The 57,671-nt window shown below is 46.9% G+C and carries 60 protein-coding genes, 6 tRNA genes and 1 rRNA gene (1 of these 67 running past the window's edge); 14 read left to right on the forward strand and 53 right to left on the reverse strand.

Features of this window, described 5'->3' with window-relative positions:
* Positions 1 to 70: 70 nt before the first annotated feature.
* From L7D49_RS02145 to acpS, 22 genes are all read right to left on the reverse strand, one after another.
* Positions 71 to 1,622: ribosomal RNA gene (locus L7D49_RS02145) — 16S ribosomal RNA — on the reverse strand.
* A gap of 349 nt (positions 1,623 to 1,971) precedes the next feature.
* A tRNA-Gly gene (locus L7D49_RS02150) sits at positions 1,972 to 2,045 on the reverse strand.
* Positions 2,046 to 2,060: 15 nt separating this feature from the next.
* A tRNA-Arg gene (locus L7D49_RS02155) sits at positions 2,061 to 2,137 on the reverse strand.
* Positions 2,138 to 2,157: 20 nt separating this feature from the next.
* Positions 2,158 to 2,244: transfer RNA gene (locus tag L7D49_RS02160), tRNA-Leu, on the reverse strand.
* A 70-nt stretch (positions 2,245 to 2,314) separates the two neighbouring features.
* Positions 2,315 to 2,390 (reverse strand) — tRNA-Lys (locus L7D49_RS02165).
* 181 nt (positions 2,391 to 2,571) lie between these two features.
* Positions 2,572 to 2,646: transfer RNA gene (locus L7D49_RS02170), tRNA-Gln, on the reverse strand.
* A 105-nt stretch (positions 2,647 to 2,751) separates the two neighbouring features.
* A tRNA-Glu gene (locus L7D49_RS02175) sits at positions 2,752 to 2,823 on the reverse strand.
* Positions 2,824 to 3,082: 259 nt separating this feature from the next.
* Positions 3,083 to 3,544 carry a SprT family protein gene (locus L7D49_RS02180; protein WP_238079182.1) on the reverse strand — a complete coding sequence of 154 codons (462 nt, stop codon included), beginning with the start codon at positions 3,542 to 3,544 and terminating at the stop codon, positions 3,083 to 3,085.
* An 11-nt stretch (positions 3,545 to 3,555) separates the two neighbouring features.
* Positions 3,556 to 5,715, reverse strand: coding sequence for a Tex family protein (locus tag L7D49_RS02185; RefSeq protein ID WP_238079183.1), 2,160 nt, complete (start codon positions 5,713 to 5,715; stop codon positions 3,556 to 3,558).
* Between the two features lie 583 nt (positions 5,716 to 6,298).
* Positions 6,299 to 6,907, reverse strand: coding sequence for a PP2C family serine/threonine-protein phosphatase (locus L7D49_RS02190; protein WP_238079184.1), 609 nt, complete (start codon positions 6,905 to 6,907; stop codon positions 6,299 to 6,301).
* On the reverse strand, positions 6,907 to 7,692 hold the full coding sequence (gene sigB, locus L7D49_RS02195) for an RNA polymerase sigma factor SigB (RefSeq protein WP_238079185.1): 786 nt from the start codon (positions 7,690 to 7,692) through the stop codon (positions 6,907 to 6,909). Before sigB ends, L7D49_RS02190 begins: the two co-directional genes overlap by 1 nt.
* Positions 7,667 to 8,137: an anti-sigma B factor RsbW gene (gene rsbW, locus L7D49_RS02200; protein ID WP_238079186.1), complete on the reverse strand. Its 471-nt coding sequence runs from the start codon at positions 8,135 to 8,137 to the stop codon at positions 7,667 to 7,669. The genes sigB and rsbW overlap by 26 nt, the downstream gene beginning before the upstream one ends.
* Positions 8,124 to 8,465, reverse strand: coding sequence for an anti-sigma factor antagonist (locus L7D49_RS02205; RefSeq protein ID WP_238079187.1), 342 nt, complete (start codon positions 8,463 to 8,465; stop codon positions 8,124 to 8,126). The genes rsbW and L7D49_RS02205 overlap by 14 nt, the downstream gene beginning before the upstream one ends.
* A gap of 71 nt (positions 8,466 to 8,536) precedes the next feature.
* Entirely contained in the window at positions 8,537 to 9,550 is a 1,014-nt protein-coding gene (locus L7D49_RS02210; RefSeq protein WP_238079188.1) for a PP2C family protein-serine/threonine phosphatase, read from the reverse strand.
* A gap of 16 nt (positions 9,551 to 9,566) precedes the next feature.
* Positions 9,567 to 9,968, reverse strand: coding sequence for an anti-sigma regulatory factor (locus tag L7D49_RS02215; RefSeq protein WP_238079189.1), 402 nt, complete (start codon positions 9,966 to 9,968; stop codon positions 9,567 to 9,569).
* 2 nt (positions 9,969 to 9,970) lie between these two features.
* Positions 9,971 to 10,333, reverse strand: coding sequence for an STAS domain-containing protein (locus tag L7D49_RS02220; protein ID WP_184212248.1), 363 nt, complete (start codon positions 10,331 to 10,333; stop codon positions 9,971 to 9,973).
* Positions 10,330 to 11,160 (reverse strand): RsbT co-antagonist protein RsbRA, encoded by an 831-nt coding sequence (locus L7D49_RS02225; protein WP_238079190.1) that lies wholly within the window; start codon positions 11,158 to 11,160, stop codon positions 10,330 to 10,332. The genes L7D49_RS02220 and L7D49_RS02225 overlap by 4 nt, the downstream gene beginning before the upstream one ends.
* A gap of 524 nt (positions 11,161 to 11,684) precedes the next feature.
* The gene (locus tag L7D49_RS02230; RefSeq protein ID WP_207958896.1) at positions 11,685 to 12,035 is read right to left on the reverse strand and encodes a type II toxin-antitoxin system PemK/MazF family toxin; all 351 of its coding nucleotides are present in this window, start codon (positions 12,033 to 12,035) and stop codon (positions 11,685 to 11,687) included.
* A gap of 4 nt (positions 12,036 to 12,039) precedes the next feature.
* Positions 12,040 to 12,330, reverse strand: coding sequence for a transcriptional regulator (locus L7D49_RS02235; protein WP_238079191.1), 291 nt, complete (start codon positions 12,328 to 12,330; stop codon positions 12,040 to 12,042).
* Positions 12,331 to 12,490: 160 nt separating this feature from the next.
* Entirely contained in the window at positions 12,491 to 13,690 is a 1,200-nt protein-coding gene (gene alr, locus L7D49_RS02240; protein WP_336246360.1) for an alanine racemase, read from the reverse strand.
* A gap of 15 nt (positions 13,691 to 13,705) precedes the next feature.
* Positions 13,706 to 14,713 (reverse strand): LolA family protein, encoded by a 1,008-nt coding sequence (locus tag L7D49_RS02245; protein WP_238079192.1) that lies wholly within the window; start codon positions 14,711 to 14,713, stop codon positions 13,706 to 13,708.
* Positions 14,714 to 14,832: 119 nt separating this feature from the next.
* Positions 14,833 to 15,186 carry a holo-ACP synthase gene (acpS, locus tag L7D49_RS02250; RefSeq protein WP_238079193.1) on the reverse strand — a complete coding sequence of 118 codons (354 nt, stop codon included), beginning with the start codon at positions 15,184 to 15,186 and terminating at the stop codon, positions 14,833 to 14,835.
* Between the two features lie 69 nt (positions 15,187 to 15,255).
* Between acpS and L7D49_RS02255 the strand changes: the two genes are divergently transcribed.
* From L7D49_RS02255 to L7D49_RS02265, 3 genes are all read left to right on the forward strand, one after another.
* Positions 15,256 to 15,846 carry a rhomboid family intramembrane serine protease gene (locus tag L7D49_RS02255; protein WP_238079194.1) on the forward strand — a complete coding sequence of 197 codons (591 nt, stop codon included), beginning with the start codon at positions 15,256 to 15,258 and terminating at the stop codon, positions 15,844 to 15,846.
* Between the two features lie 71 nt (positions 15,847 to 15,917).
* Positions 15,918 to 16,421, forward strand: coding sequence for a hypothetical protein (locus tag L7D49_RS02260; RefSeq protein WP_238079195.1), 504 nt, complete (start codon positions 15,918 to 15,920; stop codon positions 16,419 to 16,421).
* 4 nt (positions 16,422 to 16,425) lie between these two features.
* Positions 16,426 to 16,650, forward strand: a complete 225-nt coding sequence (locus tag L7D49_RS02265) for a hypothetical protein (protein ID WP_238079196.1) — start codon at positions 16,426 to 16,428, stop codon at positions 16,648 to 16,650.
* Positions 16,651 to 16,763: 113 nt separating this feature from the next.
* Here the strand turns inward: L7D49_RS02265 and L7D49_RS02270 are convergent, their stop codons facing one another.
* From L7D49_RS02270 to L7D49_RS02295, 6 genes are all read right to left on the reverse strand, one after another.
* Entirely contained in the window at positions 16,764 to 18,308 is a 1,545-nt protein-coding gene (locus L7D49_RS02270; RefSeq protein WP_238079197.1) for a PH domain-containing protein, read from the reverse strand.
* The gene (locus L7D49_RS02275; protein WP_238079198.1) at positions 18,301 to 18,780 is read right to left on the reverse strand and encodes a PH domain-containing protein; all 480 of its coding nucleotides are present in this window, start codon (positions 18,778 to 18,780) and stop codon (positions 18,301 to 18,303) included. The genes L7D49_RS02270 and L7D49_RS02275 overlap by 8 nt, the downstream gene beginning before the upstream one ends.
* 433 nt (positions 18,781 to 19,213) lie before the next feature.
* Positions 19,214 to 20,695: a degradosome RNA helicase CshA gene (gene cshA / locus L7D49_RS02280; protein ID WP_238079199.1), complete on the reverse strand. Its 1,482-nt coding sequence runs from the start codon at positions 20,693 to 20,695 to the stop codon at positions 19,214 to 19,216.
* Positions 20,696 to 21,039: 344 nt separating this feature from the next.
* Positions 21,040 to 21,744: an alpha/beta hydrolase gene (locus tag L7D49_RS02285; RefSeq protein ID WP_238079200.1), complete on the reverse strand. Its 705-nt coding sequence runs from the start codon at positions 21,742 to 21,744 to the stop codon at positions 21,040 to 21,042.
* Entirely contained in the window at positions 21,741 to 23,114 is a 1,374-nt protein-coding gene (locus tag L7D49_RS02290) for a UDP-N-acetylmuramoyl-tripeptide--D-alanyl-D-alanine ligase (RefSeq protein WP_238079201.1), read from the reverse strand. Before L7D49_RS02290 ends, L7D49_RS02285 begins: the two co-directional genes overlap by 4 nt.
* 10 nt (positions 23,115 to 23,124) lie before the next feature.
* Positions 23,125 to 24,192 carry a D-alanine--D-alanine ligase gene (locus L7D49_RS02295; protein WP_238079202.1) on the reverse strand — a complete coding sequence of 356 codons (1,068 nt, stop codon included), beginning with the start codon at positions 24,190 to 24,192 and terminating at the stop codon, positions 23,125 to 23,127.
* Positions 24,193 to 24,452: 260 nt separating this feature from the next.
* On the opposite strand from L7D49_RS02295, the gene L7D49_RS02300 reads away from it, so the two are divergent.
* Together L7D49_RS02300 and L7D49_RS02305 are read left to right on the forward strand one after the other, a co-directional pair.
* Entirely contained in the window at positions 24,453 to 25,640 is a 1,188-nt protein-coding gene (locus L7D49_RS02300) for an FtsW/RodA/SpoVE family cell cycle protein (protein ID WP_238079361.1), read from the forward strand.
* A gap of 94 nt (positions 25,641 to 25,734) precedes the next feature.
* Positions 25,735 to 26,916: an FtsW/RodA/SpoVE family cell cycle protein gene (locus L7D49_RS02305; RefSeq protein ID WP_238079203.1), complete on the forward strand. Its 1,182-nt coding sequence runs from the start codon at positions 25,735 to 25,737 to the stop codon at positions 26,914 to 26,916.
* A 95-nt stretch (positions 26,917 to 27,011) separates the two neighbouring features.
* On the opposite strand, the gene L7D49_RS02310 is transcribed toward L7D49_RS02305, so the two are convergent.
* Positions 27,012 to 27,155, reverse strand: coding sequence for an Lmo0850 family protein (locus tag L7D49_RS02310; protein WP_184212283.1), 144 nt, complete (start codon positions 27,153 to 27,155; stop codon positions 27,012 to 27,014).
* 327 nt (positions 27,156 to 27,482) lie between these two features.
* Between L7D49_RS02310 and L7D49_RS02315 the strand changes: the two genes are divergently transcribed.
* On the forward strand, positions 27,483 to 28,658 hold the full coding sequence (locus tag L7D49_RS02315; protein WP_238079204.1) for an MFS transporter: 1,176 nt from the start codon (positions 27,483 to 27,485) through the stop codon (positions 28,656 to 28,658).
* Positions 28,659 to 28,704: 46 nt separating this feature from the next.
* Here L7D49_RS02315 and L7D49_RS02320 read toward each other — a convergent pair whose 3' ends face one another.
* Both L7D49_RS02320 and L7D49_RS02325 read right to left on the reverse strand, forming a co-directional pair.
* Positions 28,705 to 29,970 carry a S41 family peptidase gene (locus L7D49_RS02320; protein ID WP_238079205.1) on the reverse strand — a complete coding sequence of 422 codons (1,266 nt, stop codon included), beginning with the start codon at positions 29,968 to 29,970 and terminating at the stop codon, positions 28,705 to 28,707.
* Positions 29,971 to 29,989: 19 nt separating this feature from the next.
* Positions 29,990 to 31,291 (reverse strand): MFS transporter, encoded by a 1,302-nt coding sequence (locus tag L7D49_RS02325; protein ID WP_238079206.1) that lies wholly within the window; start codon positions 31,289 to 31,291, stop codon positions 29,990 to 29,992.
* Between the two features lie 115 nt (positions 31,292 to 31,406).
* Between L7D49_RS02325 and L7D49_RS02330 the strand changes: the two genes are divergently transcribed.
* Positions 31,407 to 32,636, forward strand: a complete 1,230-nt coding sequence (locus tag L7D49_RS02330; RefSeq protein ID WP_238079207.1) for a helix-turn-helix domain-containing protein — start codon at positions 31,407 to 31,409, stop codon at positions 32,634 to 32,636.
* A gap of 39 nt (positions 32,637 to 32,675) precedes the next feature.
* Here the strand turns inward: L7D49_RS02330 and L7D49_RS02335 are convergent, their stop codons facing one another.
* Complete coding sequence (locus tag L7D49_RS02335) at positions 32,676 to 34,001, reverse strand: L-cystine transporter (RefSeq protein WP_272493158.1); 1,326 nt, start codon at positions 33,999 to 34,001, stop codon at positions 32,676 to 32,678.
* A 248-nt stretch (positions 34,002 to 34,249) separates the two neighbouring features.
* Between L7D49_RS02335 and cls the strand changes: the two genes are divergently transcribed.
* Positions 34,250 to 35,701, forward strand: a complete 1,452-nt coding sequence (gene cls, locus L7D49_RS02340) for a cardiolipin synthase (protein ID WP_238079209.1) — start codon at positions 34,250 to 34,252, stop codon at positions 35,699 to 35,701.
* A 45-nt stretch (positions 35,702 to 35,746) separates the two neighbouring features.
* Here cls and L7D49_RS02345 read toward each other — a convergent pair whose 3' ends face one another.
* Positions 35,747 to 36,721: a M15 family metallopeptidase gene (locus L7D49_RS02345; RefSeq protein ID WP_238079210.1), complete on the reverse strand. Its 975-nt coding sequence runs from the start codon at positions 36,719 to 36,721 to the stop codon at positions 35,747 to 35,749.
* Between the two features lie 150 nt (positions 36,722 to 36,871).
* Here L7D49_RS02345 and L7D49_RS02350 point away from each other — a divergent pair, with 150 nt between their 5' ends.
* Positions 36,872 to 38,023: an MFS transporter gene (locus tag L7D49_RS02350; protein ID WP_238079211.1), complete on the forward strand. Its 1,152-nt coding sequence runs from the start codon at positions 36,872 to 36,874 to the stop codon at positions 38,021 to 38,023.
* Between the two features lie 53 nt (positions 38,024 to 38,076).
* Here L7D49_RS02350 and L7D49_RS02355 read toward each other — a convergent pair whose 3' ends face one another.
* The 4 genes from L7D49_RS02355 to L7D49_RS02370 all read right to left on the reverse strand — a co-directional run bounded on the left by L7D49_RS02355 (position 38,077) and on the right by L7D49_RS02370 (position 40,265).
* A complete protein-coding gene (locus tag L7D49_RS02355; RefSeq protein ID WP_238079212.1) occupies positions 38,077 to 38,322 on the reverse strand; it encodes a hypothetical protein in 246 nt (81 codons plus the stop codon).
* Between the two features lie 50 nt (positions 38,323 to 38,372).
* Entirely contained in the window at positions 38,373 to 39,161 is a 789-nt protein-coding gene (gene yidC, locus L7D49_RS02360) for a membrane protein insertase YidC (protein WP_238079213.1), read from the reverse strand.
* 183 nt (positions 39,162 to 39,344) lie between these two features.
* The gene (locus tag L7D49_RS02365; protein WP_238079214.1) at positions 39,345 to 39,740 is read right to left on the reverse strand and encodes a hypothetical protein; all 396 of its coding nucleotides are present in this window, start codon (positions 39,738 to 39,740) and stop codon (positions 39,345 to 39,347) included.
* 69 nt (positions 39,741 to 39,809) lie between these two features.
* Positions 39,810 to 40,265 (reverse strand): GNAT family N-acetyltransferase, encoded by a 456-nt coding sequence (locus L7D49_RS02370; protein WP_238079215.1) that lies wholly within the window; start codon positions 40,263 to 40,265, stop codon positions 39,810 to 39,812.
* Between the two features lie 122 nt (positions 40,266 to 40,387).
* Here L7D49_RS02370 and L7D49_RS02375 point away from each other — a divergent pair, with 122 nt between their 5' ends.
* Complete coding sequence (locus L7D49_RS02375; RefSeq protein WP_238079216.1) at positions 40,388 to 40,882, forward strand: GNAT family N-acetyltransferase; 495 nt, start codon at positions 40,388 to 40,390, stop codon at positions 40,880 to 40,882.
* Positions 40,883 to 40,974: 92 nt separating this feature from the next.
* Here the strand turns inward: L7D49_RS02375 and L7D49_RS02380 are convergent, their stop codons facing one another.
* The 5 genes from L7D49_RS02380 to mntR all read right to left on the reverse strand — a co-directional run bounded on the left by L7D49_RS02380 (position 40,975) and on the right by mntR (position 44,372).
* Complete coding sequence (locus L7D49_RS02380) at positions 40,975 to 41,451, reverse strand: DUF4064 domain-containing protein (protein WP_238079217.1); 477 nt, start codon at positions 41,449 to 41,451, stop codon at positions 40,975 to 40,977.
* A 343-nt stretch (positions 41,452 to 41,794) separates the two neighbouring features.
* Entirely contained in the window at positions 41,795 to 42,076 is a 282-nt protein-coding gene (locus L7D49_RS02385) for a GNAT family N-acetyltransferase (RefSeq protein ID WP_238079218.1), read from the reverse strand.
* Positions 42,077 to 42,143: 67 nt separating this feature from the next.
* Positions 42,144 to 42,980: a DUF1002 domain-containing protein gene (locus L7D49_RS02390; protein WP_238079362.1), complete on the reverse strand. Its 837-nt coding sequence runs from the start codon at positions 42,978 to 42,980 to the stop codon at positions 42,144 to 42,146.
* 105 nt (positions 42,981 to 43,085) lie between these two features.
* On the reverse strand, positions 43,086 to 43,943 hold the full coding sequence (locus tag L7D49_RS02395; protein WP_238079219.1) for a CvfB family protein: 858 nt from the start codon (positions 43,941 to 43,943) through the stop codon (positions 43,086 to 43,088).
* 18 nt (positions 43,944 to 43,961) lie between these two features.
* Positions 43,962 to 44,372 carry a transcriptional regulator MntR gene (gene mntR / locus L7D49_RS02400; RefSeq protein WP_238079220.1) on the reverse strand — a complete coding sequence of 137 codons (411 nt, stop codon included), beginning with the start codon at positions 44,370 to 44,372 and terminating at the stop codon, positions 43,962 to 43,964.
* Positions 44,373 to 44,505: 133 nt separating this feature from the next.
* On the opposite strand from mntR, the gene L7D49_RS02405 reads away from it, so the two are divergent.
* Entirely contained in the window at positions 44,506 to 44,661 is a 156-nt protein-coding gene (locus L7D49_RS02405; protein ID WP_238079221.1) for a lmo0937 family membrane protein, read from the forward strand.
* Positions 44,662 to 44,689: 28 nt separating this feature from the next.
* Here L7D49_RS02405 and L7D49_RS02410 read toward each other — a convergent pair whose 3' ends face one another.
* From L7D49_RS02410 to L7D49_RS02420, 3 genes are read right to left on the reverse strand one after another with little or no spacing between them, the layout of a single operon-like run.
* Positions 44,690 to 45,811 (reverse strand): GNAT family N-acetyltransferase, encoded by a 1,122-nt coding sequence (locus L7D49_RS02410; RefSeq protein ID WP_238079222.1) that lies wholly within the window; start codon positions 45,809 to 45,811, stop codon positions 44,690 to 44,692.
* Between the two features lie 29 nt (positions 45,812 to 45,840).
* The gene (locus tag L7D49_RS02415) at positions 45,841 to 47,946 is read right to left on the reverse strand and encodes a heavy metal translocating P-type ATPase (RefSeq protein ID WP_272493157.1); all 2,106 of its coding nucleotides are present in this window, start codon (positions 47,944 to 47,946) and stop codon (positions 45,841 to 45,843) included.
* Positions 47,930 to 48,301: an ArsR/SmtB family transcription factor gene (locus tag L7D49_RS02420; protein WP_238079224.1), complete on the reverse strand. Its 372-nt coding sequence runs from the start codon at positions 48,299 to 48,301 to the stop codon at positions 47,930 to 47,932. Before L7D49_RS02420 ends, L7D49_RS02415 begins: the two co-directional genes overlap by 17 nt.
* A 160-nt stretch (positions 48,302 to 48,461) precedes the next feature.
* On the opposite strand from L7D49_RS02420, the gene L7D49_RS02425 reads away from it, so the two are divergent.
* Together L7D49_RS02425 and L7D49_RS02430 are read left to right on the forward strand one after the other, a co-directional pair.
* On the forward strand, positions 48,462 to 49,496 hold the full coding sequence (locus L7D49_RS02425) for a DmpA family aminopeptidase (protein ID WP_238079363.1): 1,035 nt from the start codon (positions 48,462 to 48,464) through the stop codon (positions 49,494 to 49,496).
* A 261-nt stretch (positions 49,497 to 49,757) separates the two neighbouring features.
* The gene (locus L7D49_RS02430; protein ID WP_238079225.1) at positions 49,758 to 49,961 is read left to right on the forward strand and encodes a hypothetical protein; all 204 of its coding nucleotides are present in this window, start codon (positions 49,758 to 49,760) and stop codon (positions 49,959 to 49,961) included.
* A 328-nt stretch (positions 49,962 to 50,289) separates the two neighbouring features.
* Here L7D49_RS02430 and L7D49_RS02435 read toward each other — a convergent pair whose 3' ends face one another.
* Genes L7D49_RS02435 through L7D49_RS02465 form a run of 7 tightly spaced genes read right to left on the reverse strand, consistent with a single transcriptional unit; the run spans position 50,290 to position 56,089 of the window.
* The gene (locus L7D49_RS02435) at positions 50,290 to 50,664 is read right to left on the reverse strand and encodes a Na+/H+ antiporter subunit G (protein ID WP_238079226.1); all 375 of its coding nucleotides are present in this window, start codon (positions 50,662 to 50,664) and stop codon (positions 50,290 to 50,292) included.
* The gene (locus L7D49_RS02440; RefSeq protein ID WP_238079227.1) at positions 50,642 to 50,926 is read right to left on the reverse strand and encodes a Na(+)/H(+) antiporter subunit F1; all 285 of its coding nucleotides are present in this window, start codon (positions 50,924 to 50,926) and stop codon (positions 50,642 to 50,644) included. The genes L7D49_RS02435 and L7D49_RS02440 overlap by 23 nt, the downstream gene beginning before the upstream one ends.
* Complete coding sequence (locus L7D49_RS02445; RefSeq protein WP_238079228.1) at positions 50,926 to 51,408, reverse strand: Na+/H+ antiporter subunit E; 483 nt, start codon at positions 51,406 to 51,408, stop codon at positions 50,926 to 50,928. Before L7D49_RS02445 ends, L7D49_RS02440 begins: the two co-directional genes overlap by 1 nt.
* A gap of 39 nt (positions 51,409 to 51,447) precedes the next feature.
* Positions 51,448 to 52,932 (reverse strand): Na+/H+ antiporter subunit D, encoded by a 1,485-nt coding sequence (locus L7D49_RS02450; protein ID WP_238079229.1) that lies wholly within the window; start codon positions 52,930 to 52,932, stop codon positions 51,448 to 51,450.
* The gene (locus L7D49_RS02455; protein ID WP_238079230.1) at positions 52,925 to 53,263 is read right to left on the reverse strand and encodes a Na(+)/H(+) antiporter subunit C; all 339 of its coding nucleotides are present in this window, start codon (positions 53,261 to 53,263) and stop codon (positions 52,925 to 52,927) included. The genes L7D49_RS02450 and L7D49_RS02455 overlap by 8 nt, the downstream gene beginning before the upstream one ends.
* A 2-nt stretch (positions 53,264 to 53,265) precedes the next feature.
* Positions 53,266 to 53,688: a Na(+)/H(+) antiporter subunit B gene (locus L7D49_RS02460; protein ID WP_238079231.1), complete on the reverse strand. Its 423-nt coding sequence runs from the start codon at positions 53,686 to 53,688 to the stop codon at positions 53,266 to 53,268.
* Complete coding sequence (locus tag L7D49_RS02465; protein WP_238079364.1) at positions 53,675 to 56,089, reverse strand: Na+/H+ antiporter subunit A; 2,415 nt, start codon at positions 56,087 to 56,089, stop codon at positions 53,675 to 53,677. Before L7D49_RS02465 ends, L7D49_RS02460 begins: the two co-directional genes overlap by 14 nt.
* 401 nt (positions 56,090 to 56,490) lie before the next feature.
* Between L7D49_RS02465 and L7D49_RS02470 the strand changes: the two genes are divergently transcribed.
* Entirely contained in the window at positions 56,491 to 57,165 is a 675-nt protein-coding gene (locus tag L7D49_RS02470; protein ID WP_238079232.1) for a histidine kinase, read from the forward strand.
* A gap of 61 nt (positions 57,166 to 57,226) precedes the next feature.
* On the opposite strand, the gene murB is transcribed toward L7D49_RS02470, so the two are convergent.
* Positions 57,227 to 57,671, reverse strand: the end of a protein-coding gene (gene murB, locus L7D49_RS02475) for a UDP-N-acetylmuramate dehydrogenase (protein WP_238079233.1). 467 nt of this gene lie beyond the right edge of the window; the window shows 445 of its 912 coding nt (coding positions 468-912); its start codon lies off the right edge, out of view; its stop codon occupies positions 57,227 to 57,229.

Below are 57,671 nucleotides of genomic sequence, written 5' to 3' on the forward strand. Positions count from 1 at the left end.
TGAACCTTCAAAACTGAACGCAAAACGTCAACGTATGAACCGGAGGTTCATATTCCGTAATTATCCTTAGAAAGGAGGTGATCCAGCCGCACCTTCCGATACGGCTACCTTGTTACGACTTCACCCCAATCATCTGTCCCACCTTCGGCGGCTGGCTCCCGTAAGGGTTACCCCACCGACTTCGGGTGTTACAAACTCTCGTGGTGTGACGGGCGGTGTGTACAAGACCCGGGAACGTATTCACCGTGGCATGCTGATCCACGATTACTAGCGATTCCGGCTTCATGCAGGCGAGTTGCAGCCTGCAATCCGAACTGGGAACGGTTTTATGGGATTGGCTCCCCCTCGCGGGTTCGCAGCCCTTTGTACCGTCCATTGTAGCACGTGTGTAGCCCAGGTCATAAGGGGCATGATGATTTGACGTCATCCCCACCTTCCTCCGGTTTGTCACCGGCAGTCACCTTAGAGTGCCCAACTGAATGCTGGCAACTAAGATCAAGGGTTGCGCTCGTTGCGGGACTTAACCCAACATCTCACGACACGAGCTGACGACAACCATGCACCACCTGTCACCGCTGTCCCCGAAGGGAAAGACATGTCTCCATGCCGGTCAGCGGGATGTCAAGACCTGGTAAGGTTCTTCGCGTTGCTTCGAATTAAACCACATGCTCCACCGCTTGTGCGGGTCCCCGTCAATTCCTTTGAGTTTCAGCCTTGCGGCCGTACTCCCCAGGCGGAGTGCTTAATGCGTTAGCTGCAGCACTAAGGGGCGGAAACCCCCTAACACTTAGCACTCATCGTTTACGGCGTGGACTACCAGGGTATCTAATCCTGTTTGCTCCCCACGCTTTCGCGCCTCAGCGTCAGTTACAGACCAGAAAGCCGCCTTCGCCACTGGTGTTCCTCCACATCTCTACGCATTTCACCGCTACACGTGGAATTCCGCTTTCCTCTTCTGCACTCAAGTCCTCCAGTTTCCAATGACCCTCCACGGTTGAGCCGTGGGCTTTCACATCAGACTTAAAGGACCGCCTGCGCGCGCTTTACGCCCAATAATTCCGGACAACGCTTGCCACCTACGTATTACCGCGGCTGCTGGCACGTAGTTAGCCGTGGCTTTCTGACGAGGTACCGTCAAGGTACGAGCAGTTACTCTCGTACGTGTTCTTCCCTCGCAACAGAGCTTTACGATCCGAAAACCTTCTTCGCTCACGCGGCGTTGCTCCATCAGACTTTCGTCCATTGTGGAAGATTCCCTACTGCTGCCTCCCGTAGGAGTCTGGGCCGTGTCTCAGTCCCAGTGTGGCCGATCACCCTCTCAGGTCGGCTACGCATCGTCGCCTTGGTAGGCCGTTACCCCACCAACTAGCTAATGCGCCGCGGGCCCATCCTGCAGTGACAGCCGAAACCGTCTTTCAGAGTTCCTCCATGCGGAGGAACTGATTATTCGGTATTAGCCCCGGTTTCCCGGAGTTATCCCCATCTGCAGGGCAGGTTGCCCACGTGTTACTCACCCGTCCGCCGCTAACTTCAGGGAGCAAGCTCCCATCTGTCCGCTCGACTTGCATGTATTAGGCACGCCGCCAGCGTTCGTCCTGAGCCAGGATCAAACTCTCCATAAATCTGGCGACCGATGCACGGTGTATTGCGTTGTCAGCTTCAGTCGTTCGGTCGGTCACGTACCTGAGTACGCTCCCTCTCTCACTCCTTCGCTTCCTAGCACTCCACCATGCCTCGATCACCAGTATGAGAAATTCGAATAGCTCGAGTTTCTTGCTGGCATCAATTAAGATGTCAATTTCAAATCCAGAGATTCGTGTTTGTCCTCTTCCCGACGATGTCGGGTTCAGACTTTATTGTTGACGTTTTGCTGTTCAGTTTTCAAGGTTCATGTTTGTTGCTTGTTCGCAGCAACTTTTCTAGTTTAACACTTGTCTTTTGTTAAGTCAAGCATTATTTAAAATTAATTAGTGGAGCGGGTGAAGGGAATCGAACCCTCATCACCAGCTTGGAAGGCTGGGGTTTTACCACTAAACTACACCCGCATATTAAAATGTAAATGGCGCGCCCGACAGGAGTCGAACCCATAACCTTCTGATCCGTAGTCAGACGCTCTATCCAATTGAGCTACGGGCGCATTATTTTTATAGAAAGTATTGGTGCGGTAAAGAGGACTTGAACCTCCACGGGGTTAACCCCCACTAGGCCCTCAACCTAGCGCGTCTGCCATTCCGCCACTACCGCATATTGTTTTTCTGAAGCAAGTTTTATTATACAACTTTCACTCCAAAAGTCAACAACTTTTTTAAGAGAATGGTGAGCCATGCAGGATTCGAACCTGCGACCCTCTGATTAAAAGTCAGATGCTCTACCGACTGAGCTAATGGCTCGTATAGGATGTTGTTAAGGTACGATTGCTTATGTGTTTTTCAACTTAAGCTTCGGTAATTCTCGTTTTATTTAAGGTTTACTCCAAATACCTCTCGGTATTTCTCGTTACAGTTAAGTATTTGCTCCAAATACCTTACGGTATTTCTCGCAAATTTTTCAAACGTTTTACGTTTGAAAAATTGGCTGGGGTAGCTGGATTCGAACCAACGAATGACGGAGTCAAAGTCCGTTGCCTTACCGCTTGGCTATACCCCATAAATGATATGCCGAGCAACTTGCCAGCTCTACTATGTTGCAACAACAAGGAGTAATTATACATTATCCACTCATCAATTGCAAGTGCTTTTTTAAAAAATAAAGTGACCCCTACGGGATTCGAACCCGTGTTACCGCCGTGAAAGGGCGGTGTCTTAACCGCTTGACCAAGGGGCCATATTTGTAATGAAAGGCTGTTGCCTTTTTTGTCTTTTAGTTTGTTTCCCAATCGACTTTTTCTATTATAGATACACTTGAGTCATTCGTCAACACTTTTAAGTAACTTTTTTTCGAAACCCTAGTGAAAGCCTATTCTATCGCTTTTTGTGCGTGTGAAACAGGTGGATTATACAGCAATGAAGACATGGCTACATGACTATTCATGAGAAACGAACCAAAAAGCCGGACCTGAATGTCTTGGTCCAGCTGAGCTTGGTTACTCCATCTTCTTAATGTATTCGATTTCTCCCCTACATTTTCCGCAGCGGTATTTTCGGGTATCCATCTTTCGTTTACGCTTATATTCGAGTTGACATGAAGTACATCTATATATGTGTTGAACTGTCTTTTTGGGTTTTATTTCTTCAAGCTGTTTGCAATAGCGAGGAGATCCCGTTTCAGCCAATAGCTTTTTGAAGTCCTTGTCGCCGTGTTTGTATCCCTTTCCTTCTCTATGCAAATGATAATGGCATAGCTCATGTTTAATCACACCGATCAATTCTTCTACGCCATACTTCTGCAATACAACAGGGTTGATTTCGATCGAGCTGTCAGACAACTTATAACGCCCGCCTGTTGTTCTCAGTCTTCTATTGAATGAAGCCGCATGGGTGAATGGTTTATTGAATACTTCGCTCGACACGTCTTCGATGAGTCTCTGTAATTCATTTTCGTTCATCCGTCTCTCCGTTATTTCCCTGCTGGCGGCAGCATGGTCAGCGCTATTCTACCCTTTGCTTTATCAACCGATTCTACCCATACCGTTACAATATCGCCCGAAGCAACTACATCTAATGGATGTTTGACAAATCCTTTTCGCAGTTTGGATATATGAACAAGTCCATCTTCGGATACCCCAATATCAACAAAAGCACCAAAATCGACGACATTTCGAACGGTCCCCTGCATTTCAAGTCCTTCATGGAGATCGTCGATATCCAGCACATCCGCCTTGAGAAGCGGCTGCGGATAATCTTCACGCGGATCACGATTCGGCCGTTGTAATGTTTCCACCACGTCTTTTAATGTCACTTCGCCAACTTGCAATTTTTCCGCCAACTGCGATAGTAACAGTGAAGAAAGAGCTTCTACTGCTTCTATTTGACCGAGTTTGTCCTTGCTGATTCCTGCTTCCTCTAATATTAATTTCGCCAGGTCATAGCTTTCCGGGTGAATGCCGGTCGAATCAAAACGATCGGCCGCTTCCGGAATTCGAAGGAATCCAATTGCCTGCTCATACGTCTTCGCCCCAAGTCTCGGCACTTTTTTCAACTGGGATCGCTTTGTAAAGCCGCCTTCCTCTTCCCGCTTTTTGACGATATTTTCAGCAACGGATTTTGATAATCCCGCTACATATTGCAAAAGCGAAGGAGAGGCTGTATTCACATTGACACCAACGCGGTTCACGGCTGTTTCGACAACAAACGATAAGGACTCGGAAAGTTTCTTCCTAGCAACATCGTGCTGGTACTGTCCAACCCCAATGGATTCCGGATCAATCTTCACTAGCTCCGATAGTGGATCTTGCAGTCTTCTTGCTATTGATACCGCACTTCTCTGCTCGACTTGTAAATCCGGGAACTCTTCCCTCGCCTGGGCAGACGCCGAATAGACACTGGCTCCGGCTTCGTTCACAATTACATAGGAAACGGGAGTGGCGGCTTCCTTAATACATTCCGCAATAAAGTGTTCGGTCTCCCTTGAGGCCGTACCATTGCCGATCGCAATGATCGTAACCCCGTATTTTTTAATCAATTCAAGTATCGTCCGCTTGGATTCCTCTTTTTTCGGCTTCGGCGGATGTGGATAGACGACGGATATTTCGAGCACCTTTCCGGTTTCATTGACAACCGCAAGTTTACATCCGGTTCGAAACGCTGGGTCCACCCCGAGGACGATTCTTCCTTTTAGTGGCGGCTGAAGCAAAAGGCTCTTCAAATTCTCCGAAAACACATGAATGGCTTGTGCTTCCGCTTTTTCCGTTAGTGATGCTCGAATCTCCCTTTCTACAGAAGGAGCGATCAGCCGTTTAAAAGCATCCTCAATCGCCAATTTCACTTGAGCCGCTGCAGGCGAGTGACTCTTTTGAATGCGCGCTTTTTCCAACTCTCCAATGATCCGTTCAGCCGGAAACGACACAGAAACACGCAGCAATTCTTCCTTCTCCCCACGATTCAACGCGAGCACCCGGTGAGGGACTATCTTCTTCAACGGTTCTTCGTATTCGTAATAAATACTGTACACGCCTCGTTCATCGTCAGCATCTTTCTTTAACACGGATGTCATGCTTCCATCCGACCAAGCGAGCTTCCTCACTTTATCACGAAGGGCCGCATCATCCGCAATTCGCTCTGCGATAATATCTCTGGCTCCCGCGAGCGCTTCCTCAGCGGTCGGAATTTCTTTTTCAACGTCAATATACGGCGCTGCTAATTTCTCAGGAACCTCCGATGAAAACGCAAGCAAAGCATCCGCCAATGGTTCTAGCCCTTTTTCAATCGCCACCATCGCCCGCGTCCGACGTTTTTGTTTGTATGGCCGATACAAATCTTCCACACGCTGCAAAACAGTCGCTTTCTCAATGTCATTTTTCAAGTCGTCCGTTAACTTGCCTTGTTCCTCGATCAACCGGATAACTTCTTCTTTACGTTGTTCCAAGCTCTTTTCATAATGATAGGCTTCTTCTATTGTTTTAATTTGAACTTCATCCAACGAACCGGTCGCTTCTTTTCGGTAGCGTGCAATGAAGGGAACTGTATTTCCAGATTCCAATAATTCTATGACACTGGCCGTCTGCCGTGAGTTAATTCCCGCACGCTTGGCCGCCTTCTCGATAATTGCAGTTGACATGTCAATCACCCTTTCCTACATAAATGATACCAGAATCAGTTTATCCCTGCTTAGTTCGCCATTGCTTTTGTGATTACCTTCCATTGATTGAGATTAGAGGAAGCGGAGTTATCCGTATGGGACATTGGGAAGATAGAGGGAGTTAAAGGCTTTGCATCACCGGTTAAGAGAAACCCAGTTTACCTGGTGGATGGAAGATAAAATATCCGAGAGGTTTGAAACCACTTTCTCGCATGTTCTTCTACTAACTAACAAGCAGTTTCTAGAATATACGAGCACTCTTCTATTACTTACGAGTACTTCCTAGATTATACGAGCACTCTTCTACTACTTACGGGTACTTCCTAGATTATACGAGCACTCTTTTGCTACTTACGCGTACTTCCTAGACTATACGAGCACTCTTCCACTGCTTACGAGCACTTCTTGAGATATACGAGCACTCTTCTGCTACTTACGAGCACTGCAACAAACATCAAACGAAGCTCTTGCAATAAAGTACCACTTTGCTCCAAAACAACAAAAAACTGCAGAACCGGGATTACCGTTTCTGCAGTTCATTATCTTCTATTAATACTCCTGTTCAGCAATCGGAGCGAAGCAGGTCGCCGGCGATGAAAGTGGCGTCATCGCCGATACCGTCTGTTGCTTTTCTTACTCGTTCATACAGTTCGTAGGCATTGACGCTTTCCTGCATGCTGGCTTTTGGGCTTTTCATGACGATGCCGTCCGAATGAAGGAAGAACATGTCGCCATTCTGGTATTCGTATTTTTGGGTTTTCATCTTTTGCGGTCGTCCGGATAGGTAACCCATTACCGGCAACGGGTAGATCATCTTTTGGCCGTTATGTAAAATATACAATCGAACATTGCCTACGCAACTATATTCGATTGTACATTCTCTAAAATACACTTTCACAATTGCGACTGCCGCCCCGCGTTTTTGCACCATGTATTCATTGCAACGGTTCAGCAATTCATCCAGGGATTCATGGTGATATTGCTCCAGCACACGGGGAATCACAGCGGCCGATTGGCGGGCAACGACACCATTGCCGAGCCCGTCCGCAATAGCACAGATGAAATAATCCTCTTCCGAATGGATGAAGTAGGTATCTCCCGATTCGGTATTGCCATGCTTGGCCGAATTATAAATATAGGCTTCCACATATTCGTTCTTAAAGGTTTCCACTATGAAGCACCACCAGCTGATAATATTGCTTCCTGAAGTTTTTTGATCGCTTTTCGCTGCAACCTTGATACGTGCATTTGGGAAATGCCGAGCCGTTCACCCGCCTCTTTTTGGCTAAGTTGTTCGATATATGTATACTGGATGATCTGCTTTTCCCGCTCTGACAAGACATTCAGTGCGTTTGCGACGACTAGACGATGATCCGTCTTTTCAAATTCTTCGTCCGGTTCTCCAATTATATCGAACAGGGTGACGGTTCCGCCTTCTGAATCCGCTTCGAGCGTATGATCCATCGAAAGCGCTTGATAGCTTCTCCCCATTTCCATCGCTTCCAACACAAGTTCCTCGTCCGTTTCCAAGTAGTCTGCAATTTCACTGACGAGCGGCGATCGTTGCAACTCGGTTGTCAACGCTTCTGCTGCGGCTTTGATTTTCGGTCCGAGTTCCTTGATTCGACGAGGGACATGGACGGCCCATGTCTTGTCGCGGAGGAACCGCTTGATTTCCCCTACGATGGTCGGAACTGCAAATGCTTCGAAGCTGCGACCAAGTTCAGGGTCATATCGGCGAATGGCCCCAAGGAGGCCGAGCATGCCGACTTGGACAATATCTTCATGATACGGTTTGCCGTTGGAATATTTACGAGCAATGGAATGGACGAGACGTTCGTAGTGCAATACTAGATTTGTTTGCGCCTCTTCGTCATTGTTATCCTGGAAATTCCGGATCCATTCCAATACTTGTTCCTTCGTATCCGGCTTATGAGCTGGCTGTTCGTTTGACATCTTCTTCGCCCCGCTCTCCGCCGAGATATTTAGTCATAAAGACAGTCACGCCCTCCTCATGATGTAATTTTACTTCATCCATGAGCGTTTCCATCAAGTAAAGGCCCAAACCGCCTTCTCGTAAAAACTCGACTTCGGCGGATTCGTCGTATGGCCCGATGTGCTTCTTCGTCTCTTCGAAATCAAAGCTTCCGCCATGATCTGCAATCATGATTTCCAGCCGATCTTCGAAAAGAGCACATCCGACGACAACCTCTCCTTCTTCATCCTGATAAGCATGCTGTACTGCATTCGTAATTGCTTCGCTGGACGCAATCTTTAAATCTTCGATGTCGTCATATGTAAATCCTAGACGGCTTGCAATCCCGGAAATCATTAACCGGGCAACGCCGACGTATTGCGCCTTCGCAGGTATCTTAATTTCGATATAATCATATGGTTGCATCGTGATCCTCACTTTCCTTCTTCTCGATGTCAATGATTTCACTCAGGCCTGTTATCTCAAACAGCCGGCTCAAGCGTCGATTCAACCCTGTGATTTTCACATGGCCGCCATTTGCTTTAACAGCTTTATAGAATCCGACAAATACACCGAGTCCGGTACTATCCATATAATCCACATCAGACAGATCCAATTCCGCCTGCAGGTTCGGTGTTCCTTCCACGGTTGCCAAACGTTCACGGAGTATCGGCGCAGTAAACGCATCAATCTCTCCTATGACTTTAAAATATTGAATACTATCTTGTTCCAACAATTCAACTTGTAAGTTCATTTTCGCACCCCGAATCTTTAATTTCTGCAACATATAGTACTAACTATGTAAATACCCAATCTGCAGATACCTTAAACCTCTTCTGGATCTTTTTTAAAAATGACGATGGTAAAATCATCGCCTAATCGATAGTCCTGAAGACCGGCAAGTTCGTTGTACAGGTGTTCCGCCATCTTTTGGGCGGATTGGTCCCTTACATCTTTCAGCAGTTGTTGGATTTCACCGATTTCGATGAACCCTTCCTCCGTACGTGTTTCAGTCACTCCGTCTGTCATCATCGCAATAAAGTCGCCCTCTTGCATTTCCACAGCATGTTCTTCATACACAACATCTGTTTTAATTCCAAGGAGCAATCCTTTTGCATCCAGTTCCTTGAACGTTCCACTTGCAGCATGATAATAAAGTGCCGGTTCATGGCCTGCGGATGAATAGGAGAATGTCGATGAACGGGCATCATATTTTCCATAGAACATAGAGATAAACATGGAGTTGTCCACGCTTTTTTCTACGATCCGGTTAATGACATCGAGTACCGCTCGCGGATCGGTATCCCCTTGTTCCAGCCCGTCCATCCCGAATTTGATCATAGACATACAAAGGGCAGCAGGGATCCCTTTGCCCATCACGTCCGCAACCGCAACACTAGCGACATGCTGATTTTCATTGAGGAAGTAGACATAATCGCCGTTCATCTGGTGGGCAGGTTGAGAGACCCAGCCAACGTCCAGTCCCTTTACATTCGGTGTCGTCGTCTTCAACAGCGTACCCTGCACTTGCGTTGCGACATTCATTTCCATCTGCATGACTTCCTGTTTACGGATGAGGCTCTGATGCTCTCGCAACGTGAGCCCGTAATGAATCATCATCTCAATAAGGAAGTCCATGGAATCCCATACTTCTTCTCGTAAGTCCGGCAGCAGTTCAAGCAGTGCTGATTTGTGGATACTTATAACATCTTCCGGCGCTATTTGCTTCTCGATGAACCGCCTGCTGAATTGCTGCCCGACGTATAAATCCTCTTCACTTTGACTGTCGATATATTTCTTTAATATTTCTTTGTACTGCCGACCGACTTCCCGAGGCATCCTTCATCCTCCTATCTTAATGGAGCCATTTCTTTGCGGTAATAGTTGTACCGACGCCCGGTTCAGAAACAACCTTGAAATCGTCCATCAACCTCTTAACGCCTGGCATGCCTGCGCCTAATCCCCCTGAAGTGGAATAGCCGTCTTCCATTACCTTTCGAAGATCGCTGATGCCCGGTCCTTCATCCGAGGCGATGATTTTAATTCCAAAAGAACCATCTTCACTAATTCTCTCAATTTCAATTTTACCTTTGCCAGCGTACAGATAAATATTCCTAGCCAGCTCACTGATTGCTGTCGTAATACGGGCCTGGTCAACAGTGCCGAAACCGGTCTTTTTTGCTTCATTCCGGCCCATTTGCCGTGCAGCAACAATATCCCACTCCGTGTATATATCTACAGAAGACCGATAACTCATGGTCAGGCCTCCAATTCTTTATAAAGTTTATCCAACCCGTTTTCCAAGTCAAGTGCTGTCATGACATTTTCCATACGGATTCCTAGTTCAATCAATGTAATGGCAACAGCGGGTTGGATTCCAGTTATCACAACTTTTGCTCCCATCAGACCTGTCATATTGATCACGTCGCCCAGCACTTTTGCAATGAATGAATCGATGAAGTCAATCGGTGTCAAGTCGATGACTACTCCTAGCGCTGACGTTTCATGCATCTTCGTGAGCAAATCTTCTTGGAATTGAATCGCTGTCTGATCATCTAATTCCCATTGGATCGACACGATGAGAACGTCATTCAACTTTAATATTGGAATTCGGGTTTTCATTCCCCATGCACCTCCACAATTTCTCGGTTTGTCATTGCCAATGCAGCCTGCATTCCTTTTTGCAACGTACTCTTCGTTGTGAAATCATGTAAGTTAATCCCCAAGGCTACAATCGTTTGAGCAATTTCCGGACGAATGCCGACAAGCATGCACTTTGCTCCTACCAGCCGAACCGCGTCCGCCGCTTGTATGATATGATGGGCCACCATCGTGTCGACGACTGGGACGCCTGTTATATCGAGAAGGACAACTTCAGCGCGTTGGCTTACGACCCCTTCTAATAGGTTTTCCATAATCAATTTAGCCCGTTCCGTATCGATGGTACCGACGAGCGGCATAACCGATATTTTGTCGAATACTGGAATGAGGGAAGCTGACAATTCTTGCAATGCAATTTTTTGCAAGCTCACAGTCCGTTCCCACTCAGTAGAATAGGCATCAATGATGCTTTCCCGAAGCGGGCTGATCCATATCGTGAATGTCTCGAGAAAACGGCGTAAATTACCTGTATTAATAATACCTTTGTCTTCCAATAAACCAAAAACAACAAAAGAGAAATTGTCAATTGCCTTATTGACAAATTTGATCGACCAGCCAAACCGGACGACCTTCTCTGTGAAGTCATTCAGTTTATTACTATCAATGGAGTTCGTTTCCATGATATTGGAGGTCATCAATTCGGCGAATTCTCGGCTTGTCTTTTCCACAAGATGGTCAGGCATGAAGTGGAAAAAGCGTTCTCCTTTCTCCTCTTTCATCCTAGCGATCCAGCGCTCGATGATTTCGTCCATGTGTTCATTAATACTTTCTACCATGAGTTTGTTCATGACTCCCTATATGCCTCCTCGTCAAATATCGTGGTATTTCAAGCATTGCTGCCCATTACGTACTTATTTCAAGAAAACCAAATAAGCTCCTTACAAGCCCATGATTACGGGCCATTAAGGTGCCATTCATGCGAACATCGCAATCAAATTGGCTCTTTACAGAATGATAGCCGATCCAGCCGCTGGTTTTCTGTTTGTTTCCAGCCGGGGCTACTATATCTGTTGCTCCTTATTCCAATTTAAATCGAGCAGGTATTTCTTACACATGCGCAGATTCATTCATTTCCTATAACCATTGTAACGAAAATTGGCGAATGAAACATCTTTTACGCAAATAAATTAAAAATAATCCAATTTGAGCCGATAAAGCGGGGGCAAATTGAATTTCTGTTTTCGACATCGTGTCGATTCTATGTAGGTGACGGCCCGCTCTTACTAAGCATACCAATTTGTTGTAAAAAAATAAAATGGCATTAGTGGACCTTCTACGGCAAAGTCCAATAATGCCATTTTGATTATGTATGCTAAAATTTGATCAACCCGAAGCTGACTTCGAGTGCTTCATCCACTCTTTCCATCAATTGCTCATCCAAGTGGGTGATTTTGTCTGTGAGCCTAGACTTGTCGATTGTGCGAACTTGTTCGAGCAGGATGACCGAATCCCGCTCGAATCCATACCGTTCTGCATCGATTTCAACATGTGTCGGCAATTTTGCTTTTTGAATTTGCGCAGTGATTGCCGCAACAATCACCGTCGGACTGAACCGGTTGCCTATATCATTTTGAATGACTAGAACCGGTCTCGTACCGCCCTGTTCGGAACCAACGACAGGCGACAGGTCTGCAAAAAAGACGTCTCCACGTTTTATCGCCAAATTTTCATCCTCCGCTAACGAGACGTTCCATCGTATGCTGGGCCTCGAGCTCTGCATGCAAGCATTCTTTTGCAATTTTCAAGTTGATTTGCGACATTTCAACGTACCCTTTCATCATCACTTCGCGGATCGTCTCCGCTTCGTAATCGGTAACGTAGCGTTTTGTCGAAACATATACGAATTCTTCACGCTCCGGCTCCTGATGGACGACCGTATGTTCAATTTCGTTTAACATCTTTTTAGGAATTTTCACGATTACTTCCTTGATGTTCTTTTTCTCTCGCAATACTAGCACCTCCGACAGACCCCGTTCCCTCGATCGATTCTATTCTACTTCATCTTACCATTGAACTTCGACAATGAGAAGACATAGAAGGTATTTTATTGACAAGAATCTTCATAATGAAGTGGAGTTTGTCGAAAGTACGTATAAAATGATCATACCCATTTCCGTCTCAATATATTCTCGGTACCCGCTTGGAAATCGAAACCATAATCTCATAAGGAATGGTGCCAAGCGCTTCTGCCCAATCCTCAAACAGGATTTCTTCTTCCCCCTGCCTGCCGATGAGAGTCACTTTTTCACCAACCGGGAGCTCACGCGGCAATCTGACCATACACTGATCCATGCAAATTGTGCCGACAATCGGCATGCGTTCACCTTGAATCAATACTTCCTGACCCCGCAGGCCACGGCGCAGACCATCCGCATAACCAACCGGAATCGTGCCGATCCATTCATCTTCGGAAGTCTCGTACGTACCACCATAACTGATCCGGTTTCCTTTTGGCAACATCTTCACATAGGCTAGTTCCGTTTCAATCGACATAGCCCGTTCCAGTTGGAATGGAAGTTTCGTGCTGGTGTACGGGGACGGAGCCACTCCGTACAAACTGATGCCAAACCGGACAGCATCAAGTGCGAAATCCGGGTACAGCAAAGTGGCTGCACTATTAGAAGCATGAACGAGTCTTGGCTTGATCGGCATCGCCCCAACAATGGCCATGAACGTCTCAAACTGCTCTTCTGTCCTACAAGAATCCGGTTCGTCCGCGCAAGCAAAATGGGTGAAGATGCCATCAATTTCGAATTGCCCACTTCTCTCCACTTCTTCGAGAAGAGCTTGGAGCTCTTCTTTGCTTCGCAGGCCAATTCGGCCCATTCCGCTATCCACCTTAATGTGGATTTTCAGCTTGTTCTGATTTCCTTGTAGAATTTCTGCAGCCTGCGCAATCCAGCCCGCATCAGAAACTGTGACCGTAATATTATCATCCAGCGCCTTGGCAGCGAACGCTGCAGGAGATGGCCCCATGACTAGAATATCTGCACGGATTCCCCCGTCCCGGAGGCGCACTGCTTCATCAGGCGTTGCAACCGCCACCATGATTGCCCCCGCCTCAATAGCGGCACGAGCCGTTTCAACCTCACCATGGCCATAGCCGTCAGCTTTCACGACGGCTATGACCTCGGTGTTATTTTTTAAATACGCTTTCAAATTCTGCACATTCCGTTTAATCGCTTCAAGTTTGACAGCGGCTACGGTTGGGCGATAATTGGCTTCCTTCACGATGATCCCTCTTTTGTTGTATTGTTTGAAACCATTATCCCCGTTGCGCCGCTGTCTCGTCAAATCAATTTCAGTGTAGCAGAACACATTATGGGTATTCCTTTATTTTACATTATCTGCCGCCATAGAGGAAGCCACTTCAATAAGTTCTTCTTTCGACAATGTGTTGGATGCGACGAAGAAGGCAACCCCGTTCTGCTCCCAGCGAATGGATGTTTCAGTCAATGCTGCCACTGCGAATCCTAAATCGACCGGATCTCCTTCGATGGAGACAGGCATTTGATTATCAGGTGCTTTGGCAGGTTCCTGGACAACAACAAACTCTCTCTTGCCACCGCCATACGTCAAGAAGAATCGAGTTCCATCGTCAGTCGCCGCAGTTTGTTCACTCAACAGTGTTGTATCTTCCCAATTCAAGTTCGGGTAGTACGTTTGCTGATCTTTTTGATCTGTACTTTCATCAGCTTTCGGTTTTTCAGTTCCCTTGTCTTCCTTATCCACTGCGAAATCTGACGGGCGATGCTCGATGCCTAGTGTAATTTTGGAGAACGTAATACGAATCTTTTCTTCTTTATTGGCATCCAGGACGGAGACATGTTTTGGCAGCAGTGTCTTTTTATCAATATGAATTTCCTGGGTCGGCAACACTTTTTTGTGATTGTTCCGTGTCGCCGTCTCAAAAACATAAGTCTTATCCTTTTCTGTCATTTTTGCTTCCTTATCCGCTTTAATATCATCGGAGAGGGAGCCGATCAAATACCCCATACTATTCTGCGTCGGCCAATCACTTTGGAATTTATACGTTTTTCCAAGAGATGGCGTGACAACGAAGACTCCTTCTTCATTGCGAACAATCATCTGGGAATCCTGTGTTCCGCCTTGCGTGACACTGACCTTGTAGAAATCAGGCTTTGTATGCCAAACCGTTACATCATACAACCGCGGCTCCGCACCTGTTTTAATTTCCATTGTCGCCTGCAACTCATACCCCTTCGAGTCATTCCATTTTCCGCTGAGCTTCTTCATAACATCTTCTTTTGAGGGAGATCCACATGCTGCGAGAAGAACCATGACCATAACCAACATTAAAGCAACTATACGGGTGCGCATACTGTTCATCCTTTCTCATTTCAATCAGGTAGGTCATCTTATGAGGGTGGACGAACAATTATGCGAGCTTGGCTCATTCATTTTTATTTTGATGAAAAAAAGCTGCACGGGCGTTTAGGTTAACCTTGCAAAATGACTTGGGCCGCGGCCACTGTTTTCGTATGGGTGATGGAAACAAAGCCGTCAGCCAGGTGTCCTTGAAAATAAATCACCGGCTTTCCGCCCGGCTCCGAAAGAATTTCAATATCTTGAAAGCCGCACATGTGTCCAATGCCCGTTCCATTCGCTTTGGCATACGCCTCCTTTGCAGCAAACCGACCGGCCAAAAATTCAATGCGCCGGTTGCCTCGCAGCTCGCTGTACCTCGCAAGCTCCCGCTTCGTCAACACACGCTCCCGAAACTTAGCCGATCGCACATCCGCATCCGCAATTCGGGCAAGCTCTACTATATCCAGACCGATACCAGTAATCATCCAGAGTCTCTCCCCTTTTCAATATGTAATGACAAACGGTATAATGAATCCTAAGATTGAGGTGAAATCATGTTCATACGCAGAGAAAATTTTTCTCAATATATTCGATTATATCCGGTCGTTTCGTTTTTAATTGCTTTGAATATCGTTATCTATATTGTAACGTCTTTCAATGGCCGACTGTATCTCCTCGGCATCGGATTCAATTACGGAATCGCAGCAGGAGAATGGTGGCGCCTCGTTACACCGATGTTCCTTCATGGCGGACTTATGCATTTGCTTTTCAATATGTTCTCGTTGTTCATTTTTGGTCCCGAACTGGAACGCATCGCAGGCAAAGCCCGTTTCATCACCATTTATTTACTATCTGGCATTTTCGGCAACATTGCAGCGTTCTTTCTGCAAGATCTCGACTATTCCCACGTCGGAGCGAGCGGCGCAATTTTCGGCATCCTGGGTGCATTCGGCGCGCTTGTCTATTATACAAAAAACGTCCTGCCCCAATTACGCCAGATCATTTTGCCAATGATCATTATCAGTGTCGTCATGACCTTCGTCCAACCAAACATCGACATCATCGGCCATCTCACCGGCCTCATCGTCGGCTTCATCATCGGACTCGGCTACTTCCATCCGAAGCGAATCGTCCGCTGGCGATAACCATCCGCCACTTGCTGCATACAGGCAGGTGGTTTTTTTGTTTGTGGGGGAGTGCTCCGAGGAGGATACGAGTGGTTCGCAGGCATATACGAGCGGTTGCTGCACTTCACGAGTGGCTCCCGAGTGTATACGAGCGGTTGCGGACTTATTCGAGTGGTTCGCGAACATTTACGAGCGGTTGCTGCATTTTACGAGTGGTTCGCGAGCATTTACGAGCGGTCGCTGCAATATTCGAGTGGTTCCCGCGTATATACGAGCGGTCGCTGACTTATACGAGTGGTTCGCAAGCATTTACGAGCGGTTGCCGCACTTTACGAGTGGTTCGCGAACATTTACGAGCGGTTGCTGCACTTTACGAGTGGTTCGCGAGCATATACGAGCGGTCGCTGCATTATACGAGTGGTTCGCGAGCATTTACGAGCAGTTGCTGCATTATACGAGTGGTTCGCAAGCATTTACGAGCGGTTGCTGACTTATTCGAGTGGTTCGCGAACATTTACGAGCGGTTGCTGCATTATACGAGTGGTTCGCGAACATTTACGTTCCCGAGTATATACGAGCAGTCGCTGGATTAAGGACTTGACTCAGTTGCTGACTTATTCGAATGGTTCGCAAGCATTTACGAGCGGTTGCCGCACTTTACGAGTGGTTCGCAAGCATATACGAGCGGTCGCTGACTTATTCGAGTGGTTCGCAGGCATATACGAGCGGTCGCTGCATTATACGAGTGGTTCCCGAGTATATACGAGCGGTTCGCAAACAGATACAGGGGTTGGCGGTTTACAAAATGGCGCAGACAGATGAAGAATTCGTAAAGTTCATCTTACAATGTTCCCATGTTGTGTCGTAGAACCTCCTGTCACATCTACATCTACAAAAATAACGGCCCGATACGATCCGGGCCGTGTCTTCGTTTTTTATTCGCCTTCCAACGTTTCGTCCGTAAAGTGGAGCAGCGGCGCAGCCTTGTGCGCCAAGCGCTTTTCATACCAGCTTAATATGCGTTCCGCTTCCGCTTCTTCCATAAAGTGAATGATGCCGCGGTGCTGCCCCATGCCGGATTTGGCACTGGCCACGATAGTAGCAACCTGTTTCCGTTTGTTGAAGTAGCTTTGTTTCATTTCCAATGATTGAATTCTTCTTTTTGTCATGTAGGCGGTTTGCAGGCTGATGCCGCGAAAACGCATCGTTAGTTGGCTATCATAGATGGCGTATGCTCCTGATCGATATTGCCAGAGACCAAATGCGATAATGACCGGAATGATAAGCAACGACAGCAGACCGTAAGGGAAAAAGAAGTACGTCAATGCTCCGATTACCGGCAGCATCCAAAGGAAATCAATTCGGTAGAAAAATGCTTTTCCACGCTTTGGGAGTTTGGTTGTCGGTTCCTCAAAATGATAGTTTGGAAAAATGGCTTCCAATCTCTCCTGTACATCTTTTTTCTTTACTAGAGGGAACAGGTTGATTTTTGCTCCATCACCGACTCCCCCACCCGCACTATGGATGGAAACCGAAGCATAACCGAATGGCTGGCGCAACGGATTCTGAATAACACTGATACTTTGCACCCGTTTTAGCGGCACGGTCACTCTCTTTTTTTCAAGCAAGCCCCTCGTGATGACAATATCATCCTCCTCTAATGATACGGTAAACCCATAGTAGGAGAAGAACGTCATGATGACCGAAAGAAGCCATACACCGACGAGACCGGCAAATACGACAAGCCCGACAATGAGAACGCCAAATTTTACGAACGAAGCGAATTCATCAAAAATCCATTCGTATGGAATAAGATCCCCAAATTGCGAAAGGAAAATAGCTACACCAGACAAGATGACACCTATTCCTCCCGAAGTGGTCGCCAGGATGAACAAATCCTTCGAGGTAAGGGCAAATACTTTATGTGCTTTTTCTTTTACCGTCTCCACCGTTTCCTCATGAAACGATTCTTCATTCAAAAGATCATCAGCAATCGGCTGCTTGCGTTTCCGCTTCGCCTCCGCCATATGCTGTTCGATTTGCCGAGCCGCCTCTTTCGTGATGGCGGTCAATTCTCCCTCCGACTTTTTCAAGGAGGAGCTGCCGGCTGTTTCCACATTCACTTTCACCAGTTTAAACGGACGATGAAAAATCCCTTCCGTGTAATCAAGGCTTTGAATCCGCTCAAATGGAATGTATCGCTTTTTCCGTACGAACAAGCCTGATTCGATTCGCAATTCATCGTCTTCAAACCAATATTGAAATCGCAGCCACTTGATAAGTCCACTGACTGACAATAGAATAATCAGACCGCCTAAAATGAGGAATGATAAATAATCGATGTACCAAAGGCCAGTATTCCAATCTCTGCGTCCATTCGCAAATAGCAGGACGATAAGCGGGAGGATCGCTTCTTTCGCCGCTTTTAGCGTTTCGATAATCGCAGTAACCCAATGCAATCGATATCGTTGTTCAGACATCGTCTTCCGCCACCCTTGCCAGAACCGAAATCCGATTTCTCAATTCGTCCGCTTCTCCCATCTCAAGCGCCGGAATTGAATGATTGGTCGCAGCCGTTGATATGGTAATGACAGCGAGTCCGTATTTCTTCAAAATCGGGCCTTGCGACGTGTCGACATGTTGCACGCGCACCATAGGAATTAGTGTCCGTTTCACAATAAACAAGCCATGCTGCAACTCAATTTCAGACTCCCTGACTTCGTACCTCCACCGCATCCATCTGATTTTGGGAATCAAATAAATGGAGATATAGGAATCGACAATGACCACTGCCGCTGCAGCGACATATATCCACGAATACCAATCATTTATGTATACCAGTACACCGAAACCAATTGCCAACAGCGTCAGAATACTGGTCTGGATAATACCATACAGCCTCCACACCTTCAGGCCTTTTCTCGATATTTGATTTGCCGGTTGCGGTCTCACGAATAAACACCTCATTTTCCTTCTTTCTTATCCTCTTATACGACTGAAGTTAAAAAACGTTTCACCTCTGCATGCGAATTGCCTGAAGATCGTGAATGGCTTATTTTAAATTAAACAAAATGCTACAGGTCATCGCCACAGATTTATCGGTCACTTGGAACAGGTATCGGTCACTTCCTCAGTTTTATCGATCACTTCGGAACACTTATTGGTCATTCCCCAAGACTTATCGATCAACCTCTTTTTTATCGGTCACTCAGAGTTAGTCATCGATCACTTAGAAACAGGTACCGGTCATCTCCCCGAATTTACCGATAAGCCCCCTCCTCACCATACTACTCACTCTTAATGGTATTAGCCATTCCAAATCGCATCCCTTGATAACACAAAAAATCCAGGGGACGTCTACACGTTCCCTGGATTCATTCTTTGATTATCTGTCGTTTCTTGGTTTTGAAGAACGTTCGCGACGTCCTCCACCTTCGCGATTGCCGCTGCGACGGTTGCCGCCATAGCCACGGCCACCGCCGAATGAGCGACCGCCGCCACGGCTGCCTTTGTAGCCGCCACGGTCACGGGATTGCGTTTTGCGGGATGGCAATGGACGCTCTTCCGTAATTTTAACCGGCGTATCGTCCGGCTCTTTCGTCAACGATTTCAACGCAGCTGCGACAAGGTCATGCGCTTCGAATTTCTCTAGCATTTCGGAAGCCATTTGCTTGTAGTCGCCTAGTTGGTTTTTCTCAACGATCTCTGTCAATTGCTCCATCGCCAAACGTTGTTGGCCGATGAGTGCTTCGTCAGATGTCGGCGGCTGCAATGGTGTCATCCGCTTTTTCGTTGTTTCTTCCACTACACGGAGGTAACTCATTTCACGTGGTGTTACGAATGTGACAGCAACACCGCTTTTTCCTGCGCGTCCTGTACGGCCGATTCGGTGTACATAGCTTTCAGGATCTTGCGGAATGTCAAAGTTGTAAACATGTGTGACACCTGAAATATCAAGTCCACGGGCAGCAACGTCAGTTGCAACGAGGACATCGATTTTATTATCTTTGAATTGGCGAAGAACGGACATCCGTTTCGCTTGCGTCAAGTCGCCATGGATCCCTTCCGCCAAGTAACCGCGAATGCTAAGTGCGTGGGATAGTTCATCGACACGGCGCTTTGTGCGGCCGAATACGATAGCCAGTTCAGGCTGATGTACATTCAACAGACGTGTCAGGATATCAAATTTTTCGCTTTCCTGTGATTTCACGAAAAATTGTTCAATGTTCTCGACTGTCATTTCTTTTGATTTGATTTTAACGATTTCCGGATCCTTCATGAACGTTTCTGCGATTTTGCGGATCGGTCCAGGCATTGTCGCTGAGAACAGAAGCGTCTGGCGTTCAGCCGGTACGTTCTCAAGAATTGTGTTGATGTCTTCAATGAAGCCCATGTTCAACATTTCATCCGCTTCGTCAAGAACAAGTGTCTGCACATTGTTCAATTTCAATGTTCTGCGGTTGATATGGTCCAAAATACGTCCCGGAGTTCCCACAACGATTTGTGGATTATTGCGTAAAGCGCGAATTTGACGCCCGATTTCTTGACCTCCGTACACTGTCAGCACACGAGCACGTTTGCCGTAGCCGATTTTGTAGATCTCTTCGGATACTTGGATGGCAAGCTCACGTGTCGGCGCGATGATCAAAGCCTGTACAGAAGGGTCGTTCATATCGATTTTCTCGATAATCGGAATACCAAAAGCAGCAGTCTTACCAGTACCTGTTTGGGCCTGGCCGATGACGTCGCGTCCTTCCATGCCAAATGTGATTGTGCCTTCTTGAATCGGTGTTGCTTCTTCGAACCCCATGCGCTGTAATGATTTCTGCGTGGATTCGCTAATGTTCAAGTCTGAAAATTTTGTCAAACTACTCAATCTCCTTTAGTTTCTTCATTTAGCAATTGGTTACATTTGCAAATGAAAGCGCGGCAAATTCGAGCCTTAACTGATATGGGAACGTTTCCGATATTTTGGTTTCTCTGGAGTGGGCGGAAGTTAAGTCGAACTTCCAGTAAAATCAGAGGCATTCGTTGAAAAGGAAAGCCCGGTCTTTGCCGAGCGGCTTGGCGTCCTGATGAGGGCAGCAAACCGTTTTATTCAAAAAAAAGTACTCTTCACACAGGAAGAGTCTCATGTAAATGTATCCAATACTCATAGTAGTTTACCACGCGATTGGCTGTTCCGCAATCAATCCGCTTAAAAACCAATAATCAGAAAACGCCTGTATCCTTTTGCATGAATGCGAGAACTTCGGAAAACCAATCCGCCGAATCATCGCTGTAGCAAATATGATGTTTGCCTGACTCCGAAATGATGAGATGCTTTTCGGTGGAGCCCAGTGACTGATACAAATGCTCGCCCGTTGCAAATGGGACGATTTCATCCTTCTTCCCTTGGACAATGCATACCGGGGTCGTGATCTGATGATAATAGGGGACGACCATTCGGTTCAGCCGCAAAAATTCGACGGCCGATTGCAGCGGTGTATTGGCCAGCTTATAGTCATACAAGTGATAAAACGTGTTCGGCGAGTGCTTTTTCGTCACCGATTCAGTCAGCATCTTTACGATATCCGCCAGCATCACTTTCGGACTGATGTACTTGGCTGCCGCGCTTAAAAGGACCAATTTGTCCACAGGGTAGCGCAAGCTCAAATACATAGCGATCAGACCGCCCATGGAGAAGCCGGCGAGGATGACGCGATCCGATTCCTTTAGGAGTCGTTTCAGCGCCAGCTCCGCTTCCATCATCCATGCTTCCGCCGAAATGCCGCGCAAATTCGGGGGAAGGCCGTGTCCCGGCAAGGTCGGAACGGAAATATTCCAGTCCGTATGATCCTTCAAATAGTGGATGAATGGGCGGACTTCAAACGGCCCGCCCGTAAATCCATGGATGACAAGCACACCCGTTTTCATTGTTCCAGCAAACTTTCCACAACCCGTTCCAGCTCCATGCCTCTCGAGCCTTTCAACAGAATGATGGAATTTGCATTCATGACTTTCCGCAATGGTTCCGCAATTGATTCATAGTCCGTTTCCGACCATATCAGTTGTCGATTTTCTTTCCCTTGCTTCTGCAACACGTCGTACAGCCACTTCATCCGAGGACCAAAGAGACAGATCCCCTTAACGTCTAGTGTTGCTAGATCGTCAGCGAGTGATTCATGGTAAAGACGCTCATCATCACCAAGTTCCAGCATATCGCCCAGAACAATCCATTTTTCATTTCGTAAATGAGTTTCCTGCAAGAACCGGATCGCCGCACGCATTGATGTCGGAGCAGCATTGTAGGCGTCATTAATAAACAACGCACCGCTGCTATGCAAAATCGGCTGCATCCGCATATCTGTCAAACGGGCTTGGCGCAGCGCCTTTGCAATCTGATCGTTGGTAAGGCCGAGCTCGTGAGCGATGAGGATGGCAGCAAGGGCATTTTTCACTTGATGGGAACCGTAGACCGGAATCGTGAAGTCACCGTTCACGACACCTTCCACCGAGAACTTGCTTCCTTCGTCGCCAGAATCCATCGAAACAAGTCGGAATGCCGCCTCTTTTCCCGTCCCGAATGAAACGGTATGGATATCCACCTGAGCGACACGATCTCTGAGAAGTGGCTCATCCCCATCATAAAAGAGGATGCCGTCCTTACTGAACCCGTCAATAATTTCAAATTTCGCTTTCGCAATTCCTTCCCGGGAACCGAGATCTTGCAAATGTGCTTCACCGATATTCGTAATGACCGCGTAATGCGGCTTCGCCAAATGAGAAAGGAAAGAGATTTCGCCAAAGCCGCTCATCCCCATCTCGAGCACAGCGACTTCGGTTTCCGGGTCTAGCGAGAGAAGTGTCATCGGGAGTCCCAGTTCGTTATTGAAGTTCCCTTCCGTTTTCCGTACTTGGAAATAAGGGCTCAGAACGCTGGCAATCAAATCTTTCGTTGACGTTTTCCCGTTCGAACCAGTGACGCCGATTACCATGCACGTCAATTCATCGCGGTAGCTTCTCGCCATTTGCTGAAGCGCCAGCTCGCCATCCTCAACAAAAACAAGTGGAATATCAGCGGGCGGATTCGGTTCATCGAGTAGCCACAAAGAAGCAGCTGCGCCCTTTTCGATCGCCTGCTGCACAAATCGGTGGCCGTTTACATGTTCTCCCCGAAAGGGAATGAACAGCTCCCCTTCCGAAATCGTACGCGTGTCGATCGATGCGCCTGTTACAACGACATTCTCCATATGCTGTCCTTTTGCACCTAACCAATTTGCGATATCTGCCAATTGCTTTCTCAATTCATTCGCCTCAATCCATCGTGTATTGTATTTTCTTCTTTTCTTCGTGCCGTTCCCATGCCAAGTCGATCAGCCGGTCGATGAGCTCTGGGTACGTAAGCCCTGAATGCTGCCAAAGGAGCGGGAACATGCTTGTCGGCGTAAAGCCGGGCATTGTGTTTACTTCATTGATGAGCACTTCATCGTCTGCCGTGACGAAAAAGTCCGCACGCACTAGCCCTGCACAATCGAGCACTTTAAAGGCGCGAATCGCCATTTCCTTTAATTCGCTTTCGACCGCGTCTGTAACTTGTGCCGGGATGACAAGCTCTGTATTGCCATCCTGGTACTTCGCTTCATAATCATAAAAGGAGGCAACCGGCTTAATTTCACCGAGGACGGAACAAGCAGGCTTATCGTTGCCGAGCACAGCGACTTCGATTTCACTTGCCACTACACCTTGTTCCACAATGATCTTACGGTCAAATTTCAGTGCAAACTCTACCGCAGCTACTAGGCTTTCCCGATCTTCCGCTTTGCTGATACCGACACTTGAACCTAAATTGGCCGGTTTCACAAACATAGGCCAAGATAATTCGGTCTCCATCTTGTCTACAAGCTTCTCTTTCTCTGCCTGCCATTCATTCCGAAGAAAATGAACGTAACCGACTTGTTTTAATCCGGCATGGGCAAATAGCTGCTTCATGACGACTTTATCCATCCCGGCAGATGACGCGAGCACGCCATTACCGGCGTATGGGATATTCATCACTTCCAGAAGCCCTTGCACTGTGCCGTCTTCTCCGTTCGTGCCGTGCAATAGAGGCAGGATGATGTCCGGTGTTCCAGCACTGCCATTCAAGAAGTCATGGATACTGTCAGGACGTGCTGTCTCCCTCTCCAGCCGCAATTCTTCAATCGTAGCAGCCGGTGCCTGCAACGGTTCTCCCTTCCGCCATTCCCCTTCATAGGTGATATAAACCGGAATAACGTCGTACTTTCCGAAATCAATTGCATTCGTGACTGCGCGTGCCGTTGACAGTGACACTTCGTGCTCAGCCGATTTCCCGCCATATAATAAACCTAGTCGTTTTTTCATTGAATTCCCTCGCTCGCCGTTAGATTTCATTCTCTCAGTTTACCATGAATTAAATCGCTCATGAACAAATCATTAAAATACTATCCCACAATAGGAACTCTTCTCTATGTCTTTGCAACTTTCAAGGGGGCGTTTCGTCCAATAGTTTGATATGAATCAAGTAAACGGGTACGCTATACTGATAGATACCCTGTTTTTATCAACGATTTTGAATAGTAGGTGTTGATCCGGAAATAGGAATTGTAGAAAAGGTGAATGCAGTGAAGCTCTCAAACAGGCCTGCGGACCGTTTTGATTGGACGCTTGCCTTTATTCTTTTGTTGTTTTGTATTATTAGCGTGACCGTGATCGCCTCAGCTCAGACATCCGGCCAATACAACGCAAATTTTTCCCTTTTACAAGTTCGGTGGTATGTATGTGGTGCTTTGATTGTCGCCATGGCCATGTATTTCGACCCCGATCAATATAAAAAAATTGCTTGGATCCTTTACGGGTTCGGTGTTTGCCTTTTGGCTTTTCTGATGGTTGCGCCAGGCGGTGAAGGGCAGATTGCTGAAGTCCGGATGGGAGCGAAAAGATGGCTCACCTTGCCTGTCATCGGTAGAATCCAGCCTTCCGAATTCATTAAAACTTTTTTCATCTTAGGGATGGCACGGCTTGTGAGTGCTCATCATGAAAAGAATGAAGTACAGACACTCCGATCTGACTTGCTCTTGCTTGGGAAAATCGCCATAGTCCTTATACTGCCGCTTGCTTTTATCGTCAAGCAGCCGGATTTAGGAACATCTCTCGTCTTCATCGCCATCACGGCGGCTATCGTCCTCGTTGCAGGCATCTCATGGAAGATTCTCCTTCCTTTATTCTCAGCAGGTACTGCAATGGGAGCTGGTTTACTTTGGATGGCTCTGTATGCACAGGACTTCATGGAGGAAACACTCGGTTTCTCGCGGTACCAATTCAAGCGGGTGTATTCATGGTTGGACCCATACTCCTATCCATCCGATGAAGGTTATAATCTCATTACAGCTATGACCGCGATCGGTTCAGGTGAGATGACGGGCAAAGGCTTTCAAGGACGAGTTGTCTACATTCCCGAGAATCATACCGATTTCATTTTTAGCGTTATTGGCGAAGAGTACGGATTCATCGGTGCCAGCCTTGTCATTACACTATTCTTCGTTCTGATCTATCATTTGACGAAAGTGGCGCTCGGGTTGAAGGATCTTTTCAGCATCTATGTGTGCACAGGCATTGCCGCTATGATTGCCTTTCACGTCATTGAAAATATCGGAATGAACATTCAGCTGCTGCCAATTACGGGAATTCCTTTGCCTTTTATCAGTTACGGGGGCAGTTCCCTGTTCAGCAATATGCTTGCCATCGGCCTGATTTTCAGCATTAAGTTCCATCACCGGACGTATATGTTCGATTCAGAAGATGATGTTTGAATCCATTGGAAATATTTCATTTGCCATTTGTCGAAGAAATTCCTGTATAATAATTTCTTAGGTTTTCTATCCTCTACTAATAAGGTGACTTCATATGAAATTAGATAATCGACCATCGGACCGATTTGACTGGACCTTGGCCTTTATACTTCTATTATTTGGCGTGATTAGCCTCATCGCCATTTCATCCGCACAGACAACCGGCCAATATAACATCAACTTCATCCCTTCCCAGATCCAATGGTATGCGGTGGGGGCCGTTATTATCGCCTTAACGATGTATTTGGAACCGGAGCAATACAAGAAAGCGGCATGGATCATTTATGGAGGCGGCGTCTTCCTCCTGGCATTATTATATGTCTTGCCAGAGAGTATGGAGCTTGTGGCACGGCGAAATAACGCAAAAAGCTGGTTCCACCTTCCAGGTGTCGGCAGCATCCAGCCTGCCGAATTCATGAAAACGTTCTTCATTATCGGCTTGGCACGGATGATTACGAAGCACCATGAAAAATATTTGGATAAGACGATAAAAAGCGATTTCTTGCTGCTCGGGAAAATTCTCGGCCTTTTGCTCGTTCCATTATTCTTCATCATGAAGCAGCCTGACCTTGGAACAGGCCTCGTATTTTTAGCCATCACGGCCGCGCTTATTGTCGTTGCCGGCATTACATGGCGTATCATCCTCCCGATTTTCGCAGTTGGGGTATCACTCGGAACAGCAATGCTTTGGATGGCGCTATATGCGCAAGATTTCCTTTTCAAGCTTGGCTTTCAAAAGTATCAGTTCATGCGTATTTATACGTGGCTCGATCCGTATTCCTATGCATCTGACGAGGGCCGCCACTTGATCACATCACTGAATGCGATCGGGTCGGGCGAGATTTTCGGTAAAGGCTATCAAGGCCGGGAAGTATATGTGCCGGAAAGTCATACCGACTTCATCTTCAGTGTGATTGGCGAGGACTGGGGCTTCATCGGCGCCAGCGTCGTCATCTGTCTATACTTCTTCCTCATTTATCATATGACGAAGATCACGCTTGAATTAAAAGATCCGTTCAGTACGTATATTTGTGCAGGCATTATCGCCATGATCACCTTCCATGTGTTCGAAAACATTGGGATGACGATTCAGCTATTGCCGATCACGGGTATCCCGCTTCCTTTCATCAGTTACGGCGGAAGCTCGCTCATGGGGAATATGCTGGCCATCGGACTTGTGTTCAGTATGAAGTTCCATCATCGGACGTATATGTTTAGTTCGAATGATGATGATTGAGGAACCGGCTGTCTTGTGGCAGCTGGTTTTATTATTTGGGAAATCAAAAAAAGAAGCAGCCTGTTCGATTTTTCTTCGAAGCAGGCTGCTTTCTTTCACTGTGACTGTATATGCGGGTCTTGTATGGGTGGCGCGAGTGCTTTCAGCATATCCAGACGGGACTTCGTCACGGTAGCCGACACACCGAGTTTCGCCAAATTGGAGATGATCTTTTTCAAGTCAACTTTATCTTTAGCCATCTTTCCACCTCGACCTTTCTGCTTACTGTTTTAGACGTGTTTTTCATATGGAAGGTTTCACTGGATGAATGAAAATTGTTCCATTTTATCGTTATCTCCATCATACCACTCCTTGGCACATTTAAATCTTTCAATTATGTTACAATTTTAGGTTTTTTGTAAATGTCTTATACATGGAGCCGATAAAGTCTCCTGTTTTAATTTTTTCCAAGTATATAGTTCGATGAATTGGCTTCTTTGCCATTGTATAGGCGATATTCTTTGTGTATGGGTGCGTTCCAGAGTAGAATGACTGTATGAATTGTGTGGAAAGCAGGTAGGGTTTTCATGAAAAAGTCGATTGTACTTTTAATGTCTGTTCAATTTTTTGTCTATCTGGGGTTCGGGATTATCATTCCTGTTCTTCCTGAAGTGATTGTCCAGCAGCAGTTGTCTGAAGTCCATGTTGGCGGGCTGTTGACCGTGTATTCGCTCGCTTCGTTTTTCACGGCGCCTTTATGGGGTTCCTTATCCGATCGGACAGGCCGGAAGAAACTGATTATGGTCGGGCTAGTCGGATTTAGTTTGAGCTTCTTTCTCTTTGCTTTATTCATCGATAATTTGACTCTCTTGTATGTATCCCGGATTGTCGGCGGTATTTTCTCAGGCGCCCTTTATACGGCCGTCACCGGCTTTGTCGGGGATATGACGACAGAAGAGAACCGAAACCAGTATATGGGCTTCCTTGGCATGTCGATTGGATTAGGTTTCATTTTCGGACCAGCTCTCGGCGGAGTGCTTGGGGATATTAGCTTGCAGACGCCATTCCTTACGTCTGGCATCCTGACACTTGTTATCCTGATTTATGCGAGCATCATCTTGCAAGAGCCAGAACGCCAAGGCGAGGCAAATAAACGCGCTCTCCTACCAAAAGGCGGACTTGTGCTCTGGCAATACCGGATTCGCAATCTGTTTCTGTTATCATTCATGATTACATTAATACTGGCTGGCATTGAATCCACATTCCAGTTATTCCAGATTTCCAAAATCGATATTACACCGAAGCAGGTGGGCTATCTGTTCATGGCGAGCGGTTTTGTGGACGCGGCCATCCAAGGCGGCGTTGTCCGTCGGGTAAAAAATGGCAGCGAGGCGAAGTGGATTTTAGGGGCACAGGTTGTGACGGCGATCGGGCTTCTCATGATTCCGTTTACCTCCAGCCTGTTCTGGGCCGGCTTTTCGCTCAGCGTGTTCACCGCAGGGAATGCTTTATCACGTACCGTGCTCGTTTCCTTAACATCCAAGGAATCCGGCGGCAAATACGGGACGGCAGCAGGCATGACCTATTCTATGGATAATATGGGACGAATCATTGCACCGGTTCTGTTCGCATGGTTGCTCACCCGCATGAACGGGGATATTTATTATATTTCCGCGGGTCTCGCCATTCTCTCGATTGTCTGGATTGTTCTATTCCGAAAATCAATTAAGTCACTTCGTTCCATCGAAGCAACAGCAAATTAAAGACAGACCGCCGGCATCCAGCCAGGCGGTCTTTTTTATTCCGTAATTAATATTCAACCGCACATTTTAACATAGCTAATGCCTGCTCTAGGTCCGGGTCACCTGCAATATGATCCGGCGTCCAAGGGATATGAATATGTGGCGTGATGCCAACGCCTGTCATCCCCTTTCCTTTATCAATTCGGGAAAGCCGGGAGGTCGGATACATCAGCGTGTAACCATCCCAGCTCGCAGAGGCAAGGTTCGCATAATCATTCACCCCGAGTGTCGCCCGGCCGATAACGGTCACTTTGCTCAATTCTTTGACATGTTCTACGAAAGAATCGCCAGCGCTGCCGCACATATTGTCCGTTAGAACAATGATTTTCGAGGGATTTTTCAAACCTTTGACGAATGTGTCCTCTACTGCACCGCCAAAATCAAACTCGACGAAGCCTTTCCCCCGATTCCGTGTCCACTCCCGTTTAATGATGTGTAAGACCTGCCGGAAATGTTCATCATCCACGTTTGCCAGTTCGTTATCGAGGTCCTGAACAACTCGGTCGCAGCTCGCCTCCGTGCAATTAAAAATCATCGTTTCATCGGAATCTCCAAACTCCCATCCCTCTTCCGGCACCAAATACGGTAGTAGCGGGAAATAGCTCGCGTCACTTCCCCCATTGTTAACACGCACATCAATAATCCATTGTTCAGCCGTTTCCAACAGGTCCTTATGCTCTTCCACCAATTTAGCAATCGCATCCGGGTTGGCGAAGTCCGTCATCGTCAGCAGCACGGGTCCCTCTTCCAGCTGGCGAAGTGAATATTCCGGCACAAACGGCTTCTTTTCGAACAGCCGGAAGGTGATGTGCTGTTGATTCCCTTCCAGATCCTCTACAATTCCTTCTTCATACTGCAAAAGAATCGGCGCCCAGTTCTCCCGCTCCGGATGGTTCTCGGACAGCAGACGATGATGCTTCTCCCGTAATTCAGGAATGCTCATTCCCCCCGCGGAAATTAACCGCATGCCTGGTATTAGCCTGTCATCTGAATCGACTTTTGTAATATAGAGCTTATCTTCATAACGCCTGACACTGAATCCCCGCGTTTTCGGTTTCTCTACCGCTTCCCCACCCGCTATCATATAAAGGTGTTTATCTTTGAAATCAAGCAAGTAATCATTCACCAGCTCAAGAAATTCCTTCGATGAAAGGTTTGGAGCCTGCTTCACCTTTTCCAAAAAGGCATCCGGTGCGTCCCATCCCTTTTTATCCATGCAGCCCGCATAATCATTGTGCATAATGTGTACGATCTCTTCTGCGATTTTTAACAATTCCCCATTCCCCCTTGAATTACTGTTCTGTTGCTACGTTTGCTTTCACCTTTTTCTTTTCCGCAAGTTCTGGATAGGCCTTACGAATAATAGATGGGCGCGCCATAAACAGGACAACCCCAATTAGGATGGCTCCTGAAACGATCAAAATCCACTGGGCCGGCACGAAATCATATAGGAAACCATAGATGACGACACCGAGCGGCATGAGCGCCATTGCCATCGTTTCGAGCAACGCAAATACACGGCCCTTGAAATCGTCGTCGATTACCTTCTGGAACATGACTTGCATCGGTGTATTGACAATCATCATATTGACGCCGAAGCCGAAGATAATAACCAAATAGTAAGCAAAAAAGACGTTAGGATGCATACTCACGAGCAATGGCAGAGGAACAATCATGAGCAGGATTCCAAATACAACAATTCCCCATTTCGATACGAGCAGTGGAAACTTTACTTCTTTGCGTACAGAGAAATAGATGGACATGAGCAACATGCCGACCGCGAGTGCCCCTTCCACCATACCGAAGCGTGTGGAAACCATTTTCAGTTTTTCAATTAAGATAAAAGAAAAGCCGACTTGGAATGCGCCAAACAGAAAGTTAATGAATAAGGAGATCCAAATGATCATCATGAGAATTGGCTGCTGGCGTAAATAGAAAACTCCCGCTTTCATGCTTTGCCACATTGTTTCTTTCTGCTCTTCTTCCGTCTTTTCCTTCCGATTGGCGAAAAGCTTGAAATTCATAGTAGCTTCTAGCAAGATCGCCACTGTGGAAGCTGCCATATATACGATCAGGAACGTGTTCATTGATACAGTTCCATATAGAATCCCTCCGACTGCCGGCCCCCCGATTGCTGCGAAGGATATAGACATCTGATTCAACGCCATCGCCCGTTGAATCCGGTTTTCATCAATCAACCCCGTAATTGACGAACTGAATGTTACGCCTGAGAACGTAGATGCCAATGATAAAACAACGGTCGTTGTATAAATAGCAAGCAATGACAGTCCTGTTGTCAAACTAACAGTCAGTAATCCCCCAATTGCAAGTGTCGAAGCAATTTGCGCCACAATGACAATCGTCTTCCTCGAATATTTATCCGCGGCGTAACCTGCAAATGGCGCTATCAACGTACGCGGCACTAGACTGCAAATAAGATTCATCGCAAAGTTCGTTGCAGAGCCTGTTAATTGCAAAATGTAAAAACTGACGGCAAAAGCATATACGTGCGCACCAAATCCGGAAATTAACTTACTAATTGTAAAGGTCCACATATGATAAGTAGCACGTTTTAGTTTCATTGCTTGATCCATTCCCTAACACCCCATTTTAAAAAGTTTAATTTAATTAAACAAAGCATATCATGCTCCCTCTTCCCTTTCAAGCAAAAGTTTAATATAATTAAACAATATGAATAAGTAATTGGAGGTGTGCCTGATCGATACACTCGGAGAACGTATTCGCACATTGCGCAAGCAGCGTAAAATGACATTAGAAGCATTGGCTGGCGATCAGCTGACGAAGGGCATGCTCAGTTTAATTGAGAACAATAAGGCCAATCCTTCGATGGAGAGCCTGACGTATATCGCTTCACGTCTGGAAGTGGAAGTTGCTGTGTTATTGGAAGAAGGTAATATAGAAGAATTAAGAAGTATAATTGAAAAGGCAGACGCTCTATATCATGTACCTTATGATGAAGTAACGAATGAGCACAAGCAGATTCTTAAACTAATTGAACCTGTTTTGCCAAAGTTAACGAAGAACTATGAATCCGCCCGACTGTTGGATTTGTACGGCCGAGCTCTTTATTTTGAAAACGACGAGAGCTGGCATACCTATACGGATCGTGCAGCGAATATTTACGAGGATTTACATATTATATACCGCCGGGCAGCCGTTGGAATTTTTCGTGCTATGGCAAAATTTGCTGTACCTGATTACACCGGAGCTTTGGCTACCATGCTGGAGGAACGCAAATATATTGAATCTACCCACGCCTATATAGAAGCGATGACCCGTATCGACCTAGACTATCATGAAGCAGTCTTGCATTTTGCCGTAGGGGATTCGGAAACCGCAACAAATGTGATGGAACAGGCAATAAATTATTCGAAAGAGCAGCAAGTCTTTTATAAGGTGGACCATTTGTATCGGCTCGCTGCCATTCAGGCGCTCATGTCATACGATGAAGAGAAGATGGAAGACTATCGCAATAAATTAATCCATTACTCGAAGTTCATTGATGACGAGGAACCACTAGACTTTACGCGCTTCTTAGACATCCATCGGCTGACATCCTATTGTCATGAGTACGAGCAAGCGCTTAGTCTCATGGAGAAATACTCGGAGTCCTTGCATGCCGAAGATGGGTTTAGTCCGTATGTCTATTTAGAAACAGGCAAAGCATTATTTGGAGTCGGCCGTTATGAGGAAGCCATCGAGTCGCTTCTACAGGTGAATGTGATGAAATACATTAAACACCCGATCGACTTATCACTTTTCTACGAAGGCGAAGCGTATTTAGCAAAGAGCTATGCTGCCATTGGGGAAATTGAAAAAGCAAAAGAATGGGCGCAACGTGCATGGGATCATATCTCTGTATTGCCCGATTCCCATTATAAAAAATCCGTCCACCAAACATATGAGCAATTGATGTAAAAAATCCGCAGTTGGCCTAGTGCCTTCTGCGGATTTTTATTATGCTTCGATTGGTTGATTATCCAGTGATTCATTATACGTTTCTTTATCCAATTCTCCAGTCACTTTCGCCGTCGTCACGCCTGCCGTCATCGCCCCGCTGACATTGAGCGCCGTCCGTCCCATATCGATGAGCGGTTCAACGGAAATCAACAGCCCGGCCAGTGCCACTGGCAAGTTCAATGCAGACAATACGAGGATCGCAGCAAATGTTGCACCGCCGCCGACACCTGCTACACCGAATGAGCTGATGGCCACAATGGCGACCAGTGTGAGCAGAAACATCGGTTCTAATGGATTTTGTCCGACAGTCGGCGCAATCATGACAGCAAGCATGGCAGGATAGATGCCCGCACAGCCATTTTGCCCGATGGATAGACCAAATGAACCTGCAAAATTTGCAATTCCATCCGGCACGCCTAGCCGGTTGGTTTGCGTTTTAATCGTAAGTGGTAATGTACCAGCACTCGATCTTGAAGAAAATGCGAAGAGCAATGCCTCCGAAACTTTCTTCACATACGTAATTGGATTGAGGCCGGATAGCGTCATAATGAGCAAGTGAATGCCGAACATGACGATCAGCGCAACATAAGAAGCAAGAACGAATTTACCGAGATTGTAGATGGCGCCAAAATCAGATGTCGCCACCGTTCGGGCGATAATCGCCAAAATGCCATATGGTGTCAAGCGGAGGACGATCCGCACAACACCCATAATTAAAGAGTAGATCGCGTCAATTCCTTTTTTCACAAGCGTTGCATTTTCTTCGTCTCGTCGAACAAGTGCCAAGTAGGCAAAGCCGAGGAATGCGGCAAAAATGACAACGCCGATTGTGGAAGTCGGACGCGCGCCAGTTAGATCCTGAAACGGGTTAGCTGGCAATAAATCAATGATTTGTTCCGGCAATGCGCGATCTGCCACAGTGGCAGACGTTTCTTCAATGGAAGCGCCGCGGGTAGCTTCCGCTTCACCTTGCACGATATCCGACGCATCAAGGCCGAAGACTAACGATGCGGAAATTCCGATGATGGCAGCGATGGCCGTGGTGCCGACGAGCATGCCTAAAATGGTCGCCGCCGTTTTACCAAAGTTCTTTCCGATTGTCACTTTCGTAAAGGCTCCAAGTATTGAAATGAAAACAAGTGGCATAACAATCATTTGAAGCAATTTCACATAGCCGGTACCAATGATATTAAACCAAGGCATGGAATCCTTCAAAATAGCCGAGTCCGTACCGTATGCGAAATGCAAGATGAGACCATAAAGAATCCCAAGCCCTAATCCGGTAAATACCCGTTTTGAAAACGAAACCTTTTTCTGATGCATACGATATAGAATACCGACCAGCAGAAGCAAACCGATTATATTAACTAAAAGCAATAGGGTATCCAACTTCTTTTCCTCCTAAACAACTAATGATAAAAAATACTATAAACCCCTAAAACCAATCAGTCAAGTAGGTTTTAGCGTAGCACAGTGGAAAAGTTGTCATTTGCATTGATTCATAGCCTTCTTATTCCATCATTTTCAGGTATACTGTGTCTTAGGGGATTTCTACAGAAAGGGGGACGCATATGGCTCAATTGATCAGTATTAGTGTTACAGCGATCTTGATCCTGAACATATTCCTGGCGATCGCTCTTATCTTTTTGGAGAGGCGAGATCCAACCGCAACGTGGGCATGGCTTCTCGTATTATTTTTCATACCTTTTTTCGGATTCTTCATCTACCTGCTTCTCGGGCGGCAGTTGAGGGAAAGACAGCTATTCCGCTGGGAAGATCGAAATAAGATCGGCATTGATCAGTTGATCGACTATCAAATCGAGGCGATTGAAAAGGATACTCTCGATTTCCGGCTGGATGATACAGCCCACTACAAAGACATGATCTATTTACATCTACGAAATAATCATGCGGTTCTAACTCAGGACAATGACGTGCAGATTTTTAATGACGGAGCCGTCAAATTTGAATCACTCATCAAGGATTTGGAAGCAGCGAAAGACCATATTCATTTCCAATATTATATTTTACGATTGGATACGCTCGGAAAACGGATCATGGATATTTTAATCCGGAAAGCCAAACAAGGCGTGAAGGTCCGTGTCCTATTCGACGATATCGGTTCGCGCGGTCTTCACGTGCGGCATTTGAAAGCGCTCGTCGAGGCAGGCGGAGAAGTGGCCGCCTTTTTCCCGGCCATCCTGCCGCTTATCAATCCACGATTAAACTATCGAAACCACCGGAAGATCGTCGTCATCGACGGCCGCATCGGTTATGTTGGCGGATTTAATGTGGGGGATGAATACCTCGGATTGAACAAGCGTTTCGGCTATTGGCGCGACACCCATCTCCGCATTGAGGGAAGTGCCGTTCATCCATTACAGACACGTTTCATTTTGGATTGGAACCAGGCATCGGAGAAGCATAATATCATTTATGATGAACGCTTATTCCCGGCCATTCCTCGGAAAGGATCCGTCGGGCTGCAAATTGTCTCGAGCGGACCGGATGCGGAATGGGAGCAAATTAAAGACGGCTATTTGAAGATGATTTTTCTGGCGAAAGAATATATTTACATCCAGACACCGTACTTTATTCCGGATGTCAGCTTCCTTGACGCCTTGCGGATCGCCTGCCTGTCAGGTGTAGACGTCCGAATTATGATTCCAAACAAGCCGGACCATATGTTTGTATACTGGGCCACTTATTCCAATGTCGGCAAACTGTTGAAAGCTGGCGCCAAAGTATACATTTACGAGAACGGCTTCATCCATTCGAAACAAATTGTAGTGGATGATGAACTGTCGACGGTCGGCACAGCAAATATCGATGTCCGCAGCTTCAAGCTGAACTTTGAGATTAACGCATTTATTTACGATCGAGAAAAATCACATGAGTTGGCAGAGCTGTTTGAACAGGATATGCAATTATCTACAGAATTGACGTACGACATGTATTTGAAGCGATCCCGCGGCATCAAAATTAAAGAATCGGTGTCCCGTTTGCTATCACCGATTTTATAATCAAAAGACCTCCTTGCTCATGATGGCAAGGAGGTCTTTTCTCTGTTATTTAATTCCTAAATATTCTTCCAGCGTGATTTTGCGGTTGTGAATATCTGTTGCGATGTCTTTGCCCACATAGCGGAAGTGCCATGCTTCATGCATATAGCCGGTAATCGCTTCTTTTCCTTTTGGATAACGCAAGATGAACCCATAGCGGTGCGCATTATCGGCAACCCATTTGCCCGCTTCAGTTTCCCCAAACGAGGAGGACGCCCAGTGGCTTTGATTATTCTCTTCCCCAATATCAAATGCCAGTCCGGTCTGATGCTCAGAGTAGCCGGGACGCGCGCTATAGCGGTCAGCAGCCGCTTTGCCATCTCTTTTCACATAGCGGTCGTAAAGGGACACTTGGTAATCATAGGAACGGTATGTGCTGAAAGCCGTCAGATTAATATTGGACAGTTTCGCTTCGGCAGCCATTTCATCAAATGCGGCTCTCGCATCCTTGCTTTCTCCTGGCGCATACGTGCTTGGAAGCGGGTACTTTTTATTGGCAATCAAAATTCCATTAATGTATGTCGGTTTGTCTGGGAGCTTTTGTCCTGCGATATAACCGTTATCATCCGTCACAGGTGGTTTCTTCGTTGCATTCGGCTTCGTTTCCGGTTTAGACTCAGTTTTCGGCGTATCTTTCTTCTCTGGCTTTGCCGGCACAGCTGGTTCAGCAGGCTCTTCCTTTGGTTGTTCCGGCTCCTCCGGCTTCACTTCCTCCGGCTCCCCTGCTTCTTCTGTGCCTTTCGGTTCTTCCTCGGTCACGCCTGGCTCCTCAGACGGTTCTTCTTCCAATTGCGGTAAATCTTCTTGTACTGTCTCTGGTGCTTCTTCCTGTTTCACACCGATCTGCTCCAGGCTTTTTTCAAGATCCCAGTCATTTATTCCAATCCAGACAACGACAGCAGTCATTAGGATGGCTGTCAAAGTCAGCGTAATCGTCAATGTCAGTTTCGACTTTTTTTTATGTTTGGCTCTACGGTTCATTAATCATTTGCCTTCCTTCTGTAGCGATAACTATGTAAAATCTAAATAGGGTGAAGTTCACCTCTTCTAGTCTATCATCATTTCTCTCGGATGTGTGGGCCAGGTTCTATTTTTTTATTACAGTTTCGTCGGATTGCGAGGATCTTTTCTATGAATCAACGATGGCTTTCCATGAGCTTTCTAGTCTTCTTTTTCACATGGGGCATCTTTTTGCCGTACTGGACCGGCTGGCTAACTATTGAAAAAGGATTAAGCGCCCCAGCCGCCAGCGCCATCATGGGAGCCGGCATGATTGCACGCTCCTTTTCAACCTTTTTCGTCTTTCCTTTCTTAACAAGAAGGCTGTCTTACATACGCGTCATTAAATGGACAGCTGTTATTTCCTTGCTGCTCACCCTGCTATACATACCTGATTCTTCATACGTACCGTTGCTCATTATCACCGTTCTGTTCAGCGCGGTCTATCCGATGATTTTACCCGCAGTGGAAAGCGGGGCTTCCGTGCTTATGCAGCATGAACGGATTCATTATGGGAAAAGCCGGTCGTTCGGTTCGATCGGCTATACGATTGCCCTCTTATTGGTCGGTGCAGCGACCGCCATATGGAGCGAGCGCGCCATCTTATTTTTAATGATCGGCGGTCTCATCGTGATGGTTCTTTTCTTTATGCGGACCGGTCCTGCCGTATTGGATGCACAGCCAAAAAGAGTCGCAGTACGGGAACCAGGTGCCGGCCTCCGTGCACTCTTCAAGACATCCGGCTTTCTGCCCGTCATCATCCTGGCCATTCTGCTGCAAGGCGCCCACGCCTCTTACTACAATTATGGATTCATCTTTTTGGATGATCTTGGCGTCAACGGCTTTTTTATCGGCATCATCTTGAATATCGCGGTTCTCTTTGAAATTCTTTTCTTCACAAGAGCGGATCGCTTGCTGGAGAACGTTAAGGTATCCAATATGTTCATCATCGCGGCCATCGGTTCATCTGTACGCTGGCTGCTCATTTACCTGTTTCCGACAACAGCTGTGTTTGTCGGGACTCAAGTGCTTCACTCACTGTCTTTTGGAGTCGCGCATTACGCATTTATCCAGTTTTTATCGAAAAGGCTGCCCCATACTCAAATCGCCTCGGCCCAAGGATTGTACGCAGCCGTTGCCATGAGTCTCAGTACAGCGCTTCTCACTTTCCCGGCAGGTGTGTTGTATGACATGTCGCCAGGCGCCGCCTTCCTCGGAATGATGGTCTGTTCCGTACCTGCTCTGGCCATAGCCTGGGCCAACCGGAAACAGTTGGATCGCTGACAAAGAAAAAGGACGTTCTCATTGAAATTCGGTTCCAAGAGATCGCCCTTTTTTCATGTGATGATTAAAGCAAGAATAACGAAGAAAGCCAGTCCAAAAACGATTGCCAGCCAGCGCATCCATCTGGACTCTTTCTCCAGCCCCTGTTGTTTGAAGGACACCGCTCGGTAAGCATTGGTCATCGCAAACAACACCATCATCGATAAGATGGCAAAATCCAGATTCAGTCTAATGATAAAAAATAGGGACGTTAAGGCAGCAATGGCAATTGCGATTCCCAATACCCGTTTAGCATTCAAGTTCCATCCCTCCAAAAAGGCTGGAGATCGCTCTCCAGCCCAGTTTCAACTTATTTCTTTTCTTCTACTGCAGCACCCGGCGTGACTTCTTTGTAATAGAACTTGCGGCCCAAATAAGTTTGGAATACAAGCAAAAGTCCACCGATTGTCCAGTAGAGCGGCAATGCCGCCATTGCTTTGAATGAAATGAACATAATCATGATTGGTGACATGTAGATGAACAATTTCATTTGTTGTTTCTGCTGCTCTGGCATTGTCCAGAGAGATACGCGTGCCTGTACGAAATAAACAGCACCCGCGATAAACATCATGATCAAATCGGGTTGGCCGAGCTGGAACCACAGGAATTGGTGATCCTTTACTTCTGGCGGCGCGTAAAGAATAGCGAAATACAAGCCCATGATGATCGGCATCTGGATGATCAACGGCAGGCAGCCCATATTTAATGGATTGACGCCATGCTTCGAGTATAGCCCCATCATCTCTTGCTGCAATTTCATCTGCTCGTCCTTGTCCTGCTTTTCACGAGCCACTTTCAAACGCTTTTGAATGTCTTCCATTTCCGGACGAAGCGCATCCATCTTCACTTTCATCTCCTGCTGGGACTTATAGTTTCTAAGCATCAGCGGCATAAGGATCAGACGGACACCAACCGTTATGAGCACGATGGCAAGGCCGTAGCTGCCATTGAATGTCTCTCCTAAGTAATGCAGGAGCCACTCCATCGGTTTGACGAAAATATTATAAAATGTGCCTTCCTGATTTTGTACCCCGGCACAGCCACTCAGAAAAACGGCGGCGGTCGTTAATATTGTGAATAGACCAATTCTTTTTTTCAATAGATTCACCTTCACTAATTTAAGCTACAGAAAATTATACAGGAAAACCGCCGTCAATACCAATGAATCTTCCCTCTCCTTCTGCAAATCATTCACTTCCTCGTGTCCATTCCCTCTCTGGCAAGGTTTATCTGGGCCGTATCCATAAAAAATACGCCCCCTTTTTACAGGAAGCGTACTTTGTTATTCATCCTTTTTTGTATCAGACGAATTGGTATCGTCTTGATTGTCTGTTTTGGAATCCGTGTCAGTCAGATTAGCTGTCTGCTTTTTCCGGTAGAGGCCGTCCTCTTCGGATTCTTTGGATTTATCTTCTACTTCTTGGTTATAGTAATGGACACTCGTCTGGGAGCCCTCACTCACCATTTTATTGTCTTGCAAATCATACGGATCCGAATGGCCAGGTTTTGTCGCATCGGACCGGTTCAATTTTTGGGTATTAATGAACGACTCCACTTTCGTCTTCATATTATTAAAGGCGACTTGGGCTTTATCCCGGTTTTCTTTTTTACTGAAATACGCATATGCACCTGCTGCGATAGTCGCTAGCAATAAACCATTTCCACGTTTTCGTGCCATGCCGATCACTCCTCATCTTTAATCGTTATATTATAGAACTAGTATACCCTATTCCAAGCATTTAAAAACTTATGAGTCTTCTCCGGCCGCCCAGACCATATCGATATGAGGAATGCCATCTTCATCATAAGGCTCCGATATGGCTGCAAATCCATGACCTTCGTAGAAGTCTTTCAGATGAAATTGCGCTTGTAGCCGAATTTGCTCTGGAGCCCATTCCGATACAGACCGGGCCAGAGCTTTTTTCATTAATTCGTGGCCGAGTCCTGTTCCCCGCCGATCCGGCCGGACTATTACTCTTCCAATGGCGGGTGCGTTATATTTCACGCCCGGCGGGAGCAGGCGTGCGTAGGCAGCAATGCCGAGAGAATCTCTCCCAATAATATGGATTGCCTCAATATCCAGTCCATCCAACTCCGGATATGCGCAGCATTGTTCAACGACAAACACATCCACACGAAGTCGCAGCATATCGTATACTTCTCTTCCTTCCATCTGGCTAAGCATTTGGCAGTTCCACTCCATATCGTCACTCTTCCTTCCTATCATGACTAATAAGAAATATTTATTTCATTATGATTACAAGCATAGTTTCTGAATCTATTATTTGTTATGATAGCAGAAAGGATTGCTGAGGTGACAGTGACATGATTCGACCGATGACGGCCGAAGATATCGGCCATGTACAGCAAATAGCACGCATTACATGGAATGAAACGTATCAAGGGATCATTCCGGAAGACATTCAATTGAACTTCCTTTCCCGCACCTATTCTCACGCCATGTTGCAAAAACGCATGGAAAAGACTTGTGTCCTTATTGCCGAATGCGAAGGTGTACCAATCGGATTCCTCAATTATACGAAAGAGGATGAAGACGGTGATTCTGAATTGACAGCGATGTACATACTTCCTGATTACCAGCAAGCAGGCTTTGGCAAACAGCTGATGGAGTATGCCCTCCATTCACTGCGTACGGCCAAGCAGCTGTTCGTTTACGTCGACGGCCGCAACGAAATGGCCCGGGCTTTCTATGAGAAACAAGGCTTTCAACTGCTCGATGAATTCGATGAGTATTTTGAAGGTTTCCCAGTCGTAACCGCCCAATATGTTTACTATATACACGAACCGATTCTTGTATAATCGGACTCTACGCCTCTCCTTCCCCGGGAGGCGTTTTTATTGTTATTAAAACCTAAAAAACGCTTTCCCCCTTTTAAGAGGAAAGCGTCGTCTTACAATGGCCGCATTGTATCGGAGTTTTCGTTGTACGCCGAATCCATAATTGGCTCATCTTGAAGCGGCGGCTTCTTTGTGAAGCAAAGGATGCCTGCTACATACAGCAAGATGGAAGACAGTGAAAGTACTCCGCCTAACACACCTGCGATGATGAACATGATCCCCGCCAATTTCGCATTTTTATTGTTCCAAATATTGACGATCCCGATGATATTCAACACAAGACTAATCATCAAAGCGATGATGATCAGCCAGATAACACCGCCGAGAATATCGAAAACATTGAAGAACATTTCCACGTCTTGTGGTGTAAAGGTCGGATCACTGAGAAGCTCCATTTCCATTTCACTTCTGAACGCCGGGTCGCTCGTAATTAATTTCAGCATGCCGACGCCGAAGAATGCTCCTACTGTTCCGAGTGCTGTCAGAACGACCGCAATAATAGATAATACCTTTTCCGCTGTGCGATTCATGATTCCACTTCCTTCATATAAAGTTTATGCACACCAATTATACGTCATCCAGCGCTGGAAGTTTCGCTTTTTTTATTTTTCGGGTAGAACGTTTCATATTTTCAGAGAACGGGTATAAAATAACTAGTAGAAAAATCACCTTTTGAAGCGAAAGGAGAGCATGAAAATGGGTAAAAACATACCATTCACTCAGACGGACATGCTTTATACCGTCGCAGGGGCATCCATCTTGACGAGTATTGTCTACGTCGTCACACTGGCTTGGGGATTATGATGCAGTCACTTTTTGCATTTCGGACATAGAAGAAGGCGATTCCGCTAATAGGGAACCGCCTTCTTTTTATTATGCTTTTACATCCTCGTATTCTTTGTACCGTTCAAATGCCGTGACGACATAGGAGCAGACCGCTTCCATCCGATACTCATGCTCGCGTGCATACTCTGCCGCACGGTCAAGCAGTTTTTTCGCGACGCCTTGCCCGCGCAAGTCCTGTGAAACGAATGTATGATCCATCACCATGACATCACCCAGCATGGTCCACGTAATTTCTGCCTGCATCTTACCGTCTTTCTTCAGTTGGAAAGCAAATGCATCTCCGCCTAATTCCGCGAATTCAAAACTCATCATACCACTCCTTTTCACTAGTTTACCGATGGAAAGAAAACGTTGTCAAACAATTGTTACTACATTTTTATTGGAACCATGATTTGATTGAGTCAAACAAATCCGTGAAGAATTGCTTCACTTTATCCCAAAAACCGGGATCGATGTCACCTAGCTTCTCTTTGATCGTCGCCGCCATATCATTCAGCTGTTCAGATAATTTATTGAAATCGATATCCAAATTCCGAATACGGTCCATTAGATCAATAAGAAGCTGACGGTCCGCGTCGCTCAACTCAATGTTCAACTTTTTCAATTGCTCATTGACGATCTTTTCAACTTCTTCTTTTGTAGCCGGTTTGTTTTCGGCAATCTGTTTTTTAATTTCCGTCAACAATTCCGCTACTTTATCCTCATCAATGCCATTACCTGAAAACTTCGTTGCCAGGCTCAATTCATCATTCGCAACGTCCGTCCGTTCCGTATCAAGTTTTTCTCCTGACACCTCGTACGCTTTATAGATACCAACAAGCGCCGAATGGCCGGTTACCGCTTTTGGTGCCGCCACTTCTACGACCGCATCCTCGATGCCCGCAGTCAGCATGGCCGTCGCATACATATCAGACGTCACTTGCGTAATATTACCTGGCGTGACAATGGAAATCTGCAAACCTTTCCCTGCATCTTTCCGCGTAATTTTGGCCGAAGAATACATACGCGCCTTCGGATCGCCGTCTTTTATATATTTAACCAAATCGGATCCATCGACGAGAATTTCTTCGACTTCCGCTTCTTCTTCAACCTTCAGACTCTTCTTGACGCTCTCTTTTTCCGCATCAGACAGATTGGCGCCATAAACGACGACCGGTACCCCTAATTTTTCATCCACCGCTTTTTCAGCTTGCGCGGATGATGTTACGAACATCCCGCAAAATAGTAAACTTGCCGCCATGATCGCTGTTAATCGTTTCATAGACCAGTGCCCCTCCTTATCTATCGATTAGTACGATATGGATATAAAAAAGTTCCCTCACTTCAGATGGGTCCATCCATCCTCTTGGCTGATACGCCGTTCTTTCATCAATTTCCCGAGTGCTCTTTTAAATGCGGCTTTGCTGATGCCGAACATTTCTTGGATTTCTTCTGGAGTTGATTTATCCCCGAACGGCATTTTCCCGCCGACTTCGTTTAGGTAATCCAGAATGGCCTGTGCGTCATCCCCTAGCCGATCTTGTTTACGCGGCAATAATGAGCCATTCAAGGTGCCATCATCCCGGACGCCGATAATGCGGACATCCACTTCTTCACCGAGACGTGGCTCGTGTTCCCGTTCCGTCTGATGGATGAAAATTCGATAAAGCTCCGGCTGGCTTAACAGGAACGACCCGACAGGCAGCAAGCGGTATGCCCTCGCCTTCAGATTTTGATTGCGAAGCGATTCCGGTGCATCGGCAATCAATTCCTGGACCCGTTCTTCAGTTGCCAGTCTGCCGAAAATGGTGCCGCCGAGATCCGTTCGGAGTGTCATGAACAATTCGTCATTCACTTGTGGCCAAAGCGATTTAAGCCGTGGCAGATCTGCCCGGTTAATCAACACTTCAAAGGAAGAGCCGATATCGACATATGCGCCTTCATTCTCGTCCAAACGGATGACTCGTGCCCAACCGAACGTGTCGCATGTCATGTTCGGTATGCTTGCCGTCGCTGCGAGCTCTCCGCGCCGGTTTTTATAGAGAAAGACATCAATCTGAGCGCCCGCCTCAATAGACGCCTCCACTTCGGATGCGTTCAGCATGATCTCTGTATCCTTCCCGTCTAGCACCCAGCGGGATCCTTCGCTCCGCAGCACTGTTAGCGCCGTAATATAACCTGATTGTAATTGTTCCAAATATATCCGATCCTTCCGTCAAGTGGATTGCTTCTCTTTCATTTTGCGGACAAACTCCTCATCTTCCTCCATCGCCTCGACCAGATCTGTAATCCGATCCATCGCGTTCCAGCTCAGATGATGTTCTATCCCTTCCACATCTCTGTAGATATTCTCTTCATCAACACCGATCAGCCGCAGAAACTGTTCTAGCAATTCGTGGCGGTGAACCAGTTTCTTGCCGAACTTCATTCCTTTCTCTGTCAGCTCCAGTCCTCTGTATCGCTCATATACAAGATACCCTTCCCGGTCCAGGCGCTGTGCCATTTTCGTTACAGATGAAGGGAGTACCGCCAGTGCTTCGGCGACATCTGAAACACGCGCTTCTCCTCGTGCCTCATATTGCAAATAAATCTGTTCGATATAGTCTTCCATACTAGGTGTTGCCACTCTGTCACCCCCTATGCTATGTACCTTTCCCTTCCTGCCGAGGATTGAACCTCCGCTGACGACCTTGCCGTCCCTGTTTACATTTCCTTCAATCGGGGTAAATTCAAAATACCAACTCAAAGGAGTGAATAATATGGGTAAAGTATTATGGTTTATCATCGTACTTTTACTAGCTTTCTGGATCATCGGTTTTGCAATGAAAATCGGCGGAGGGCTAATTCATCTATTACTTATCATTGCCGGAATCATCTTTGTCATTCAACTTTTGACCGGACGACGATCAGTGTAGCGGAAAGGATGCCTTATAGGCATCCTTTTCATTTTGAATCTATTTCTATTTTCGCATAGATACACGTATTTCGTAACTGTTTTCCATCGGCAGACAATGAATCTTGGTGCAGGAGGCCTTCCAACTGATAACCTGCCCGCTCGGCAACCGACCGGCTTCTTATATTTTCTTCATCACAGCGAATTTCCACCCGGTTGGCCCCGAGCTCCTCAAATGCAAAACGGGTAATCCGCTTTACCGCTTCGGTCATATAACCGTGCCCTTCGAATCTCGAATCAATCCAATAGCCGATTTCAAACTTCGGTATCTTCCAATTGATTTGATGCAATCCTGACGATCCGATGAATTCACCTGTCTCCTTCGAAAAAAGATGGAGGCGCAAATCATCCCTCGTAATGAAATCCGCAATCGCTTTCCGCAAGTTTTCTTCCACTGTCGCCAGTTCTGGCATGGTCTGCGCCCAAATCATCCATTCCCGCAAGGCAGGCAATGAGTTGCGCTGCGCATTCCATACATCCAGCGCATCTCCCATATCGGGCATCCGGATAATCAGCCGTTCGGATTCGAAACGATCCGGAAAACTCGGTATTCGTTTCACACCAATTTTCTTGCTGAATTGCTCATCCTCCCACTGGACGGGAGTCGTCGTGCCCGCAAGGAAATCCTCGCGTGTCATTCCATACGTCACGGCATCGTAATAGGAGTTCTCTTTCGGCGAAAACCAAGCGTTCCGCAAATGGGCTTCTTTGACGAACCCAGCCCGTTCAAACGTCTTCCGCATCGCCAAGTTATCCTGTCTCGTATGCCCCTCCAGCCGGATTTTATCCTCCGGAAGACCGAAAACGTATTCCGTAACGAGCCGCAACGCTTTCGGTCCGTACCCGAATCCACGGTATCGATCCGCAATCCGCAAATCAAATAGCGGGATTTCATCTTGCAGATCATAAATTTTAACGATGCCGACTATATCCCCGGTTTCATTCTCCACCCAGAATGTTTTCACCTCATCGGATTCATAGCCGCCCTCTTCAATCGTTTTCTCAATCAAATCCCGTTCCAAATGTGCATTGCCATGGAACGGCCATGTATTCGTCGTCAAAAAATGAATCAGCTGCTCCTGTTCCTCGATCGTCCATTCTCTCAATTGCATTGCCTATCCCTCCGTCTCTCCGCCGCTCCTCACTTTTGGATGCGCATCAATCGCAAGGAATTCAATACAACGAGCAACGTTGCACCCATATCTGCGAATATGGCGATCCACAACGTCAACCATCCTGGAATGATCAACAGCAGCGCTACAATTTTTAAGCCTAATGCAAACATAATATTTTCTTTGATAATCTGCAATGTTTTTCGGCTTAATTTCATTGTATATGGCAATTGATTTAAATCATCCGCCATTAAGGCGATGTCTGCCGTCTCCAGAGCCGCATCTGTTCCGGCTCCTCCCATCGCAATGCCGATTGATGAAGCGGCAAGCGCTGGCGCGTCATTGATGCCGTCACCGACCATGGCAACACGTCCATAACGGCTTTTTAATTCTTTGATGGCTGTGAGTTTATCCTCCGGCATCAAACTAGCCCGGACGTCCGTCACTCCAATAGCTTGGGCTATCGCCTGAGCGGTCGTTTCATGGTCGCCGGTCAGCATGACAGTGTGGCGGATCCCTACGGATTTCAAGCGTTCTAATACGTCCTGGCTCTCTTGGCGGACAGGATCCGCGACAGCAATCAATGCTTGGAAGCTTCCAGACGCAGCACACGCCATGACTGATTTCCCTTCATTTTGAAGAGTTCTTGCCCGCTCCAGCAAATCCTGCGGGACTTCTGCGAGCTCCGAAATCCATTGGAGACTACCAATATGAATCGTCTCCCCTGAAACATCGGCATACGCTCCTTTGCCTGTCACCGATTGAAAATTCTCCACTTCGGCAAGCTGCGCCCCTTCTGCTTTTGCATACTGGACGATGGCCTTCGCCAGTGGATGCTGTGACATGGACTCCACCGCTGCAATTTTGCCTAAAAGTGCAAGAGTATCGACAGACGGTGCCGCCACAAAATCCGTCACCTCCGGATAACCTTTCGTCAGTGTTCCGGTTTTATCAAAAGCAATGGCGTCCAAACGTCCCATCTCTTCTAAATGAACGCCGCCTTTAATTAATACACCTTTACGCGCGGCATTGCCGATCGCTGTGACAATGGCAACAGGCGTCGAAACAACGAGGGCGCATGGACAGCCAACAACGAGCACCGCCAGTCCTTGGTAGATCCACTGGTGCCACTCACCGCCGAAAAGTGGAGGTACAATGGCAACAAGGAATGCTATTAAAATAATGATCGGCGTGTAGTATTTAGCAAATTTGTCTACAAACTTCTGGGACGGCGCTTTCTCTGCCTGCGCATCTTCTACCATGTGGATGATCTTTGCGATCGTCGTATCGTGGACAAGCTTTGTCACTTTAATTTCAAGTGCGCCTTCTTCGTTCAACGTTCCAGCAAACACCTCATCATTTAATTCCTTCATCACAGGGACTGATTCTCCGGTAATCGCGGCCTGGTTCACAGTTGACTTCCCCGAAATGACAACGCCATCCATGGCAATCTTTTGGCCCGGCTTGACGAGCATAATATCTCCAACTACAATCTGTTCCGTTTCCATTTCAACTAACTGGCCATTCTGTTTCACCATAGCAGTAGGCGGTGCGATATCCATCAGCTGCTGAATGGATTGCCTCGCTTTGTTCATCGAGTACGCTTCCAGCGCCTCACTCACCGCAAATAGGAAAACGACGACTGCAGCTTCTTGCCATTCACCAATGATAGCCGCGCCAATGATGGCTATGGTCATGAGCGTCTTCATGTCGAATTCAAGACGAATTAAATTCATGAAACCTGTTTTGAAAATGCCTACCCCGCCAACCACAATCGAGAGGCCGTATAAAACAACACCGGTCATAGCCGCGTTACTTAGATGAGAAACCAGTAGACCCGCTATCAGGAAGATGAGCGACAAGGCCGTGACAATATTTTCCTTCCGTTTGAAAAACGGTACTTTCTTCTCCACTTTCCTTTGCGACAGCGGAACCACTTTAATTCCATCAAACGCACCAGCCGCTTCTAATTCTTCCATTGAGGCATCCCCGATAACCGACAGCTTCGATGCCCCGAAATTCACCTGTACTTCAGAAACGGAAGGAAGCTTTTTTATATTGTTCTCGAACTTCATTGCACAATTGGCACAGCTCAAGTTCTCGAGACGGAATTCTTTTTTATCCATTGTGGTCATGGTCATCACCTTCCGCTGCATGGTCATGTGAAATGCTCAGTAAATCATGGATGTGATGATCGGCAAGTGAATAGTAAACCATCTTCCCTTTCTTTTCCGATTTAGCCAGTCCATTTTCCCGCAAATATCGTAAATGATGAGAGGCCGTTGCATTAGAAGAACCGATGATAGCCGCCACATCACAAACACATAATTCGTCTTTCAACGTCAAAGAATAGGCAATCTTGAGACGGGTTTCATCAGCCAGCGCTTTAAAAATTTGCACCATCCCTCCGACTGCAGGAAGCGTCTCCCTTACTTCCTCGACGACTTCTTCATGGATAACTGTTACATCACAAGTATCTCGGTTCACCATCTTACCCACCTCATTCAAATGATTGTTTGTATGTAGTGTATGCTTCTTTCACTGGAAAAGCAAGGACAATCAAACAATCATTTGATTATTCTGCAGAAGGGGATTTTCTTCTCGTGTAGAATTGTATGGAGAGACAAAATTTATGAATGCAGGTGATCGAATGGAGCGCGGAAAATGGAATGCGATTACAGACGTGCCAGGCGTCCGAGTGGGGCATGTCACGGTTGAGGAACAACGGGGAGAAGATTGCTTGTGTACAGGCGTCACCGCCCTATTGCCACACGGCGACAATGTATTCGAACAGAAAGTGCGAGCCGCCAGCTTCGTCTTGAACGGTTTCGGGAAAACGGCGGGGCTCGTCCAAGTGGACGAACTCGGTCTTATGGAATCACCAATCATGCTGACAAATACATTCAGCGTGGCCGCCGTACTCGAAGGCACGCTGCGGCATATGCTCGATGAAAACCCCGCGATCGGCGATACGACCAGCACTTTGAATGTCGTCGTGGGAGAATGCAATGACAGCTATTTAAACTCAATCAGGCTACTGGCCGTCCAGCCAGCCCATGCCATAGAAGCAATTCAATCAGCAACAGAAGGCCCCGTCACGCAAGGAGCTGTCGGTGCAGGAAAAGGCATGATCTGCTACGGTGCAAAAGGCGGCATCGGCTCCTCTTCCCGCATCGTTTCAGCGGAAGACCAAAACTTTACCGTCGGCGTGCTAACCTTGACGAACTTCGGGAAACCAGAAGAATGCAGAATCAATGAATGGCTCGCCCGAAACGGCATGAGCACTCAGGAACAGATGCCGACATTAGATGAACCGGCCGCCAGACCCGACGGCTCGGTCATCATCATCGTTGCGACAGACGCCCCTGTAAACGAAAGACAACTAAAACGGTTCGCCAAACGAGCCGCCATCGGGCTGGGCCGCACCGGCACCAACATCCATAACGGCAGCGGCGACATCATCATCGCCTTCTCCAACGCAAATCCGGTCACGCACACAAGCAGCTCCATGACAGACCAGCCGACCGCCTTCCTGCGGGATGATCATGCCATCATGAATACCCTGTTTGAGGCAGTAATCGACGCAACTGAAGAAGCCGTCTACCAGTCCTTAATTCATGCCGAGGACACAACTGGTCGCCTCGGAAGGGTTGTGGAGCGATGGCCGTTTGTAAGCGGTGGCTAATAGAGAAGTAGTCGTTTCCTGATGGAATGAACGAATAGGAAGGAATTGAGCTTTAATTCGAGTGGCATAACGAGAGGTTGCTTTAACATTCGGGAGGTCGTGGAAATATACGAGCGGTTCGGGCGCATATACGAGCGGTCCACGTGATATACGAGCGGTTGCCGGATTATACGAGTGGTTCATTCTGATATACGAGCGGTTGCCGGATTATACGAGTGGTTCATTCTGATATACGAGCGGTAGACAGGAATATATGAGCGGTTGGCATTTTCCAGGAGACTCTCGCTTTTTACAAGTAGTCGATTCGAGATTCGGGAAGTAGCCAGATTATACGAGCGGTCCGGGGGCATATACGAGCGGTTCGCCGCGAGATACGAGAGGTTACAGGATTATACGAGCGGTCCACGCGATATACGAGCGGTTGCCGGATTATACGAGTGGTTCGTTCTGATATACGAGCGGTAGACACGAATATATGAGCGGTTCGCCACTTTCCAAGGACTTTCGCTGTTTATCAGCAGTCGCTTTAAGATTCGGGAAGTCTCCTAATTTATACGAGCGGTTCGGATGCATATTCGAGCGGTTCGAAGAGGGATACGAGAGGTCACAGGAGTATACGAGCGGTCTACACGTTATACGAGCGGTTACCCGATTATACGAGTGGTTCGTTCTGATATACGAGCGGTAGACACGAATATACGAGCGGTTCGCCACACCACTTTCCAAAAACTTTCGCTTTTTACAAATAGTCGGCTCGAGAACCAGTTACGCCAAATCAAAAAGGAGACACGCATCATGGTGTCTCCTTTTCGCTTTCTTTTTTATGCAGCACATCGTATAGTTCGTCTTCTGTTGAGATGTCCGCCAGCTTTACGTTGGAACGGTAGGCGGCTCGAATGATGAGGTGGCCGGCTACCGGGGCGGTGAGGAAGACGAAGATGATGCCGAGCAGCAGACGGACGCTGATGAAGTGCTCGGTCGATAGGAAGTAAAGGAACGCGCCGGATAAGGTTAATAAGACAGCCAGCGTGGAGCTTTTTGTTGCGGCGTGGGATCTCGTGTATACATCAGGCAGTCGGATGAGGCCGAATACGCTGATGACGCTGGCGATGCCGCCTGTCAGGATGAGGATGGCGCCTGCGTATTCACCGATCTTTTCGATGCTCAACGATAACCCTCCTCTCCAGCGATCTGGAAAAGGCGATCGTGCCAATAAAGGAGAGGATCCCTAATATTAAGATGACTTCCAGAAACGCTTTTGTTTTCATGATGACTGAAAATACAGCAATAGTCGCGATCAGGTTGACGCCGATGACGTCGAGCGCAATGACGCGGTCCGGCATCGAGGGACCCAGGATGATCCGAACGACGGCGATACCGATCGTGATGGCAAACAGTATAATCGATACGGCAAGCATGAGTTTGATCATTAGCGGGTCACCTCCTTGATGGCTTTTTCAAAATTTCGCAGTTGTTTCAGCAGTGCTTCTCTCGATTGCTCCACATCCATCGCATGAATGTATAAGACATTTCCCTCTGGTGTCACTTCCATGACGACCGAACCCGGGGTCAGTGTCAGCAGCATGGAGAGCATCGTCACTTCTACGTCGCTTTTCAACTCTGTTTCGTATTTAAAGATGCCGGGTTTGATGTTCAAACGGGGGCTCAGTATCTGCTTGAGTACAATTGCGCTCGACTGGGTCAGCTCCCAAATGAACCGGAACATCAATTTAATCGACGCGTATAACCGTCTTAAATAAAATTGAGTGCCGAAAAAACGGTGCATGAAAAAGATGATTCCGATCCCGACAATAAAACCGGTTAAAAAGGTTGTGAAATTCAATTCATCTTCATCCATCAACGTCATCCACAGAAACGCAATGAATAAGTTTAATAGCAGCTGGGCGGGCATAGCCGTTCACCTCTCTTCGGATCAATCGCCATCTTCACATCAGTCCTTCCCATTCATCACAGCCTCGATATAGACGTCCGGATTTGCCAAAGTATTCGCAGCGTCACTCACATAAGGTGCGAGCAGTTCCGGTCCAAAACCGAGTACTACGGTCAAAATACCGAGCAGCAACACCGGTATCGCCATTCCTCTCTTCAAAGGCCGCTCCTCATCTTCACTGATGATTGTTTCGCCCCAGAAGGAATTCAGGAAGATCCGCAGCAGTGAATAGAGGACGAAAATGCTGGAAAGGAAGCCGACGCCAAGCAGCACATACGCCTTCGCCTCGATCGCTCCCTGGCCAATTAACACCTTCCCGATGAATCCGCTAAGCGGTGGAATTCCGGCTATTGCCAGCATCGTAATGAAAAACAGCCAGCCGATCAGCGGGTAATTCCGTATCAACCCGCTCATCTCCTCGATTTTCGACTTTCCGGTCAAATAAATCATCGTCCCGGCTAACAGGAATAAGAGCGCCTTGCTGATCATGTCGTGAATTAAATAATAGACCGCTCCTTGGAATGCCGAGTCCGTCGATACGACCAAGCCGATGAGAATGAATCCGACGGAAATGATGACATTATACGAAACGATTTGCCGAATATCTTGAAATGCAAGTGCTCCAATGCTCCCTCCGACCATCGTGAGAATGGCCATGATGGCAATCAGCGTATGAGTCACCCCCGGCTCATGATAGAAAATCAAGGTGAAAACACGGAACATCGCGTAGATGCCGACCTTCGTGAGCAATGCACCGAAGAGCGCCGCCACTGCTGTCGGAGGCGCACTGTACGAACCAGGCAGCCAGAAGTACAGCAGAAGCCCGGCTTTCAAACTGAAGACAATTAAAAAGATCAAACTGATGACGGTCAACAAAGGCCCCTGTCCGACTTCCGCCACTCGAACCGATAAATGTGCCATATTCAACGTTCCGACGGTTCCGTATAAATACGCGATTGCGAGCAGGAAGAACCAGGAGGACAGCACATTGATCGATATGTATTTAATGGATTCCACCAATTGCACCTTCCGTCCGCCCAAGGTGATGAGCGCATAGGAGGACAACAGCATCACTTCAAAACAGACGAACAAGTTAAAAATGTCACCGGTTAAAAAGGAGCCATTCACGCCTGCCAGAAGAAAGAAGATGAATGGGTAATAAAACATCTTCTCTTCGGCCCTGGCCGTAGAGGCAAAGGAATAGAGAAGCACGATGCCTGTCACGACCGTTGACGTCAGCACAAGCAGCGACGCAAAGGAATCCGCTACAAACAAAATGCCGTACGGGGGCATCCACCCGCCGAAGTCGAGACGCAAAATGCCATCCAATTGAATGCGATTCAGTATGTACACACCAGCTCCAGCAGTCAACACAATGGAGATCATTGCAAGAATCCGTTGCAATAATACGTTTGACCGCAGGAAAATCAGGATAATTCCTGTAACTAATGGGGCGACCATTGGCATGACAAGAAAATTATTCATCATTAACCCCTCTCAATGCATCGAGATTATCCGAGCCCGTTTCCTTGTACGTGCGATACGCCAAGACAAGCAAAAATGCGGTAACCGCAAAACTGATGACGATCGCAGTCAAGATGAGCGCTTGCGGTAAGGCATCCGTATAGCTGCCCGCTTCTCCCTCGATTAATGGAACGCCGCCCTTTTTCAAGCCGCCCATCGTCAAGATCAGCAGGTGGATCGCATGGGATAGAATGGCCGTCCCCAAAATGACCCGGATCATGTTTTTAGAAAGCAATAAGTAAACAGCGATAGTCACAAGCACCCCGACGAGTAATGTAATTAACGTCTCCATCGTTACACATCCTCACTAATACTTAATATGATCGTGACCACTACGCCAACAACCGTCAAAGCGACACCCGCTTCAAATACAATGACAGAGGAAATTTCTGTTTCCCCGAAAATCGGCAAATCAAATACACGTGAACCTTGTCCAAGAAATTTCGTGCCGAACAAGACAGATACAATACCGGATCCGACTGCCAAGAATACGCCGAATGCCGCAATCTTTTTAAAATCAAACGGAATTCCATTATGCACCGTCTCGATATCGTGCACCAAATACAGCAACACAAAAGCCGAAGAAAGGACAAGCCCACCGATGAAACCGCCTCCCGGCTCGTGATGGCCTGATAGGAACAACTCAATGCCGAACGTCAGAATGATGAACACGATTATCTTGGTGACTGTCTTTAAAATGACATCATTGATTTCCAATATCCTTCTCCCCTTTCTTCGCTTTCAGTTTAATTAAAGAGAAGACGCCAATCCCTGCAATGAAGAGAACGACTACTTCCAGCATCGTATCAAAAGCACGGAAGTCCCCTAATATGGTATTCACTATATTTTTGCCGCCTGCCAAACGGTATGCATCCTCAAAATAGAAGGAGATGGACGTAAAGAGTTTATTCCCTTGCACCATCAGCGCCAAGATCGTCACAATCGAACCGACCGCAACTGCAATGAAGCCGTTGACCAGCTTTGTCGATCTCTTTGCATCCTCTCGTTTCCATTCCGGCAAGAAATAAAAACATAATAGAAATAGCACAGTCGTCACGGTTTCCACGACAATCTGAGTCAGCGCCAAGTCAGGCGCCCGAAGCACTACAAATAGGATAGCAATGGAATATCCAAGCACACCATTCAGCAAAATTGCTGTTTTCCGAGACTTCGCCACCAGAATTGCCAGACCTGCAAGCATCATGACCGCAATAATGATATATTCGTTCACTGTCACAGCCGCGTCTTTGGACAAGTCAATTTCAAGGCTTCCAATCCACAACAGCCCGCCGACTGCTACCACAATAAAAAATGAAAAAATGTACACAAAATAATCCCTAAGATATCCTGTCATATAACGTCCAGTGAGCATGTTGGAACCACTCTCGGTTTTCGTCAACACAAAATTATAGATTGAATCCAAGTTCCAGCGAAGCGGACCTAGCGCATAGACTTTTTTCCATCGTTTAAATGAAATATACAGCAAGCTTCCTGCCACAATGACGCCCACTGTCATGAGCAGTTGGGGATTCACCCCATGCCACGCGGAAATATGCGGAACGAGCCCTTTCAAATCGCGATGCATCGGAAACACTGCCGCCATGGCAGGCGTCAGCAGATAGCGGCCGATCCCATTCGGGAAGATGAAGATCCCGATGACCAGAAATGACAGTACAAATGGTGCAACCAGCATGCCGACCGGCGGTTCATGGGCTTCTTTATCAACGCGGTCAGATTGAGGCATGCCTAGAAACGTCTTGAATACAATAATCATGGAATAGATGAACGTAAACACGCTCGCAACCCAGGCAACAACAGGAATGAGAATGCGCAGGGCTTCATTCGAAACTACATCCAATCGGCTCAGCTGTACAACCGCTTCGAAAAACATTTCCTTGCTCAGGAAGCCGTTAAACGGCGGCAGTCCTGCCATGGAAAAGCTGCCGATCAATGCAACGGTAAACGTCAACGGCATGAATGACATCAAACCGCCCAAACGCCGGATATCCCTCGTTCCTAATTCATGGTCGACTATACCAACGACCATGAACAGCGCTCCTTTGAACGTGGAGTGGTTGATGAGATGGAACAGCCCTGCAAACGTAGCAGCAGTAAAAATAATCACGTTTGATTCATTACTGTTCGAGACGGCCATGGATCCAATCCCAAGCAAACTCATGATGAGACCTAATTGACTGATCGTTGAATAGGCGAGCAGCGCTTTTAAGTCGGTTTGACGGACCGCATTAAACGAACCCCAAAACAGAGTGAATATTCCAACGCACGTGACCGAATAAAACCATACGGCCTCCCCGCCGAATATTGGGGTAAAGCGTGCTACGAGGTATATTCCCGCTTTAACCATCGTCGCTGAGTGCAAATAAGCACTGACGGGTGTAGGTGCTTCCATCGCGTCCGGCAGCCAAATATGAAACGGAAACTGCGCGGATTTCGTAAAAGCTCCTAAGAGGATTAAGATCATGGCCATGTAAAATAACGGATCTGTCTTATCCAGATTTCCGATTTCGCCTACCATTTCTCGTAGACTGAACGTGCCGGTCAGCGTATGCAGCATGAGAAAACCTGCCAGCATCGCAACCCCGCCCGATACGGTAATGAGCATTGATTTTTTCGCTCCATACCTCGACTGCTTCCGGTGGTACCAGAAGGCTATTAATAAGAAGGATGAAATACTGGTCAGTTCCCAAAAAACATAGAGGACCATGACATTATCAGAGAACACCACACCGAGCATCGCTCCCATGAACATGAGCAAATACACATAAAAGCGCCCGAGTGCTTCCCGTTCGGACAAATAATATATGGAGTAAAGGATAACCAGACTTCCGACCCCTGTAATGAGCAGGCCAAAAATCATGCTGAGTCCATCCAGGTTCGTTGTGAAGTTGATTCCGAACGAATCAATCCAATGAACCGTATATGTATAATAGGCGCCGCCGGCTACCGAGGGCACAAAACTGGCTAATAGGATGAATAATAGAATGGGGACGAGTAATACAAACCAGCCTATATGCTTGCTATGAATCCGTTTATAGAGAAACGGAACAAAGAAAGCCATGAAGAAGGGAAAGAAAATTGCTAATAAGACAATCAAAATAGAGAGACCTCCAATACACATTTTGGTCAGACTATAGGTGGTAGAACGTGATTTTACCTAGATGGAATGCGTGCAATCCCAACCATTCGGTAAAAGGACATTTTCCCGATATTCAGCGTTTGAAATGGCTTGAGGGGAAAAGATTCAAGATCACTTGTATGAAAATGGAGAGTCCACTTGACTCTTCCCACCGCTACAAGGATAATAGGTAGCCAAAGGCAACTTTTAGAAGAGGAAACCAAACGGGTACTAGGTAAATTATACATGACTCGCAAATTGAGTGCATAAAAAGCGACCTATCAGGTTTCACCTTGTGTAAGTATGGCGTATCAGCTATAATGGTTTGGTTTTCATGTAGTACTATACGTTTTGAAAAACATGATCAAGAGGTGAAAACTTTCATGGGCAAAGTAAAAGGCCGTATGGACGAGAGCATTCTCGTATGTGTCTACTACGGTCCGAATGGTGAACGTCTCATCCGGCGTGGGCATAAGATGGCAAGCATCATGGACTGTCCCTTATATATTCTAACTGTCGATCCACTCCCGCTCGATGATTTCGATGCTGAGAAATCACAATACATCGATAGATGGCGACAACTTGCCGAAGAATTGGAAGTGGAGGACTTCATTATCTGTGATAATGAAAGACGTCCTACCGCCAAAGTGATTAAAGAAATCGCACACCAGCACAACATTACGCAAATCATCATTGGGCAAACCGCCCAAAGCAGATGGGAAGAAATCACAAAAGGCTCGTTCATGAATGTGCTTTTGCGTGAAATTACGTTCGTTGATTTCCATGTCGTTTCCGTTGCACGCTATATTAAAGATGAAAGCGAAGGGATGTTTGAAAAAGGCGTCCGCGCGTATCTTGTAGAAGACGGCACGGGTTATCGGATTATGTTTACCCTCTCAAAGGATGCGAGATTCGAAGGAATCTTCTTCAAAGAGATTGGTACCGACTTCAACAACGGGATCTTTAAATTCATGCATAACAATAAAATGTGTCAAGTCCCTATCATAGACGATATCGTAACTGATCCGTCGTTGATCAGCTGCAAAATTCAATTATAGATGCAAACGCATGAAATGGCGGACGGCCTCTCCAGGGTCATCCGCCATTTATCATGTGCGCTCATTCTTCTCCTACAATTTTCACTTCCATCTCCAGCTCCACATCAAAACGGTCCTTTACTTCCCTTTTAACCATTTCGATCGTCTTGATGTAGTCCGTTGCCGTTGCATTGTCTTTATTGACAATAAAGCCTGCGTGCTTCGTTGATACTTCCGCACCGCCAAACCCTTTTCCCTGCAAACCGCTGTCCTGGATCAGCTTGCCGGCAAAATAACCCGGAGGCCGTTTGAAGACACTGCCTGCAGATGGGTATTCGAGCGGCTGTTTGGATTCCCGCTGATACGTCAAATCGGCTATTTTAGCATCGATCGCTTCCTTGTCGCCAACCGCCAGTTCAAAATCGGCTGAAAGGACATAGTAGCCTTTATCTGAGATGATGCTGTGGCGATACCCGAGGTCCAATTCGTCTTTCGACAGAACAAAGATCTTGCCTGTTTGATCCATA

Source organism: Sporosarcina cyprini (assembly GCF_022048975.1).
GTDB lineage: Bacteria > Bacillota > Bacilli > Bacillales_A > Planococcaceae > Sporosarcina > Sporosarcina cyprini.

Bases quoted from the DNA above. Each gene is read 5' to 3' on its own strand.
- L7D49_RS02420 (WP_238079224.1), bottom strand. From the start codon at position 48,301: ATGGTGAACCGAGATACTTGTGATGTAACAGTTATCCATGAAGAAGTC.
- acpS (WP_238079193.1), bottom strand. From the start codon at position 15,186: ATGATTACTGGTATCGGTCTGGATATAGTAGAGCTTGCCCGAATTGCG.
- L7D49_RS02220 (WP_184212248.1), bottom strand. From the start codon at position 10,333: ATGAAAACCCGAATTCCAATATTAAAGTTGAATGACGTTCTCATCGTG.
- L7D49_RS02345 (WP_238079210.1), bottom strand. From the start codon at position 36,721: ATGAACCGTAGAGCCAAACATAAAAAAAAGTCGAAACTGACATTGACG.
- L7D49_RS02335 (WP_272493158.1), bottom strand. From the start codon at position 34,001: ATGCATCAGAAAAAGGTTTCGTTTTCAAAACGGGTATTTACCGGATTA.
- L7D49_RS02255 (WP_238079194.1), top strand. From the start codon at position 15,256: ATGTTCATACGCAGAGAAAATTTTTCTCAATATATTCGATTATATCCG.
- sigB (WP_238079185.1), bottom strand. From the start codon at position 7,692: ATGTCAAACGAACAGCCAGCTCATAAGCCGGATACGAAGGAACAAGTA.
- L7D49_RS02365 (WP_238079214.1), bottom strand. From the start codon at position 39,740: ATGGCACGAAAACGTGGAAATGGTTTATTGCTAGCGACTATCGCAGCA.
- L7D49_RS02445 (WP_238079228.1), bottom strand. From the start codon at position 51,408: ATGCCCGCCCAGCTGCTATTAAACTTATTCATTGCGTTTCTGTGGATG.
- L7D49_RS02325 (WP_238079206.1), bottom strand. From the start codon at position 31,291: ATGGATCAAGCAATGAAACTAAAACGTGCTACTTATCATATGTGGACC.
- L7D49_RS02470 (WP_238079232.1), top strand. From the start codon at position 56,491: ATGGGCAAAGTAAAAGGCCGTATGGACGAGAGCATTCTCGTATGTGTC.
- L7D49_RS02185 (WP_238079183.1), bottom strand. From the start codon at position 5,715: ATGTCAACTGCAATTATCGAGAAGGCGGCCAAGCGTGCGGGAATTAAC.
- L7D49_RS02315 (WP_238079204.1), top strand. From the start codon at position 27,483: ATGAAAAAGTCGATTGTACTTTTAATGTCTGTTCAATTTTTTGTCTAT.
- L7D49_RS02375 (WP_238079216.1), top strand. From the start codon at position 40,388: ATGATTCGACCGATGACGGCCGAAGATATCGGCCATGTACAGCAAATA.
- L7D49_RS02405 (WP_238079221.1), top strand. From the start codon at position 44,506: ATGGGTAAAGTATTATGGTTTATCATCGTACTTTTACTAGCTTTCTGG.
- L7D49_RS02385 (WP_238079218.1), bottom strand. From the start codon at position 42,076: ATGAGTTTTGAATTCGCGGAATTAGGCGGAGATGCATTTGCTTTCCAA.
- L7D49_RS02210 (WP_238079188.1), bottom strand. From the start codon at position 9,550: ATGCCTCGGGAAGTCGGTCGGCAGTACAAAGAAATATTAAAGAAATAT.
- L7D49_RS02180 (WP_238079182.1), bottom strand. From the start codon at position 3,544: ATGAACGAAAATGAATTACAGAGACTCATCGAAGACGTGTCGAGCGAA.
- L7D49_RS02245 (WP_238079192.1), bottom strand. From the start codon at position 14,713: ATGCGCACCCGTATAGTTGCTTTAATGTTGGTTATGGTCATGGTTCTT.
- L7D49_RS02205 (WP_238079187.1), bottom strand. From the start codon at position 8,465: ATGAACTTACAAGTTGAATTGTTGGAACAAGATAGTATTCAATATTTT.
- rsbW (WP_238079186.1), bottom strand. From the start codon at position 8,137: ATGCAACCATATGATTATATCGAAATTAAGATACCTGCGAAGGCGCAA.
- L7D49_RS02410 (WP_238079222.1), bottom strand. From the start codon at position 45,811: ATGCAATTGAGAGAATGGACGATCGAGGAACAGGAGCAGCTGATTCAT.
- L7D49_RS02425 (WP_238079363.1), top strand. From the start codon at position 48,462: ATGGAGCGCGGAAAATGGAATGCGATTACAGACGTGCCAGGCGTCCGA.
- L7D49_RS02415 (WP_272493157.1), bottom strand. From the start codon at position 47,946: ATGACCACAATGGATAAAAAAGAATTCCGTCTCGAGAACTTGAGCTGT.
- L7D49_RS02350 (WP_238079211.1), top strand. From the start codon at position 36,872: ATGAATCAACGATGGCTTTCCATGAGCTTTCTAGTCTTCTTTTTCACA.
- L7D49_RS02370 (WP_238079215.1), bottom strand. From the start codon at position 40,265: ATGGAGTGGAACTGCCAAATGCTTAGCCAGATGGAAGGAAGAGAAGTA.
- cls (WP_238079209.1), top strand. From the start codon at position 34,250: ATGGCTCAATTGATCAGTATTAGTGTTACAGCGATCTTGATCCTGAAC.
- L7D49_RS02295 (WP_238079202.1), bottom strand. From the start codon at position 24,192: ATGAAAAAACGACTAGGTTTATTATATGGCGGGAAATCGGCTGAGCAC.
- L7D49_RS02225 (WP_238079190.1), bottom strand. From the start codon at position 11,160: ATGAACAAACTCATGGTAGAAAGTATTAATGAACACATGGACGAAATC.
- L7D49_RS02305 (WP_238079203.1), top strand. From the start codon at position 25,735: ATGAAATTAGATAATCGACCATCGGACCGATTTGACTGGACCTTGGCC.
- L7D49_RS02390 (WP_238079362.1), bottom strand. From the start codon at position 42,980: ATGTTCGTAACATCATCCGCGCAAGCTGAAAAAGCGGTGGATGAAAAA.
- L7D49_RS02215 (WP_238079189.1), bottom strand. From the start codon at position 9,968: ATGAGTTATCGGTCTTCTGTAGATATATACACGGAGTGGGATATTGTT.
- L7D49_RS02380 (WP_238079217.1), bottom strand. From the start codon at position 41,451: ATGAATCGCACAGCGGAAAAGGTATTATCTATTATTGCGGTCGTTCTG.
- L7D49_RS02440 (WP_238079227.1), bottom strand. From the start codon at position 50,926: ATGATCAAACTCATGCTTGCCGTATCGATTATACTGTTTGCCATCACG.
- L7D49_RS02450 (WP_238079229.1), bottom strand. From the start codon at position 52,932: ATGAATAATTTTCTTGTCATGCCAATGGTCGCCCCATTAGTTACAGGA.
- L7D49_RS02270 (WP_238079197.1), bottom strand. From the start codon at position 18,308: ATGTCTGAACAACGATATCGATTGCATTGGGTTACTGCGATTATCGAA.
- L7D49_RS02310 (WP_184212283.1), bottom strand. From the start codon at position 27,155: ATGGCTAAAGATAAAGTTGACTTGAAAAAGATCATCTCCAATTTGGCG.
- L7D49_RS02455 (WP_238079230.1), bottom strand. From the start codon at position 53,263: ATGGAGACGTTAATTACATTACTCGTCGGGGTGCTTGTGACTATCGCT.
- L7D49_RS02285 (WP_238079200.1), bottom strand. From the start codon at position 21,744: ATGAAAACGGGTGTGCTTGTCATCCATGGATTTACGGGCGGGCCGTTT.